We start from the raw sequence: 56,844 nt of genomic DNA, 5'->3' as shown, positions 1-56,844 counted from the left end.
CCGACGATAAAGGGCAACACCCCGAACTGCCAGGATTTTTCCGGGCCGATCAACAGCGCCAGCCAGGCAAAGCCCATTGCCATCATGATGATCTCGGCCACCAGCATGGCATTGAAGAGCTTGATAGGATGGCGATCCCAGCCACGGTCGGCAGCCCAGCCGACGATCGCCGCCATGACGACGAAGCCGGCTAGATAACCGCCGGTCGAACCGAGCATGTAAGCGATACCGATGCCCTTTTCGGGCGTGCTCTGGAAGACCGGAAGGCCCAACGCGCCCTCGGCCATGTAGAGAAGCAGCGTTGCGACGCCAAGGCGCATGCCGAAGGAGGCAGCGATCAGGAAGACGGCGAGCGTCTGCATCGAGATGTCTACCGGTCCGAGCATGACCTTGGTCTTGGCAGACAAGATCAGCAGCAACGTTCCGGCGATCGCCAGCAAAAGCTGTCCTGCCAGCCGGGCCGCGCCCTTTTCAGGCAAAGCGAGAGAAATGAGCGGACGCATCGTCGTTGCAATTGCCATAGTCTTCCCCGTTCCGGATTGCCGCCGAACGCGGCCTTGCGTTTTCCTATATTGGCTTCCGTGCTATGCGGCAATCGGTTTTGCCCTCGCCCCAAAAAAGGTCGCGACGTTCGCATGGCGCTGAAATTCGATACACGCTTCGATCCGGCCTATGGCCAGGGCGTAGCCGTTGCGCCTGGTATTCAACGCGTCACCGCCAGGAACTCCAGCCCGTTCACCTTTCACGGAACCAACAGCTATGTCGTCGGGCGCGAGACGCTGGCGGTGATCGATCCCGGACCGGATGACGAGGCACATCTTCGAACACTGCTCGAAGCGATCGGGACCAGGCCGGTCAGCCATATCTTCATCAGCCACACGCATCGCGACCATTCGCCGCTGGCGGCTCGGTTAAAGCAGCATACGGGTGCGGTGGTTCTGGCGGAGGGCCGGCATCGCCTGGCGCGGCCGTTGCGCACCGGCGAGGTCAATCCACTCGATGCCAGCGCCGACACCGACTTTGTTCCTGATATCGCGCTGCCGGACGATATGGTGATCGACGGCGACGGCTGGGCGATCCGGACGGTGCTGACGCCCGGCCATACCGCCAATCACGCGGCCTTCGCGCTGGAGGGAACCGGCATCCTTTTCTCGGCCGATCACGTCATGGCGTGGGCAACCACGATCGTCGCACCGCCGGATGGCGCGATGGCCGAGTACATGACATCGCTCGATCGGCTGATCGAACGTGACGACCGGCTGCTGCTGCCCGGCCATGGTGGGCCGGTGACCGAGCCGCGCAGCTTCATGCGCGGATTGAAAACGCATCGCAAAATGCGCGAACGCGCAATTCTGGAGCGGATCAACAGCGGCGACCGGACAATCAAGGACATGGTGGACGCGATCTATCGCGACACCGACCCGCGCCTGCATGGCGCGGCCGGCCTGTCGGTGCTTGCCCATCTGGAAGACCTGGTGGCGCGCGGCCTGGTTCACACCGATGGCGCGCCGGCTATCGACGGCATCTATTCGCCGGCAACGTAGCACACTTCGGATATCATTCCGCCGGCGCCACGCCCACCTGGCCGGCGACTTCCTGGTCGAGTTCGGAAAGGAAATCGGTGATGCGCGCTGCATTGTCGCCAAGGTCGTAGCGGCCGTAACGCGAGGCCGAGCGCATATCGACGATGACCGCATCGCCGTCGTCGGTCACGCGGATGGCGACATCGGCGGGAAGACCAAGCAGCAAGCTCTTGGCCAGCGCATCGACCGTCACGTCGCTTTGCCCTGCTGCGGCTGGAAACGGCGCCGTGAGCTGCCAGCCGCGCCGATCGAGCACCGTTTTGACCGCCTCCAGAACGCGATCGAAAGGCAAGGTGTAGCTGCGTCCGGTAACAAGCGGATAAGCTTCGATTTGCAGGCGCTGCTCGCCGGGTGTCGGCGGCAAAAGCTCGTTCATATCCTTTGTCCGGGTAGAAATGTCGAGCGCGGGCGCGTCGTCGAAATCCGTCGAGATGTCGCGCAGCGGCGGATAGGTCGCCGCCCAATAGGCCCCGACAGCGTAAGGGGTGAGCACCAGGAATGCCAGCAAGGCGCCGGCGGTCAGGTCTTGACCGCCACGATCACCGAAGTTCCACAATCGCGCGAAGGCAAACCCGGCAAACAAAAGCGCAAACGCGGCCAGCAAGGCGACAATGCCAAGCACCCATAGGATAGCTTGGGTCTCGACGAGGTCATAGCGATGGCCGATGAGAGCGGTCAGCAGCAGGACTGCCGAAAACGCGCCGGCGCGCCGCGACCAACCGGCAGCCCTCGACGTTTGTCGCTCGGGAATTCCCGTCATTGGTTTTCGCGCTGCCCCAACCCGAACACAGGCATAGTGCCTTTCAGCGGCGGCTTGAAGACGCAAAGACGCCGCATCTCCGGTCAATCCGTCGGCAGGTGATAATCCCGGAACTGCTGGCGCAAGGTAATCTTCTGGATCTTGCCGGCAGCGGTGTGTGGGATTTCGCCGACAAAAGCGACGTCGTCCGGCATCCACCACTTCGCCACCTTGCCGTCCATGAAAGCGAGAATATCCGTCTTGGTCGGCTCCCTGCCCGGCTTGCACACGACCACGAGCAAAGGCCGCTCGCCCCATTTCGAATGCGGAATGCCGATGGCGGCGGCCTCCGCCACATCGGGATGGCCGACCGCGAGGTTCTCGAGCTCGATGGTCGAGATCCATTCGCCGCCCGACTTGATCACGTCCTTGGCGCGGTCGGTGATCTGCATATAGCCTCCGGGGTCGATATGCGCGACGTCACCGGTATCGAACCAGCCGTCTTGATCGAACTGTTCGTATCCGATGCCGCCATAATAGGCGCGCGCGATGGCCGGCCCGCGGACCTTGAGCCGGCCGAAGGTCTTGCCGTCCCATGGCAGTTCGTTGCCGGCGTCGTCCGTCACCTTCATTTCGATGCCGAACGGTGTAAAGCCTTGTTTCTGCTGGACGCCGAGGCGGGCCTCGCCCTTCAGCCCGGCGTAATCCGGCTTCAGGGTGCACAGCGTGCCGAGCGGCGACATCTCGGTCATGCCCCAGGCGTGGACGACTTGGACATCGTAACTGTCCTGGAACTTCGTCGTGAGCGCGCGTGGACAGGACGAGCCGCCGATAACGACTTTCTGCAGATAGGGCAGTTTCTTGCCGGTCTCTTCCAGATACTGGAGGAGCATCATCCACACCGTCGGCACGGCGGCGCTGAAGGTCACCTGCTCGGTGTCGAGCAGCTCGTAGAGCGAAGCGCCATCCATCTTGCAACCGGGCATGACCAGTTTGGCGCCGACCATCGGCGCGCTCTGGGCAAGGCCCCAGGCATTGGCGTGGAACATCGGCACGACCGGCAATATGGTATCGCGCGACGACAGGCCCATGGCGTCGGGCATGGCGGCGATCATCGCGTGCAGCACGTTCGAACGATGGCTGTAGAGGACGCCTTTCGGGTCGCCCGTGGTGCCCGAGGTGTAGCACATACCGGCGGCGGTGTTTTCGTCGCATGTCTTCCAGGCGAAGTTGCCGTCGGCTTCAGCAAGCCATTCTTCGTACGCAACCACATTGGGCAGCGCAGTCTCCGGCATATGCGCGTTGTCGGTCAGCACGATAACCTGCTTCAGCGACTTGACCACACCGGCGATCTTTTCGAGGAGCGGCAGGAAGGTCAGGTCGACGAAGATAGCCTTGTCCCCGGCATTCTTCATGATCCAGGTGATCTGCTCGGGAAAGAGCCGCGGGTTGAGCGTGTGATAGATGGCGCCGACACCCATGATGCCGTACCAGGCCTCGATGTGGCGCGCGGTGTTCCAGGCCAGGGTCGCGATGCGGTCGCCAAGCCCGAAACCGTCACGCTCGAGCCGCTCGGCGACCTTCAGGGCACGATCATGGATTTCGGCATATGTGCTGCGCACGATCGGCCCCTCGATCGAACGCGACACGATTTCGCGGCTGCCGTGCTGCCTCTCGGCATTGTCGATCAGCTTATGGCAAAGCAGCGGCCATTCCTGCATCAGCCCGAGCATCTTGTTCCTCCCGTTATTTTTTCGCCATTGTGGGACGAACCGGCGGATTGTCCAGCCAGGATCGGGCTGGAGCGGGGCATGGAGCCAATTGAGGCCGAATTCGCCACAATCCGGCCATGCTCGGCGTTAACGTTGATTAACGGCGGGGCGCGATTGGCGAATGAAAGAGGTTCGCATGGACGCGCAGCTCGACGACAAAGCCCTCGAAAATACGCTTGCCGAAAGTCTGGCCGATCTGGTGGCGGCTGACGTCGCGCAGGCCGATCTGGTGCCTGACGCCAAAGCCGTTTCCGAAGATGAATTCGTCGAGGTCGTCGGTGGCGCCCTCGAGGCGGTCGGCGGCACGCTCTTGTTCAAGATGTGCGTCGAGAACGAGGGCGAAAGTCAGCACGTCGCTGCCGCCTGCGTCGGCGACGGCGGCAATCGCCAGTTCCTGCTGCTCACCTTGCCGACCAGCGGTGGTGCGCTGAAGGTCGAGACCACCTCGAAAAGCACCAATCCGGTGGCCGGCATTGCCGCCGCCTATGCCGGGCTGATGGACGCTTTCCAGGCCGCCGCCTGATTTTAGGCGGGATACCGGAGGATAGCGCAAGACTGCCACCCGCGGGCGATGCCCGCCGGTGGCTGGCAGGTCTTGCGCAACGCGCTTGCCAGACACATCTTGGGGTAGAGGCAAGGAGATCCAATATGGACCAGATCGCAAACCGGTCACCAGGCTTTCAGCGGAATCCGGGCAAGATCATCACCATCGAGCCTTACAAGGGCACCGTGACGGTGCGCGCCGGCGATGTCGTCATCGCTTCGTCCAGCAAGGTCAAAGTGCTGACCGAATCGCCCTACCCCCCGGTTTTCTACATTCCGTTCGGCGACATCGACTTCAAACAGCTTGGCAAGACCGAACACTCGACCCATTGCCCCTATAAGGGCGATGCCAGCTATTGGAGCGTGCTGCCCGCCGGCGATGCAGGCAAGGATGCGATGTGGGCCTATGAGCGGCCGTTCGACGAGATGGCCGATATCCGCGACCACGGCGCGTTCTATCCGAACAAGGTGACCATCGAGGCCACGCCCGACTGATCAGTCGGTGGTGCCATCATCGCCGACGCCGTCGGCATCGTCGAGACGCACGAAGGTGAGGCCCTTGGCCTTCAGCGCCAGAAGCCCCTGCACCACGCCTTCGCCCGCCGCATGGGTCGGCTGGTTGATGTGAGCGATAATGACGTCGCCGTCGTTTGCTGCGGCAATGCGCCGGGCGGTCTCTTTTGCGCCGAGCAATGAGCCGCCATCGCCGTTGATTGAGAATCCGGCGATCTTGAAACCAAGCTTGCGTATCATCGCGATTGCCGACGGGCTGTATTCGGCGGTTGCGCCGCGAAACCATTTCGGCGCCGGTTCGCCGGTCACGGCAAGAGCGGCAGCACCCGATTCGACCTCGGCCAGCACGGCCTCCGGGCTGCCGGCACTGCGAATACCGTAGATCTTTTGCGGCGTGTCGACAGCCGGGACATGGCGGCCGCCATGGTTTTCCAATTCAAACAGTTCGGGATACGCCCGCATGATCTCGACGGCGGCGGCGTTGTGCTTCAGCCAGATGCCGGTGACGAAAATGGTGGCAGGAATCTTGTTTTCCACCAGCGCCGAGAGAATCCGTGTGTCGGTCCTTCCGCCGCACGCATCGAGCGTCAGCGCGACGCGGCCGCCGCCCGCCTCGGCCTTGATGTGCAGCGTCGGTGCGACGAGCAATTGGGCGTTGCCAGGAGAAACAGCCCACAGCGATATCGCAATGGCGCAAAAATACTTTTGGAACGGGCGCATCGATTATTTCCAGGTCGGCCGGATCAAAGTTGAAGCGGCGACCCCAAGACCGCCATCAAGGCGGAAATCGGGACGATGCCCCTGCAAAAGCGTCGGCAGCGGCAATTTGACCGCCGGCCTGACCTTTGGCAAGCGCGAGGTCACAATGCGTGCTCCACGTCCTTAACCTTACGTGAAAGGATCGCGAGCACTGCGTCGACCACCGCTTTGACCTCAAGTCGCCAGACGCAGCAAGCCTTGCTCGGATCGGGTCGGCGGCACAGGTCCCTGGCTATGCACTCGCAAGGCATGGAGGGCCGCGGCGTAACACTGGCCACGCCGACAGGGCCCCAGACGGCCGGGTCGGTCAGGCCGAACAGGCCGACAACCGGCGTTCCCGCGGCGGCGGCCATGTGCATCGGGCCACTCTCGTTCCCCAGAAACAGGCGTGCCTGGCCGAGAACCGCCAGCAGCGTTGCCAGCGACAGCGCCCCGACCACGTTGACGACCGGCGAAGCGGCCTTGGCGACGATGCGCTCGGGAGATGCCCGTTCATCGGGACCGCCGACAAGCAGGAAGTCCAATCCGGTCTGCCGCGAGATCTCGTCGATCGCCAGCGCAAAACTTTCCGGCTGCCATTGCCGCCCCCGGAAGCTCGCTCCTGCATGAACGGCTATGAAGGCGTTACGCCGGAGATGATGCCGGTCGAGAAGCGCCAATGCCCTGGCGGTCTCCAGCGGCAGCGGCTCAATCGTTGGGACCTGCGCACGCAACTCCACGCCAAGCGCCTCAAGCGGCGAAAGATAGCGGCAGAGATAATGCTGGCCACCAAAGCCAAACGGCTTGGCTAGGACGTTGGCGGGCTGGCGTTCCAGCCAGCGCAACGGTTTTTCGGGAGGATCATATCCGACGCGGGTCTTGGCGTTGACGAGCCTGACGATGATGCGTGAGGTTTTGGAATCGGCCAGGTCGATGGTCAGGTCAAACCGGAACCGGCGCAGAGCGCGCACCATCGCGTAAAGCTCGCGACCACGCTGCACAGGGGTGCCACGCATCCGTACGCGCCGGAACGCCACCACGTCCGAGGCGATGCCATGAGCCAACAGGAAACTGGCAAAGTTCGCCTCGCAAAGGAACACTATCCTGGCATTTGGATATTGCAGGCGCAGGTTTCTGGCGAGCGCGGAAGCGAGGACAAGATCGCCGATGAATTTCGTCTGGAGGATGAGAATCGAGCGGACGTGCGTGGGCGGGTTCTGCAACATCTGTTTCTGGCACCGGGGCGGATTCGGGGGCCGGAAGCTGGGCAGAAATGATGTCGGGATTTGGAGCCGACAGACGCACGTTCGCGTGAATTCGGTTACAAATCGGTAAGGTCAGATGCCGGTGGACTCCAACTCCTATCCGCGGCCGTTCTTTGCAGCCTGCACCGCCGCTTGCGCGGCGGCCAGCCTGGCGATCGGCACCCGATAGGGCGAGCACGAGACGTAGTCGAGGCCGACCTTTTCGCAGAAATGGATCGAGGCCGGGTCGCCGCCATGCTCGCCGCAAATACCGAGCTTGATGTCGGGCCGCGTCGCCCTGCCCTTTTCGGCCGCCATCCGCACCAGCTCGCCGACACCCTCTATGTCGAGCGACACGAACGGATCCTGCTCGATGATGCCTTTTTTCCGGTAGGTCTCGAGGAACGAGGCCGCGTCGTCGCGCGAGATGCCGAAGGTGGTCTGGGTCAAATCGTTGGTGCCGAATGAGAAGAATTCGGCCGCCTCGGCGATGATTTGGGCGCGGATCGCGGCGCGCGGCAGTTCGATCATCGTGCCGGTGAGGTAATCGATCCTGACGCCGGTCTCCTCCATCACGCTTTTGGCCACAGCGTCGATGCGCGCCTTGACGAATTCGAGCTCCTTGACCAGCCCGACCAGCGGCACCATGATTTCGGGGACCACCAGCGCGCCGGCCTTCCTGCCGGCCTCCACGGCCGCCTCGAAAATGGCTCGTGCCTGCATCTCGGCGATTTCGGGATATGAGACAGCAAGCCGGCAGCCGCGATGGCCGAGCATCGGATTAAACTCGTGCAACGCTTCGGTGCGCCGCCGGAGCTTGTCCGGCGACACATTCATGGCGGCGGCGACCTCGGCCACCTCCTCCTCGGTCTTGGGCAGGAATTCGTGCAGCGGTGGATCGAGCAGCCGGATCGTCACCGGCAGGCCGGCCATGATCTGGAACAGTTCGAGGAAATCCGAGCGCTGCATCGGCAACAGCTTGGCCAGCGCCGTTCGCCGATCCTTTTCCGTATCGGCCAGGATCATCTCGCGCATGGCAATGATGCGGTCGCCATCGAAGAACATGTGCTCGGTGCGGCAAAGGCCGATACCTTCGGCGCCGAAGGACCGCGCCATGCGCGCATCCAGCGGCGTCTCGGCATTGGTGCGCACCTTCATGCGGCGCGCGCCGTCGGCCCATTCCATGATGGCGGCGAAATCGCCCGAGAGTTCCGGCTGCAGCATCGGTACCGCGCCTTTCAGCACCTGGCCGTTGCCGCCATCGATGGTGATGATATCGCCCTTGCGGAACGTCGATCCCATCGCCATCAGCGTGCCGGCCTTGTAGTCGACGCGCAGCGAGCCTGCGCCCGAAACGCAAGGCTTACCCATGCCGCGCGCCACAACAGCGGCGTGGCTGGTCATGCCGCCGCGCGTCGTCAGGATGCCTTCGGCCGCATGCATGCCATGGATGTCTTCGGGGCTGGTCTCGATGCGCACCAGGATCGCCTTGCGGCCTTGTGTCTTGGCCTCCTCGGCGTCGTTCGAGGAAAAGACGATCTCGCCAGTGGCAGCACCTGGCGATGCCGGCAGGCCGACGCCGATGATATCGCGCGCCGCTTTTGGATCGATCGTCGGATGCAGCAACTGGTCGAGCGAGGCCGGATCGATGCGCGCGACGGCCTCCTCCTTCGAAATCAGCCCGTCCCTGGCCATGTCGACGGCAATCTTCAGTGCCGCCTTGGCGGTGCGTTTGCCTGACCTGGTCTGCAGCATCCACAACTTGCCGCGCTCGATGGTGAATTCGAGATCCTGCATGTCGCGGTAATGCTTTTCCAGGCGGTCTGAGATGCTGACGAAAGCCTGGAAGGCGTCCGGCATCAGCTTCTGCAGCGACGGCTTGTCGGACCCGGCGGCAATGCGCGCCGCCTCCGTGATGTTCTGCGGCGTCCGGATGCCGGCAACGACATCCTCGCCCTGGGCGTTGACCAGGAACTCGCCATAAAGCTGCTTTTCGCCGGTCGACGGATTGCGGGTGAAGGCGACGCCGGTGGCCGAGGTGTCGCCCATATTGCCGAAGACCATGGCCTGGACGTTGACCGCCGTGCCCCAGCTTTCGGGAATGTCGTGCAGGCGCCGATAGGTGATCGCGCGGTTGTTCATCCAGCTGGAAAACACCGCACCGATGGCGCCCCACAGCTGCTCGTTCGGATCCTGCGGAAACGGTTTGCCGAGCTCCTCCTCGACCTTGGCCTTGTAGAGCGCGATCACGCCTTGCCATTCGATGGCTGTCAGCTCGGTGTCGAGCTCATGGCCGAGCCCACCCTTCTGGTCTTCGAGGATCTCCTCGAAGACCTCATGGTCGAGGCCCATGACGACGTCGGAATACATCTGGATGAAACGGCGATAGCTGTCATAGGCAAAGCGCGCATCGCCTGAATCGGTGGCCAAGGCTTCGACCGTTTCGTCATTCAGGCCGAGATTGAGCACAGTGTCCATCATGCCTGGCATCGAGGCACGGGCACCGGAGCGCACCGACACCAAAAGCAGTTTCGACGGATCGCCGAAACGGCGCCCGGTCAGCCGACCGATGTGATCGAGGGCGACCGCCACATCCGCTTCCAGCGAGGCCGGATAGGCGTGGCCGCTGGCGTAATAAGCGTTGCAGACCTCGGTGGTGATAGTGAATCCTGGTGGCACCGGCAGGCCCAGGCTGCACATTTCGGCAAGATTGGCGCCCTTGCCGCCGAGCAGATTGCGGTCGCCGGCACGGCCTTCCGCCGCTCCATCGCCAAAGGTGTAGACCCATTTGGTCATGCTTGCTCCCCGGTTGCAGGAGATTGGAAATACTGACAAATCGAGCGATATGATGCTGCAGTGCGAAAGGCAAGGCATCGACCAAGCCAGCCGGCCTCTACAATCGATTAAGGAAAAGCGGCGCCAAAAAGACTTGCTTTTTGGAAAGCTTTGTTGTAGAACATAACGAGAACAAAAGGTAGAGCGATGAGAATGACCGGAAAGCTCGATTATCTGGAAATGCCGGCGACGGGCGGAACGCTGGACAGCGTGAAGGCTTTCTACAGCGCGGCGTTCTCATGGTCGTTCACCGATTACGGGCCGACCTATTCAGCTTTTGCCGAAGGGCTGGACGGCGGTTTTCAGGCCGATGGCCAAGATGCGCCGGCCAAGCCGCTGCCCGTGCTCTATTCCAAAAGGCTAGAGGAAACATTAAGCGCCGTCGAGAACGCCGGCGGCACCGTCGTCAAGCCGATCTTTTCATTCCCCGGCGGCAGGCGGTTCCATTTCGTCGATCCGGCTGGCAATGAAATGGCGGTGTGGGGTGAATAGGTCCGTTTAAAGTAGCGATTGCAAAACTGGTGGATCGGTCGCGCATAGTCGATATGTCGGCATTGAGCTTTCTCCCGGCTCGTCCTATAAGGCCGCGCGCACAGCGGGCACGCTCCGGCTGTTGGGGCGTAGCCAAGTGGTAAGGCATCGGTTTTTGGTACCGACATTCCCAGGTTCGAATCCTGGCGCCCCAGCCAGTTCTCCAATTCTGACGATCCCCCGAGTCGCAATCTTAGTGCGGACAACTTGGTCGCGGGCTGCCACTTGCGGTTATCTGTCCACAAGAAAATGGGGTCGCCGGCAGAGAACGTGGTCCGGCAAGACTCCTAGTTTAAGGTCGACTCAATTGGCCTGCAGGGCAATGCATATTGAAGAAAATTGGCGTGTTGCTGCAATCTCTTTGGCATTCAAACTCATATCTTCTTTGGCTACACTAATCAAATCACCAATTTTCTGTATCTCATCTTCGCGCCATAACACCAATTATCACTATTTTACGTAAATTAATAGCGACGCAATCAACGAGTCCAAGGTTAATTAAGTAACTTCTAACTAATTTTGAAAGAATAATTCTTCTCTATCAGTGTATGCAGTGTCTCGTAAATATACCAGAGAATTTTAGAGCTAGACATTAGAAATGCGTCCGCGTTTAAATTATACTCATCACCGCTATCGTCGACCTCATAAAGTATATTTTCTGCCGTAATGTGAAAATCCTGCTACCAATCAATCATTCTATCAAAGCGTGCAGGTATGTGATTTGGCGCTAATATACACCTTCTAGTAGGCAGACATCCGCGGGGCGCTATCGAATCAAAATGAGGGATTATGGATGGCGACTCTCCATTACACGTCGGGCGGATCCGGCACGGACATTGCAAAGGCCGGATTCAATCTGGCTAGCGTGCAATATGTTGAGCAGGTCAACGAGCTGCCGGAAGGCATGAAAGGCTTGGTGTACCTTGACGAGGCCAACGGCGTAACCCAATCCTTTATCGACAAGGTTACTCCTTTCCTCGGCAACCCGAATGTATTTGGGTTCTTCCTGGTTGACGAGCCGGATCCCACCGGCCAATGGGGCACTTACGCTTCCGCCGCGAATCTGAAGGCTGAATCCGACTGGATCCATGAGCATTTTCCAGGCGCCAAGACCTACATCACAATGATGAGCTTGGGGACGTCGGCGAATCCGGATTTTAGGGGCACGTACAATCCCGCCAATACGGGTATCGATTACTACGGCATAGATGTCTATCCCGTCCGCACGGATGGCCCGGTCGACTACAACATGATCGATAAATTCGTCGCCGCCGCTCAGGCATCGGGCATCCCGACGAGCCAGATCGTTCCGGGCTACCAGGCGTTTGGAGGTGGCGAGTATAACACCGACATGGGTGGCAAATATGTGGTGCCCACCGCCGCCCAGATGGAAACCATGATGGAGCACTGGGCCAAGCTGGTTCCGTCACCCGCCTTCGACTACGCATACGCCTGGGGTTCGCAGCGAGGCGACACAGCGTTGGAGAGCTCTTCGGAACTGCAGGCCGTTTTCCGGGAACACAACCTTGCAACAACGGGGACCACTCCGCCTCCCGTCGACACAAGCGACACCTTGTATGGCACCAGCGGCGACGATGTGTTTCACGGGGCCGGCGGCCACACGATGATCGGCTATGGCGGCAATGACACCTATTATGTCGATGATGTCCGCGATAAGGAGATCGAGGCTGCAGGCGGCGGTACTGACAAAGCATTCGCCTCCGTAAGTCATGCTCTTGCGGCCGGATCGGAAATCGAACTTCTTGCCACCAACACCCCGTCCGGCACCACGGCGATTAACCTGACCGGCAACGCGTTCGCCCAGACCATCCAGGGCAATGCCGGCACCAATGTTATTAACGGCCTCGGCGGCGCCGACATGATGAGCGGCTATGGTGGCAACGACACCTACTATGTCGACAATGCCGGAGACAAGGTGTTCGAGGCGGTGGGCGGCGGCTCAGATAGCGTGTTCACTTCGGTGAGGCATGCCCTTTCGGCCGGCTCCCAGATTGAGCTTCTCGCCACCACGAACCCCTCAGGCACGACGGCCATCAATTTGCTCGGCAACGAGTTCGGCCAGACCATCCAGGGCAATGCCGGCGACAACATCATCAATGGCGGCGGCGGCGCTGACACAATGGTCGGCTATGGCGGCAACGATATCTACCACGTCGACAATGCCGGCGACAGGGTGGTTGAGGCAGTGGGTGGCGGCACCGACAGGGTGTTTGCTTCGCTGAGCTATGCCCTGTCAGCCGGCTCGCAGATCGAGGTTCTGGCCACCGACAACCCGGCCCATACGACGGTCACGAATCTTACAGGCAACGAATTCGGCCAAACAATCAGGGGCAATGCGGGCGCAAATGTCATCAACGGCGGCGCTGGCGCCGATACGATGGTCGGCTATGGCGGCAACGACACCTACTATGTCGACAATACCGGCGACAGGGTATACGAGGCAGTGGGTGGCGGCACCGACAAAGTGCTCGCCTCGGTGAGCCATGCGCTTTCGGCCAGTTCACAGATCGAGCTCCTCGCCACTACCAACCGGTCCGGTACGTCTGCAATCAACCTGACCGGCAACGGCTTCGCCCAGACCATCCAGGGCAATGCCGGCGCCAATGTCATCAACGGCCGCGGCGGCGCCGACATCTTGACCGGTAATGGGGGCAACGATGCCTTCGTGTTCAGCAGCGCTCCTGGAGCCGGCAATATCGACAGGGTCACCGACTTCGACAAGCTTCAGGACAAGATCCACCTCGACGACGCCGTTTTTGCCGGGCTTAAGCTGGGTGGCCTTTCATCCGCTGCTTTCTTTGCTGGCACGGCCGCGCATGATAGCTCCGACCATATCATCTACAACAGCTCAACCGGAGCGCTCTCGTTCGACAGCGACGGGATCGGTGGCGCAGCGCAAATTCAGTTTGCGACGCTTTCTCCAGGTCTCTCGCTTTCGGCAGGTTCGTTCCTTGTGATCTGAACGACCCGGGACGGCGGACCTTCGAGCCGGTCCGCCGCTCTGTCTTTGTTCAACCGCTGGATTCGCGGGCTAGCCTAGTACTACAGTTGCGGATCATTTGATTTTCTGATTCACTTCGGCAGGTTATGGAGGATACCATGTCTGTCGCTTCGTGGTCAGGTCGTTGTTGGCTTGGGAGCAGGAGCTCACAGCGCTGAAGGCGCGGGTTGGGCGGGTGCTTCCTCGTCGTGAGTTGCGGGAGACGGGCGCAGATTTCCTTGACGGCCTTCTTTCCGGCATTGAGCGCAAGACAGGCTGGCTGATGGCTGAGCAGTCCGGAGCGGAGCGGCCCTATCGGATGCAGTCGCTGTTGGGGCGCAGCCACTGGGACGTCCCAGAAGAAGCCCTTCTTGACCTTGCCGCGTACGGGATCGAGCACCGGCGCCGTCGTCCATGAACAGGCGCTCTACCGCAGCCAGATGCCCGCGCATCTGGTCGGCTATGGGCTTGAGATGGAAGCAGGCCCGGCCTGCCCAGTTGCCCGGTGTCGCCCGATCCAGCTGGATGCCCTGGCGGGCGTAGATCTCGGCCTGCCGGTAGAACCGCAAGTGATCGCCGAAATTGGCGACGATGACCTGGGCGATCAGCGCCTCGGTCGGCAGGCCGCCAGGCACCACATGCTCGGGCGCATGTGCCTGCACGACCGCGCTCGAGCAGCGCCGGCGAGCGTATTTAGGGCGGGGCGTGACCAGCACGCGCAGTTGCGCCGGGATTGCGTCGAGCCCCTCGCTGAGATCCTCGCCGATCCTGGCCATCTCGCCGCAGCCGCACGGACACAGCGCGCTCTTGGGCTCGATGATCCGCTCCACTCGCGGCAGATGGGCAGGCAAGTGGCCACGATTGCGCTGGCGCGAACCGGGCCAGTCCAGGCCCGCGCCACCAATCAAGGCGTCAGCTCGCTTCAGCAGACGCACCATGACCCGCACCGCATCCCACAAGAGGCTGCTGTCGCTCGGCTCGTGCATGAGCGCCGAGGTCACGGTACTGTCCAGCCGCACGACCGCGCCGTCTTCGAGCTTCACCTGCCGAGCGCCCAAAAGCAGGGCCCGGTTGATCTGTTCCCAGGTCTCGGGCCGGATCGCGCTGATCGTCTTTTGCAGCGCCGACTTCTGTGGGCTCCACGACCATGGCAGTCGGGCAAAGGCGCGAAACGAGGCGGAGTCCTCAAGGTGGAACGCCAACTCCTGGTAGCTCAGCTGCCGATATTGTTGAGCAGCGCGCAGCGCAGCACCGCTTCGGCGGGCAGGCCTTGCCGTCCGTCGCTTTTGATGCCGTCCCGACACAGGTCTCGCGCCACCAGGCAAAGCAGATCGCAATGCTCATCCAGCCATTGCGACATCGCCTTCAGTTCGCAGCCGATCTCGTGCTGGCGAAAAGATCGAATATGCTGGGTCGGACGGTGCATTGTTGACGCATTGTCGGCCCCGGCGTTGGCAGGATTTTGGACTCAGTGGCATGATCCAACATACCTGAAACCGCTAGGCCCCGCTTGCGCAAATCAGCGATTCAGTTAATTAAATCAGAAGCTTGGCGTTTGTGGACGGAAACTAGACTAGGGTTGCGGTGCACGCACCCGGAGACGACCCTCAGCTCTCAAGGCCCCTCCTAGCACGCTGCGATACCCACTGTCGGTGAATGTGCAGGCACCTCATCCTGGACACTCTCCAGCGTCGGCGCTGATCGTGCCATGAGGCATGAATTTCATTCCTGGGCAATGTTCGCGTACCCAGAACATGGGTTTTAATGATTTAATCCCCTTCCGAGTCATTGCGGTGATCGGCGAACGGCTTGCTGCCCGCATTGAGGCGTCCTTGTGGCGGTTGCGTCAGGGGTGGTGGATGCTCATCAGCGAGCGGCGATTGCCGGCCCGCTCTCACGGCCAACCTATTCGGCATAGGCAACAGATCGCGATGAGCCGCGGCAGGGCAGTTCAACCGGCCGGCCATCTGGAACGCCGGAGAGCTTCAGCCGAGTGGACTTGCAGCCAGGGAAACTCGGAGCATTCCTCCCAGGCCACCCCCTCCCGCACACGGCAGCGAACACGCCCGCGACACTGGCAAGAGTGGGATCAGAACCTCCAGCAGATGCGCTCCCGCCCGTCAGCTTCACGCTCGGCCATCAGCACACCGGTAGAGCCGCCCTCCTCGGCAGTTTCATCCCAGCGAAATCAGCTTCGGCGTTTTCGCGGAGAGCCGCCATAGCCGGCCTTTGCCGAGCACGTCATGGAGCGCCTCGATGGCTAGTCACGATTCAACCACAATAACATCCCCTCTCCAGAGTGAAGTTCCCCGCTAATCAAGCTATGAACTACCTCAATCCTTGAACCGGGATGCGCTTCCGAATACCTGACAAGTCGCTTCTGGGCCTCCTTCGACATCGTCGTGGATGAGTAATGATGCCGGTCTTTATCTGCGTCGCTATTGTCTAGATATATCAGAGAACTAGGCTTCATCAGCGGAAGAACAGATTCGACACAACGCCACCGCCAACTTCCGTCAATGATAGCCAGATCGAATGATTGTTGCGATATCAAGCCCAGATCATAATAATCTGAACCTTCCGCATGCCGCACGGTGGCGGTAGATATCGATCTTTCCTTCAACCTTTTATTTGTGGTCTCTGCCCATTTCTTACTATCTTCTATTGAATTAACCGCCTTTGCTCGCTCAGCAAGCCAAATTGTTGAACTCCCAGACCCGAACTCGATAACATCCCTGGGTTGGGCTTTGAGAAATTCTTCTATTATCGGGATCACCGAAACGGGCCACCATGGCACTGGCGGGCGAACGCCGAACAGGCGCGATTGCGTGAACTCCATAGCTACTCGCGGCAGGTGGCGCAGCTCCTTCCAGGGCATGAGATTTCCGCTTTCACTATGCAAACGCGATTTCCTGCTGGGGCCACCGGCGATCAGCTTTGTGATGGGGTTCATAGGTTATATCCTTACTGTCGTTTCAGTGGGCAGATCGGTTGTTTCACAGTGAAGCAATAAACCCTTTAGAGCAACACATTGCCGCTTTTAGGATAATCGGTTCTGCCTAGGCGGTGTGGAAGGATGAAGCTTGGTGTGAGTGCGACAATGGATGCAAAATTCGTTTCGTCTTCTCGCGTGGTGGGGCTACGCGTTTGAAGCGTTGAGCTTGCCGACGGCTTGTCCATGCAGGCGTCTCTGTATTGGCGAAGAGGCCCGGCTTTTTGTTTCTCATTGGCGTTGTGCGGAAAGAAAGGGGGTGATGCCGCGGTTTCGTGCCGCCTGCCGGTCGGCTTTGCTGGCATAGCCGTTGTCGGCGACTGCTGCACACGGCTGGAAGTAAGGTCCCGGACCGAGCAGGGTGCGAACGATGGTGCTGTCGACCATGCGGACCAGATGCACCGACCACGACAGTGATCGAAGAAGGTTTCGCACACGGTGTCTCGTTATTGTTCTTGTAGGGAGGTTGGACTGCTCGCCCTGTGTCAATACTGAGATTTGGTGATAGCCCGCGGTCGCCAAAAGCGCTCAAAACGTCTTCAATTTGTCGCTACCTAGACGTCGAGCAGAGATGCGGAGCTCCATTCAACTCGCGACCCTCAATTATGCGCTCGTAGTCGCCGAGGAGGGCAGCTTTCTGCGCGCGGCGCGGCGCGCTGGGATCGATCACACCGCGCTCAGCCGACGCATACGCGATCTCGAATACGCGATGGGAATGAGAATATTTCATCGCCATGCCCGCGGCGTTGGCCCAACCCCGGCCGGCGAGCGTTTCCTCGATCGTCTGCGCTCCGTGCTGCTCGAACTGGACAATACCCTAACGCTTGCCAGGACCGGCATCAAAGATGAACAACAAAGGCTCTCCATTGGCTCCAACGGGATCATCCTCGCCGGGCGAGCGTTGGATGCAATCATCGAGTTCGGGCAATCTCATCCCAATGTGACCGTCAGCTTGACAGAGAGTCCTTACCCTTCGCCTGAGGCTGCTCTGGGTGCCACCCAGGTCGACGTCGTCGTGACCTCCTCCTCCCGATTTACCGGCGGCGCGTTCGAATTGACGCTGTGGAGAGACACTCTGGCTGTCGTTCTTGCCGCAAATCATTCTCTCGCCAGCCGTTCCGTGATCGAGTGGCAAGAGTTGCAGCAGGAGACGTTGCTGGTGCGCAGGGGCGAAGCATTTCAGCTCGCCGACGCCGTTGGACGCGCCGTGCAGCTTCCTGCAATCGTCGAACATCACGTCAGTGCGGGCATCCTTTTGCGCCTTGTCCGAAACGGGCTTGGAATCGCTCTGATCCACGACCAAGATGCCGATAGTGTTCCTCAGGATGCGGTCTGTCGTAAGCTGCGGATCGGGGGCAAGCCAATCCAGATCTCCAGTTTAGCCCGTTGGCGCCCCGACAACGCCAATCCTGCCCTGCCGATCTTCATCGCGTTCCTGCGTGATCGGTATTCCTCCTGACTGCCGTCCGACCGGCCTAAACCCGGAACACTCGTCCCGGCTTCAGGCTTCGCCGGGTTCTGGCAAAGGCTCTGTCCGCTGTCATGAATCGCGCCAGCATCGGTGCAATCAGCTTTGCCGGATCGGCAACGCTCTGACCCATCTCGCGACCAAGCACTTCGGCATAGGCGACGAGATCGCGATGAACGGCGCCGGGCAGTTCGACCGTGATCTCGACCGGACGGTCATCGGGAATGGCGGAGAGTTTCAGCTTGGTCAGGACGAATCCTTCGGCGCCGCACCCGTTCAGCACCAAAGCCTTCGGCGATGCGTACCAGATCATTGAGCGCCGAGCGGATTTGCGGCCAAGGAAATTCGGAGCATTCCTCCCATGCCTCGCCCTCGCGCAATACGGCATCGAGCTTGCCTGCCACACCGGCGAGAGTGGTGGCGGGGGTCGTTGAGAACGCTTGCAGCAGATCTTGCATTTTCTCGCTAGCCTCGCGCTCGGCCCTGAAGGCAGCGGTGTAGCCGGTTTCCTCCGCAGCCGCATCCCAGCGTGCCTGATGCGCCGCGAAATCAGCTTCGGCCTTATCGCGGAGAGCCGCCATATCCGGCGCTTTGCCGAGCACTTCGTTGAGCATCTCGATCGAATGGACCGTCACCTGCTCACCCTCGCCCGGGCGGACTGTCACGCAAGGAAAGCCGACGCTCTCGACAAGCCTTGTCTCCAGGCGCTGCTGCCTGCGGCAAAGCCGCTCGGTCTGTTTGTGGACTCTCTCCCATTCCCGCCGAAGCGCCAGCGCTGGGTCAGAAGGCACATTGGTCCTTCCGGCGTCGCCTGCGGAGGCGTTACCTTCAAACGTCCACGCGGTAGTAGCCACTACTGTTCCCGCACGCACTCGACTGCGGGTGACGAATGGCAGACTCGTGATATTGTCGGAATCAGTCATGATCCGAGCTCCTCAGAAGCTTAGGGTTGTGGTCAGGCCGGGTAAGGTGTTGCACCACCTTATTCGGCCGTTTCACACGGGCTCGTCCTGCCCCCGGTCGAGTATTGTTGGGGCTGAGCGAGCGCAGTGTCCACTCTACGGCCCTAAACGAAACCGCCGGCATAGTCAAGACTTTTGGCATCAAATGATGCGTTAGGCATAATAATGATAACGAGTGAGCAGTTGCGGGCAGCCCGCGCACTTTTGCAATGGGATCAAAAAGCCCTCGCCGCGAAGTCAAAAGTGTCCGTCGCGACCATTAAGCGGCTTGAGCCAATCGCTGGCATGTTGAAGGCCAACCAGGTGACGATCGAAGCACTGAAGCGTGCGTTGGAGGCCGGTGGCGTCGAATTCATTCCCGAAAATGGCGGCGGGCCTGGCGTTCGGCTGGCACGCCCTCTGGAAAGCAAATGATTTGCAACAAACGGGCAGCAAAGGCTTCGTTCATCCATGTGCGGCCTACGTCTATTGCGTGTGTCCATCTGCAGCTCAGCTTACGATTGTCATTGTTACAGATCGATTGCCCTCACTCAAAATGCGGGAGCACCCACGACCTCAAAGCCGAATTGGCGAGCAGCCAAGCAATTGCAGAGAGCAGAAATCAGCCTACGGCCCGGCTTGCCAACGGGTGGGTGATTGGCACGCTTCCGGCCACTGCCCGCTCAACCGCCAAGGAGCGGCCAAGCCAAATGCTGGCCGTCATATCGTAGACCGGCAGGCGCACTCTTCTTACAATCTCATTGAAAACAGGATCGACGAGACTCGTTACGGTCGATCTTGCCAATGCGGAACGGCTCGCTGCCAACGGGTTCGGCAGCCCTGGCCGACATTGGCAGCACCACTGCGGCGGATTCTCGACCTTTACTCGGCCGCTCCGCGCTCCGCGCGGCATGGCTGAAATCGACGAGCGCCATCAGGCTTCGCGTTCGCGTCCCTCTGCAGCGGCACGATCTAGAAGCTGGTCGGCGCGAAAAGGCCCACTATGCTGGACAAGCACGCGCGCATCGACCCGGTCGCAGAGTTCGACCAAGGCCTTGGCTGCATGGATCTGGTAACGGCAGACCGCCGGATCCATGAGGTTCGATGAGACGACGCCGTGAACCGTATAGCGGAAATCGAATTGCCTGGTCAGTGCGATAAGCCTCTCGGCTCTCTCGGGGATGACGCGGCCACCGACCATGAGGTCGAGGGTCGTCAGTCCCAGTTCGACGGCTTCCACGCCCATCAGGCAAAGCTGCGAAAGTCCGCCGCAAGGCTCTCCAACCCGCCATTGGCAGAAATTGAGTTAAAGACTGGGGCGATAATGTTGCTCATATGCATCCCCCGATGACGGGCGGCCAGGAATCCCGGGCCGTCCGGATCACTGCTAGGTGAGACGGCAAATGCCGAACCGATACCACTCTCGAAACGAGTTTTCGTTCGCCCCCCAGATGCGATCGAGCGGTCCACCGCTATGATCAGTGGGCCTACATTAACTCGGATCGGACCGCAACGACCTCGCGTCTCACAAAGCAGGCTGCCTGCCCGGAATCTGCAAGCTCTCAAGAGCACCTCTAGTTCCGGACAGACTTGATACAGAAAATCCCTTTCTCAGGCTAAGCTATTACGGTTTCACGCAAATCACCTTGTCATCCTGGCGAATTCATCCGCCTCCAGAGCTGGTGAAACTGGCTAGATGCCCCGCATGAGGCAAATCAATTCTAACGCCGGAGGCACTGCCTCTGCAGAGTTTCCGGGTTTAGGTTTCATCGTTGCGGCGTGCTCGCAGACCCCCAGGAAAAGACCGGTGAAGTTCGCAACACGTTGAATTCTCGGCGACACGCAGAGGTTACAGCCCGCCTTTATGTACGCCGCAACGGCTCAGATCTGTCTGGGTTCGGTCCACTCGGCGCCCGAGAGGCGAAGATTTCGGGATCGAGGCGCTTGAGCCACTGCGCGCCAGACAGAGCGATCCGATCCGTGTCATACTGTCAGGCAAGACACTAGCAATTTGGGGGCGGCGGCAGATGAAAGAAGAGAACGACGTTCAGAAGTTGGTGCGCACGCTGCGTGCTCGAGCACCCGACGACGCGGCTGAATTGCTTGCCCGAGAGTCTCCCGAGTTCATCCGGGACACACTAAAATTGTTGCCGGATGGGCACGCCCGCAAGGTGGCGGAGCATTTGCCAGCGCATATGAGGCCTATCAAGCCTGATACCGATGGCAAGGATTTCGTGATCCCCGATTCGCTCATCGAACTGATGGACCCGATTCCCGCCAGCGTTCCTGTCGCGACGACGGTAGCCGCCGCAGTGGAGGCGGTCAGACGCGCCCAGGTGCCGACCGAGCTCACTTATCTCTACGTCACGGACGGAGGCGATAAATTGGTTGGCCTGGTGGTCCTGCGCGATCTGATGCTGAGCGAACCGGACGCGATGGTCGATCAGATCATGCTGCCAAAGCCGTTCGCCCTTAACGTCGGTCTCTCTTTGAGCGACGCCTGCAAGGCGGCGGTACGCCGTCACTACCCTGTCTATCCCGTGGTGGACGCGGACAACCGGCTGCTCGGGCAGGTTCGCGGCTGGCGGCTGTTCGAGCAGCAAATCATCGAGATTTCTGCCCAGTCTGGCCAGATGGTGGGTGTCCAGAAGGAGGAGCGTTCTTTTACGCCGCTGTTTTCAGCCTTCTTGAAGCGTCATCCGTGGCTGCAGCTGAACCTGCTGACGGCCTTCATGGCCGCTTTCGTGGTCAGTTCATTCACAGGCACGATCGAGAAGATCGTCGCCTTGGCAGCGTTCCTCCCGGTCTTGGCCGGGCAGAGCGGAAATACCGGCTGCCAGGCACTGGCGATGACGCTGCGTGGCCTTGCCCTGGGGGATGTGGACAAACGACCGAAGCTGCACCTGGTGATGCGGGAGGGCGCGCTCGGGATCGCGAACGGCGTGCTCGTCGGCCTTGTGGCGGCTGCGGCGATGTGGTTCTACGCGTCGCTGCAACCGGAGTCGGCGGCCCAGGCGCCCATGCTGGCACTTGTGATCCTGCTTGCCATGTCCGGATCGTGCCTCATGTCCGGAATCTCCGGCGTGCTGATCCCGTTGGGGCTGCGCCGGGTCGGCGCCGATCCGGCGGTCGCTTCGGCGATCTTCCTCACCACCGTGACCGATATCGTAGGCATGGGGCTGATGCTGGGGCTGGCCACCATGCTCGTGCTGTAGCAAGGCGCGTCCGGTGACGCGTCCCTGGGGAAATGGGGTTCCTAAAAGCTGACCTCGTCGGCGGTCAACGAAATTGCGAAGGCCAGGCCGCAATCGCGCAGGCCGTTGCGAGAAGCATCGCCCTGCAGCTTTCCGACCACTTGCGGAACGCCCACGGAAGACCTTTGGATGAGCTATATGTGTCAGGCGGTGACCAGATACGCGCAGAGAATATTAATCTTGTCGGGCGTGCGATCAACGACTGCTGATGATTTGAGTTAGTTGCCGCCGGTGCCGAATACTTCAATTGTTACAGCAACGCTGAGAAGACGTCTTGACAACCGGCGTAGCCGAAATACGAATAACCCCGATGGTTTGTTGCGCAGCTGCAACAGCTGCTGAGACTCGCATGGTCTGGCGACCGTTCAGTCGCCTTTTTCTTGTGGTCGTGCTAAGTCCTTCGCACTAGTCGGGTTTGGGGTGGGTTCTCGGCATGCAATCTTCGTTTCGAACGATCTTCGGCTGCGCCGCAGCGCTGCTTTGTACCGGCGTATTGCCGGCCGGCGCACAAGGTCTTTTTACGGCCTATGACGATGCGTTTTCGGCCCGCATCGCCAGTCCGGCCGACAACGGAACGCTCGCCCAGTTCGTCACGGTTGCCGTCAACGCAGGGCAATACGATCAGGCGATCTCCTCAATCGAGCAGTATCTGATCAAATATCCCCGCGATGCGCGCGCCCGGCTTGCGGCCAGCCGGCTGTACTACCACGTCGGCTCTTATGAATTGGCCCGGCGGCAGGTGCAGTACGGCATCGAAGTCGGCGGTCTGACCGCAAGTGAGCAGCAAGAAGCCGTTCGCCTGCTCGCCCGCATCGAGCGCGCGTTGCGTGGCGTCACCTGGGAACTCGCCCTGACCGGCGGCGTGTTCAGCGCATTTACCGATTTTGAGCCCGGCGGGGCGCAGGACGACGACAGCTTCGTCTCGCCCTATGGGCGGGCGGAAGGCTTTGTCCGGTGGGACCTCGGCACGCCAAGCGCCGACGCTCTCGTTGTTTCAGGGTCGTTGACGGCGACACAGCGCTTTTTCACGGAAGACCTGTCGGTTCCAGGTAGCAAGGAGACTTTTATCCACGGCAACGCCGCGATCACCTGGGACAAGGGCTTGCCCAACAGTGGGATCGATTCGCTGCGCCTGCTGCTTTCGGCGTTTACCGTTACAGATCGTTTCGACAGCGATATCCACGAAACCGGCATCGGCGTCAGTGGACGCTTCGTCGTGCGCCCGACGGTCGAGACGACGCTTTTCGCCGGTGGCGGCTACATCGATCTAAGCGCCTCGCAAGGCATTTTCGCCGATAGCAGGGTTTTCTATGAGGCAGGCGGCAGCTACCGCTTCCGCAATGGCCAGGCGCTCGGACTGCGCTTTGTCGGCTCGAATGACTTCGCTTCCGGATCTGGCGAAATCGGCCGCAGCTACACGGGCGAGGTCCGCTATGGCGGCCTGTTGATGAACGTACCGGATCTTTTCGCATGGTCGCACCAGATCGCCTTCTCGGCCGGCCACAGCGACACTCCCGATCTGTCTGTCGGCATCGGCACAAATATCAAGAGCGACTTCTGGCGCATTGCCTCCGAAAGCGATTTTCAGCTGACGGAGGCGCAGAAGATTAGCGTCGATCTCGCCTATCGCGAAACCAACTTCGACATCGCCAACCGCGACCGAAAATCGTTCGAAATGCTCATGAGCTATACGTTGACGCTCAATTGAAAGAGGCCGCGATGAGGACCCCGTACCGTCAGATCGCCATTTTTATCGCCTGCCTTGCCTTCGCGGCACCATCCGCCGCTGAGACGGTCGGGTCGATGACGGCCTATCAGACCAACATCGTCCGCAACAACGGCGGGACAATGAACGTTGGTGCCGGCGTCGAACTCGGCGACCAGCTGCGCAGCAATCCCACCGGTCTTGGAATGCTGGTGTTCCGGGATGAATCGAGCGCCAAGATTGGTCCGAACACCAGCCTGACGATCGATGAATTCGTCTACAATCCGGGCTCCGGATCGGGAAAGATCGACATCGGGATGAACAGCGGCCTGGCCCGTTTTTATGGCGGCCAGGTTTCGAAAGGGGGCGTCATGCAGGTTGCGACCCCGCACATGGTGCTCGGGGCGAGAGGCGGCATCATCGAAGTGCTGGTGGCAGCCGGCCAGACCGTCGGCATACTGCGCGCCGGCCGCATGACCTGTACGATCAATGGCAAACGGCTGGTCATCACAAACCCGGGCTACGCCTGCACATCGGAAGATGGCAAGCTGCTGACCGGCTACGGCGGAATCGACACCTTCCCGATATTGGACAGCATCGACCGGATAGCCGGCACCGGCCTGGCAGGCGCACCGGGTCCTGGATTGGACGTAAGCGCGATTTGTGCGTCGGCACTCGGCGGCTCGCTCAAAGTCTGCGAGTCCACGGACGGCGCATTGCCAGGAGTGGTCATGGAGTTCCCCGACAGCCTAACACCACCTGTGGGCGGGGGCGTGGATAAGGGCGAGTGTGAGGGTGAGGGTTGCTGCTACTACTGCAATTAGGCCTGGCCGCACGACATGAGCCTCTTGGTCGGTTGGCGCTGGGCTGATTGGCGGCAAGCTGGCACGCGCAAAATATCCGGTCTTGCGGTCGTGCTCCTGCTGCTCGCTTGCCATTTGGCTTTTGACGGGCCGTTGTCGCGCCTGCGTGAGCGGACGTACGACTTCTACCAGTTTCTCGCCCCACGCCAGGCGACGAGCAATCCTGTCGTGATCGTCTCGATAGACGACGCCAGCCTCAAGGCACATGGGCGATGGCCCTGGAACCGTGGCCTCTTGGCCGATCTGGTCGATGGCATCACCGAATCCGGCGCGGCGGTGGTCGGGCTTGCGCTGGTACTCCCCGAGGCCGACACCTCGCCTGAGGGTATCGCCGGAGACAACCGCCTGGCAGCGGCGCTGGCCAAAAATCGAACGGCGCTTGCCGTCAGCCTGGGCAACGAGGCGACGGTTTCAGAAGCAGAACCCAAAGCCGGCTGGTCGATCGTCGGGCAGGTACCCGACACACTTCCCGGCTTCACCGGCCTGACCGGCTCACTTGCGGAATTCTCGAACGCTGCCGCAGGCCTCGGCGTAATTCGCACCTTGCCCGATCCCGACGGCGAACTGCGCCATGTGCCGCTGCTGTGGCTTCGCAACACCGCTCAAGGCGTGCAGCTGTGGCCGTCCTTCGCGCTCGAGCTCCTGCGCCTTTATGCCGGACAGGACGGCTACATAGCCCGGATGAATGCCGCCGGGTTCGACGCACTCAGGATGGCCGGCGCCATTGTGCCGCTCGAGCCGGAGGGGAGCATCCGCCTCTGGGAAACCAACACCGATACGCCGCGTATATCTGCCAGCACTATCCTTTCGGGCCATGGCGATCCGCGGCTGCGGGAGGCCATCGCCATTGTCGATCTGTCGGCCGTGGGACTGACGCAGTACCTGCCCACCCCGACGCGTCCAGCGCGACCAGGCGCGGACATCCACGCCGATGCGATCGGCCAGATGCTTGCCGGGCGCTATCTTGCAGAGCCAACGTACGCACGTATGCTCGAGCGGCTCTGGTTTGTTCTCGGTGCCGTCGTTTTCATCGGGCTTTCCGGAGTGCTCGCCGGACGTGTCGTGCTTGGTGCGCTAGCTCTGGCGCTGCTGGCTGTCACGCCCTTCGTGTTCGGCGCTCTCGAATACAGCCTGCAGGGTGCACTCTATGACCCGCTGCAGCCGGCGCTCGCGACGATCCTGGTAGCCGGCTTCGAAGGCTATGTCCTCTACAGGCGCAGCGAGCAGCGCCGGTCCACCCTGGCACGGCAATTCTCCCAGTATCTATCGCCTTCCGTGGTGCAGCGCCTCGCAAGCTCGGACACCGAAGCGATCCTGTCCGGCGAGAAGCGCGAGATCACAATCCTGCTCAGCGACATACGCGGCTTCACCACGATGAGCGAACAGCTCGATACCCAAGAGATCGCAACGGTGGTCAACCATTTCCTCGGCATTGCGACCGATGAGATCCTCAAGCGCGACGGCACCATCGACAAGTTCATGGGCGATGCGGTGCTCGCCTTCTGGAACGCGCCGCTTGATCAGCCGGACCATCGCGAGCGCGCGCTCGACGCGGGGCTTGCCCTGATCGAACGGGTGAAGCGTGAAGACGCCGCCTTCAGCGCGGACGGCCACCCCTCCATCGCAATCGGCGTCGCCATCGAGACGGGCATTTGCTCGGTAGGCAATTTCGGCTCCGAACGGCGCTTCGATTACACCGCGATCGGCTCGCCAGTGAACCGCACGGCACGGCTCGAGTCGACGACCAAGAAGCTGGGCATTCCCCTGGTGCTTGGTCCCGGCTTTGCGGAAGGAGCATCCATGCCGGTCGTCCAGGCGGGCGCATTTGAGCTCCAGGGTTTCAAGGGCGAGGTGCCGGTTTTCACCGTTCCGGAGATGCAAGCCACTCATCAACGGATGAGCCGCGAAGCAGGGAGCCAACGTGGTGAGCAATCTGGCGCCCCTGCCATGGTGGTTGGTTCGCCGCTGTCCGTGCAAATGGCTCCCCCTAATGTTGCACCCCGAACCCGAAGCACACGCTGACCGGATCAAGCGGATCGCGGGGTGCCGACCTGCATTGTGAACTGATGACCGCTTGGGGGGCCCAGCGGTTTGCGTGCCCTCCCCGGTTGTCATTCGCCGCGCATGGTCGCCTGGAAGGTCGGCAGATGCTTCTTCTGAGCCTCGAGCATTTTCTCGCGATAGACCCCATAGATGACGTCGGTGTCGTGCAGTGTGACGCCGGCAATTGTCGGCGAGGCGAAAACCGGCAGCTCGATACCGCGTTTCGAAAGCGCCTCGGCGGTGCGGGCGATCAGCTCATGCGCCAGGATCATGGCAAGCACGGTCGACGAACCGGAGACCGGCCGGCTCCAGCCCTCGACCGGCACGATGGCATCCTCGATCGGCGAGCAGGTGTCGATGACAAGGTCGGCGGCATCGGCAAGCCGTTTGCCGGAAGAGTGCGTCGCCGGCTTGTCGAGATTGTTTTTGCTGGTCACCGCGACGACGAAGATGCCGCGTTTTTTCGCGTAAAGTGCCGTATCGATGCCCGACGAATTGCGGCCGCTGTGGCCGAAGATGATAATCGAATCGCCTTTGTTCAGCGGCTGGTGGTCGAGGAATTTCTCGGCGTATTTCTCGGTCCGTTCCAGCCACAGAAGTTCGCGCACGCCACCGGCGCCGAGCACGTTATGCCACATGACGCGCGGGTCGGTCAGCGGATTGAAGCCGACATAGCTGCCGTAGCGCGGAAACACTTCCTGGACCGGCAACACAGAATGGCCCGAACCGTAGAGATGAACCAGCCCACCGCTCTCGAGCGTGTCGGCAAAGCGGCTGGCCGCCTCGCCAAAGGCTTCGGCATTGGCTTTCGAGGCCTGTTCGATGAGAGCGGCAAGGCGAGGTATGTAGAGATCGGACACGTCGGTACTCCTGTTATGTAAGTCGGCTTGGGTAATGGCTCAGCTTCGTGCGTTTGGCGGGGCGCGGCCGGCGCGCAGCGTCGAGCGGATTTCATAGCGGTCGCCACGCATGATCGAGACGGTGAATTCGAACGGGCCGCGCTCGTCGGTGGTGATGCGCTCGACCACGAAAGCGGGACTCCCCGTGGGCAGATCGAGCAACTCGGCATCCGCCGCCCCGACCGCGCCGACACGGTAGTTTTCGCGTGCTGCGACCGGCACGATGCCGTAATGGCGTTCCAGCGCTTCGTAGAGCGAGCCCTGCAGCAGGCCCGCATCGAGGAAGCCGGGCACGCGCGCGGACGAGAGCTGTGCCGTCTGGATGCCGATCGGCTCGTTGTTGCCGAGCCTGAGCCGCCGGATGCGCACCACCGGATCACCCTCCTCGATCTCAAGCGCTCCGGCCGCGGCGGCATTGGCGGTGGTCAGGCTGCAGTCGAGCAAGCGCGAGCCGGCGACCACGCCCATATTGCCCATTTCCTGGGTGAAGCTGGTCAGTTCGCGGGTGCCAGCGACCAGGGTCGTGGAGCGCACGAAGGTGCCACGGCCATGTTCGCGCCTGAGCAGCCCGTGCTCCTCAAGATTGCGCAAGGCGTGGCGCAGCGTGATACGGCTCACCCTGAACAAGGCGCACAATCTGTCTTCGGCCGGAATCTGGTCACCGGTCGCCCACTCGCCGCTCTTGACGATGGTGCGGATCGCTTCCTCCACCTGATACCAGAGCGGCTCGGGCCTGCTGCGGTCCGGTTGCTGAAAGCTCGGCTCGCTCACCTTATCTGCCTCCACTGTGCTCCGGCGAGACCGGCCAGCGAGGCGCCGACGAGACCGGCGCGAGAGCCGAATTCGCCGGACCGCAGAACGACATCCCGCAGATGCGGCGGCAGCTGACGCCGCAATGCCGCAAGCAGCGGCGGCCCTATCACGTCCAGTGCATCGGCAAGGCCGCCGGAAATCAGGACTGCCTGGGGATCGAGCAGCGCGACCGCACCCGCAAGGGCAGTGCCCAGCCGGCGCGCCGGCAGCTCCAACGCGTCAAGTGCGGCCGTCTTGCCAGCCCGGGCGGCCTCGACCAACCTGCCGCAATTGGCCAACCCGATCTGACGCGCCGCGGCGTCGAACGCCCGCCCCGAAGCGAAGCGCTCCAGCCAGCCGCTGCGGTCCTCGCCTTCATCCTCGATGTCGGCGCAGGCCCAGCCGAATGAGCAGGCGCCGCCACGTGCGCCGGCGACGATGCGGTCATTGGCCATAACGGCGGAGCCGATGCCGGTGCCGATCGCCAGCAGGATCGCATCGGAGAGGCCCTTTGCAGCACCTTCGACCACCTCGGCCAGCATGGCGATCTGCGCGTCATTGCCTATGGCAACAGGCAGACGAGGAAACAAGGCCGCGACATCGATGCCGTCGAGATAGGGCAAGTTCGGAATCCAGCGGCAAACCGAGCCCTCGACAAGTCCGGGCACCGCAAGCCCGAGGGCGTCGACCGGACCGGCCTCGGCTCGCAACACGTCGATGCGGGCGACGAAGGCATCAAGGCTTGCCGGCGCAGGCTCGCGGCCCAGCATCTCCAGCCAACGAACATCGCCGGTATGGATAGCGGCGCGCAAATTGGTGCCGCCGAGATCGATGGCGAGAACGCGTGTCATCGAGAGCGGCCCCGACTGGCGGCCGCCCGCTCCTCGGTGCGCCAGCTCCCCAAGGTGTCGGCGACTCTGGTCGGCAGTGCGGTACATACCCCGGTGCACGCGGCGGCAAAGCCGCCGAGCAGACTGAGCGCGTCGTGTCGATGAATCGAAAACATGCTCAGTCTCCCGCTCTTACCGACATCCGCATCCCTGTGTAATGTCATTATAACGACATGACTTCGATCGCAAGAGCCTCGCGGCATGTTTGGGCCTGGCCGGCAGGGAGAAACAGCTTGAGCTATTTCAGGTAATTGTTTGTTTTCAAAATGCGATCACTCACTTTATAGACCGAAGTAAGAAATCGCCGCAGCGCCGGCAGGAACTCTCCAGGAAGATAGCGCTTGCATCATTGCTTCAACTTGTCATAACGTCATTGATATCGCTGTGCGGCGCGGAGGATCCGGATGTCTTTGGCTTGGATTTCGAAACTGGCACTGGCTGCAGGGTTGTTGACATCGCCCACCGTCGGCTGGGCTCAGTCGGTCAACATCTCCTATCTGACCCACTGGTCGCCGGAGACGGTGGCGTTGCTGGACGCTGCGGCCAAGGACTACGTCAAGACCAATCCGGATGTGACCGTCACCGTCCGCGCCGTTCCCTTCGGCGACCTCCTGACGACACTGCGTTCCCAAGGCGGCAGTTCCGATGGGCCGACGATCAGCGGCATCTACGATTTGTGGCTGCCCGAACTGGCGCGAGACAAGCTGGTCGCGCCAGCCCCCGACACGGTTGCCGGCGAGGTCAAAAGTGCGTGGCCGGCCGGTGTCGTCAGCGCAGCCTCCGTTGGTGGCACGCTCTACGGCATTCCAAACGAGATCGACGTCTATGCGCTGAACTACAATAAGAAGCTGTTCAAGCAGGCAGGCATTACGGCGGCACCGAAGACCTGGTCCGAATTGAAGGATGCGGCCCAGAAGCTGACCAGGAAAGACGCCGGCCAGCAAGGTTTCGGCATGATCAACTCCTGGGCGGCGGGCGTCGTCCATCCCTTCGCCTCGCTGCTGGTCTCCAATGGCGGCGACTTGGTCAAGGACGGCAAGCCGGTGCTCGACAGTGCTCAAGCCGGCGAGACTTTCCAGCTCTACGAGGACCTGATCAAGTCCGGCGCCAGCGATCCGGCGATGGCCACCGCCGACGCCAACACCACCGGTCCCTTCCTTGACAATTTCGTCTCCGGCAAGACCGGCATGATCATCATGGCCAACTGGTGGGAAAGCGCGTTGAAGACCGGCATGGGCGACAAGTTCTCCAACATCGCCACCGCACCGATCCCGGTCGGTCCGAGCGGCGACAAGCCGCATTCGATCTCCTATTCGTGGATGACCGTCGTCAACGCCAATGCCGGTGAGGCCGAGCAAAAAGCGGCATGGGATTTCCTGGCATGGCTGAACAATCCAAAGTCCGGCAAGAACGGCGCCTCGGCCATGTCGGATATTCTGATGTCGATGGGCATCCTGCCGTCGCGTGCCTCCGATATCGAAGCCCATAAGGACAAGCTCGGCTCCGAGTTCCTGTCCGGCTATGTCAGCGTGCTTGCCGACGCCAAGCCCTTCCCTGTCGTGCCGGGTGGCCAGGAGTTCAGCGAGTCGTTGCAGCAAACGCTCGAAGCGTTGCAGTATGGGCAGCTCTCGGCGAAGGATGCGCAGGCGAACGCGCAGGCCGATGCCGTTTCGATCCTGGAGCGTGCCGCCAAATAGTGAAGGCGCTGTTTCGAGAGCTCGGCGCTTTGGAAGCAGAGCGATGATCAAGACCTATCGTGCCTCGGCGGGCATCATGCTGGCGCCCGCGGTGACATTGATCGGCGTGTTCATCCTGCTGCCGATGCTGCTCACCATCTGGCTGTCGTTCCAGGACTGGTCGACGCAGACGCCTTTTTCCAATGCGAGCTTCATCGGCTTCGACAATTTTCGCGAAATATTCGGCCCGACCTCGGTCGGGCGGGATTTCAAGAGAGCGCTGCTCAACACCGCGATCTACACGGCGCTGTCGGTGGTCCTCATCCTGCCGCTCTCGCTAGCATTCGGCCTGATGGTCTACCAGCGTGATGTCGCAGGCGGCACGGCACTCAGGACAGTGTTGTTTTCCACCTACATGGTGCCAATGATCGCCGTGACGCTGGTCTGGTCGAAGCTCTATTCGCCGAGCGAAGGGCCGGTCAACCAGATGCTCGGTTTGATCGGCATCGGCGCGCAACCATGGCTATCCTCGCCAAGCTCGGCGCTGATCTCGATCGTCGTCCTCAACGTCTGGCAGCAGATCGGCTATTTTACGGTGCTGGCGGTTGCCGGGCTGACCCAGATCCCGGGCAGCCTTTACGAGGCGGCGACGCTGGACGGCGCCAACCGGCGCGAACAGTTCCGCTTCATCACCTTGCCGCTGCTGCGGCGCACGCTCCTGTTCAGCGCCGTAATCGCCATCATCAACGCCGTGCAAGTATTCGAGCCGGTTGCGCTGATCACCCAAGGCGGCCCGGTCGGCTCGACTAACGTGCTGACCTACCATATCCGCCGTGTCGGCATCGAGCGCGCGCAAGGCGGATTGGGCTCGGCCATGGCAGTGATGCTGATGCTGGCGCTGATCGTCGTCGTGTGCGCGCTGTTCGCCTATGCCGACCGGAAGGACGCCGAATGAGCGCGCCTGGCCGCTCGGGATGGTCGAGCCGGTTGGCGCGCAAACGCCCGGCGGGCCGCAGGGCGCTGCTCGCGACGGTGATGCTGCTGGTTGCCGTGGCCTCTGCCTTCCCGCTGTTATGGATGATGCTTTCCAGCCTGAAGACGCCGGCCGAAACCATGCAGGTGCCGCCGGTGTGGATACCGCGCACGCCGAGCCTCGAAGCCTACGAGAAAGTGTCCGGCGTGATCAATGTCGGCCGCTCGATGTGGAATTCGCTGGTGATCGCCACCATCACCACCGCCGGCATTCTGGTGACCAGCATGATGGCTGGCTATGCCTTCGCCAAGCACCACTTTCCCGGCCGCTCGCTGCTGTTTTCGGTGCTGATCGCCACCATGTTCCTGCCGCCGATCGTCACGCTGATTCCGCTTTATCGTCTCGTCGGATCGATCGGCCTGAATGCCAGCCTTGCCGGCATCATCGTGCCCAACCTCGCCAATGCGTTCGGTATTTTTCTGATGCGCCAGTTCATCGCCGGCGTGCCGGACGATTTGATCGATGCCGCGCGGATGGATGGGGCGTCGGAACTTCTGATCCTGTTCAAGATCGTCGCCCCGAGCGTGGCGCCCGCGATCGCGGCACTGGCGCTGTTTGCCTTCGTCTATCATTGGAACAGCTATCTGTGGCCGCTGACAGTTTTGCAGGGCAATGCAGAGGATTATCCGATCGTCATTAGCCTCAGCCGCCTGCTCAGCTACAACAGAGGCGCCCTCAATACAGGACTGGTCATGGCCGGCGCCACGCTCGCCGTGCTGCCGCCATTGGTGCTATTCGCCTTCCTGCAGCGCTTCTTCGTGGATTCGATCGTCGGCTCGGCAGTCAAGGGGTAGCGTCCGCGGCACGGCCGGCATTCGCCTGGCTGTCATCGGGACGCGCTGGTGCGCAGAACGGAGCTAGGCAGATAGCCGCGTTCTGAAAGCTATCAGTTCATCAGCGAACCTGGACGCGAATACCCCCACCGCCTCAGCTACAGCCAGAGCCTCAGAAGGGTCTTGATGATGTTATGGGGCTATACTCGGCGTTTCCACCCTGCCCGGGAACGCAGTTTATTGTCGGTCTAATGCGTGTGACTGCAGCCGAACTTAAGTCGGACGCATTGTTGCGGCCGCCGTTAAGGAATGTGGATGAGCCAGGCGAATTGTGGTCGGCCCGAACCGATGGCGCCGGCGCGATATGCAGGTCCATAGCTCCTTACTGGCCCGCGTGGGCCGCCGCTCGACGCCGCTACGGCCTCTCACGTTCAGCCTTTGCATATACTGGTTTTTCTTGGAGGCAGAGGAACACAATGCCGCAATGGTGGTTCGGTGCCGGCAGCGGTCCTCACTCACTGCTGGCAGATTGAAGGGCCCGATCGGCCCGCGTTTTCGAGAGGCGCGGGCCATCGAGGCAAGCAAAAGCGGCAGGGCAAAGCGTGGGCACCCGACGGATCGACAAGGAAAGATATGAGCGCACCACAATCGCAGCTCGCACATTGACCGACTCCGAGCGTCTTGCACGCCAGGCGAAAACTGCGCGATTGCGCGAGCAGCGACTGAGCGCTGAAACATCGCCGTCGAAGCCGATTGCTGCGGACGCGGAAACCAAGCTGCCCCCGAAGAAGAAGGGCAAACCAATTCAGGCCGGCTAACGACTAGCGCGTCCGGCGCTCATCGCGTGTGAGGCGTCCTCACGGCCGGTCTGCCCACCCGCTCCCAGCCCGCTGCCGTCTTGTCAGGACATTCCGCGCGGCTGATGGGCCTCCGGGCCGATCGCGCCAAATTCATGGTTTACCTAGCCAGTGGCGGCCTCGCGGGGCTGGCCGGCGTCATTCTTGCCGCCCAGTTTGGTGCCGGGCAGCCCATAAGGGGTTGGCTGGCAGCTGTTTGCCGTCGCCGCGGTTATTGTGGCGCCACAGTGCTGACCGGCGGCTCCGGCTCGGTGATCACGACGTTAGCCGGGGTGCTGCTGCTCGGTATCCTGTTCAATGTTCTGAACTTCGAGAACGGCCTGGGCTGGATTTCCCTCTCAGCCTATTGGCAGAGCGTCATCCGCGTTTTTTTCTGCTGGCGGCTGTGCTCCTACAGGCGCGACTTGCCGGCCGACGCGTCTCCGCGTGACCTGCGTTTTACGTCGAAAGGGGCGCACCGCGCGTGTCGTGATCTGCGCCACAAGAGCTGTCCCCGCGCCCGCGGCCTCCCGGAGGGGGCGAGGGTCGATCGGTGCGCACCGATCTGCAGCCATGCATTGGGAGGGAGACATTGCTGCGGCCGCCGAACCTTGATTGTGACTTCGTGTTCCAGAACTAAAGGAAACGGACGGAACAGCAATGCGATCAGTTCGCCAGGCCCGCAGCTCTAAGGACCGCTTTCGCGGTATCGGACGCGGTCGAAGTTTTGCTGAAGAATTGGCCGAAGCCTCGCTGCGACTCGCGGCTTGCTGCAAATCGAGGCGTGCCTTGCCAACCTGCGCTGCAAAAAGCCACCAAGAATAGCGCGTAAGGCGTCCATTACCGCAGCCAAGGACGCCAACATTGCGCGGCGAACAATTTCAGACCTGTAGCCAAACATCCTTGTTGCGGTGTGGCTTCAATGCGTACCGAAGGTGTAGCCGCGTGCATGTAACCAAATTGCCGGCTCGGCGTTTCCTTCAACGCCGTTGCAACGGTCCCGCCCACCAACGCAAGCTTACCGAACACGAATTGGCGAGGCGATAGCTTCTTCCACGAGCATAGACTGGCAAATTCATGAGTGGCAATTTTCTGGTGATCCAACCTGAGGAAGGCATTGCCGTGCTCAAGGGGCTTGCCTCCTCGGCGCGGATCTCGATGCTGAAACTGCTGCATGAGAAAGGGCCGATGAATGTCAACGAAATCGCCGCCGTGCTGTCGCTGCCGCAATCGACCGTCTCGACCAACATCCAGGTGCTGGAGGATGCGGGGCTGATCCGCACCGAGAACCGGAAGGCGAAGAAAGGCAATCAGAAAATCTGTTATCCGACGGCCGAAGAAGTGCTCGTCGTGTTCAAGGGCGAATATCGTGCGGTCAAGAACGACGCGATGGAAGTGTCGATGCCGATCGGGCTTTATACCGGCTTCGAGGTTACCGCGCCCTGCGGCCTTTGTTCGCCGGACGGCATCATTGGTCTGCTCGATGTTCCCAACACTTTCCTTGATCCGGACCGCATGAAAGCCGGGCTGCTGTGGTTCACGCGCGGCTTTGTCGAATACCAGTTCCCCAACAATGCCAAGCTCGCCAATGCCGAGATCACCGGACTCGAAGTGGCGATTGAGCTGTCCTCGGAGGTGCCGGGCACCAGCGCCGATTGGCCCTCTGACATCACGCTGACGATCAATGGCGTCGATGTCGGCACCTGGACGTCGCCGGGCGATTTCGGCGACAAGCGCGGCGTCTTTACGCCCTCATGGTGGAAGCTCAAGGGCTCGCAATACGGCAAGCTCAAGAACTGGCGAATTGTCAATGAAGGCACCTATATCGACGGGGTCAGGATTTCCGAAACCGGCCTCGCCGCACTTGACCTGAAGAACCATCATTCAATCCGTATCCGTATCGGCGTCAAGGACGACGCCAAGCGCCCCGGCGGGATCAACATTTTCGGCAAGGGCTTTGGAAATTACGATCAGGACATCCTGCTCAGGATCAAAACGGGTTGATATCATCGACCCCGGTTAGAAAAATAGTGACCCAATTTCAGCTGCTTCCTTTCATTTAGCCAAATCGGCATCCAATTGTCAGACTTGCGGCTATCTTGTCACCGACGCTCAGAAACCGATTGGCACGACTGGTCTCACCGAGGAGTTCGACGAGAGAATCTAAATATATTATCTTACGCGACCAACTTACCTTTTTTACTCTCAACCTGCCTCGTCGCAGGCTTCGCCGACTGCCTACGTCATCAGCCTGGGACATCTAGCCCATCGGTTATCGCTGGACGACCATCGATCAGAAACGGCGACTGGCAGCACCATTGTGATGAGCGAGCTTAATCTGTGCCTTTCTTGGGTTTTTGTCGGCGTCCGTCGGGCAATGCGACCTGGACGAGGTGGGTAGCCCAGCGGCTACGATTGGATCACGTTCTCTAGGCAACTCTGGAAAGTATGTGCCGATCCAAGTCGCACTTGGCCAGACCATATCGCCAGCGGTGGTTCGTCGTCTCGCGTCTGCTCTGGTAGAACAAAGTCAATTGCCGGCCTTCGATCATTACGGTCGAATGGCCATTCTCTCCTGGCTCGCCAGGATCAAGGACGGGGCCGACAGAGACATAAGGACCCTCTACCCTATCGGCGATAGCAAAGAAAACGCGTTGACGGCTTCCACGGGGGCCGTCGGGGAGGAAGCAGGTAGCGTTGAGAAGCACGCGGCCATCCGGCAATTCAACCAGTTGCGCCCCTTCTATTCCCCACTCGTAATCGGGGTGCTCGCGCGCATTGTGATGCGGCACATCGAGATGATCGAGTATCTTGCCGAGACGTTTCCATGGCCCGAACCAAGAATCGGATTGGCTGCGCGCCAGATAGACATCAGGCTGAGGCACCCTGGTGAATTTGGGCATGCCTGAATAGACGATATAGCGCTTGCCGGCGATGATTGCGGGGTGGGGATCGTAGATGCCGTCCTCATCGGTGTCGGGCAGCGACAATATCGCCGGATTGAGCACGACCCAATGAAAGCCGTCATTGGAGACCGCGTGCTCGCAACGTCCGCCGGACTTCATGAATTCGGTCTGGATAAACATGTGGAAGACGCCGCACTCATGAATGACGCCGGGCGCCGCAATGCCCGATCCGGTTACCGGCAAAACGATCGCCTCGTGCTCTATCCAGGGTCCATAAAGATCCGGCGCTGTGGCGTGGAGGATTTTCCAGCTCTCGGTTGTGACGGTGCCGCTGGAGCCGAAGACGTGCCAGAGCGTGCCATCGAACACCGGACAAGGGTCCTTCACATCATCCACCGCCTGCGGGTGAAACAATGGAAAGACGTTGGTTTCAAAGTCGATCTTCATTCCCAAGCATTCCCGCGATTGTTTCGCGGACCCCTTTGATTTGGACCGTCTGCGTGCCTCAGCCGAATCGATTCGCAGCCCTCATTTATAACTCCGCCCATGAACGGTTGTTGAACGATTGAACGATTTCAACCGTTCTGTGGCAATGCGCCACATTTTGGGTGAGGTCACGCACGGCGCGGGGCTTCAGCTTCTGGAGCGGCCATCATGTCAGCCGGATGCAGGGTCGTTCGGCTTGACCTTCTCTCTTGAGCCATGGCCGGAATGGCGCGGACCGCTGGCCTTGCCCGAGACAGTTTGGAACTATGGAACAACTTACTGGGATGAAAGTTATAGAGATGGCTGCGAATTTCATCGAAGCTGCCTCGATTAACGTATGTTATCCGAGGCAATTTCTAATTGTAACGAAGGATTTCTATATGGAAATGGCGGTGGGCACCCCCATAAAACCAGATACCACCGTACAGTCGTCAATTCTACTTTGCTTTTCCCACCTCCGATGGAATTTTGTATTCCAAAGACCGCAACAGATCCTGACGCTCGCCTCAAAACAGCAGCAGCTAATTTATTTCGAGGAGCCGATCTTCGACGAAAGGCGCCACGCTTCGATGCGGGTGAACGATGTTTCACCTACGATCAAAATTGTGACGCCGGTTATTCCAGTCGGCACGTCCGCGACCAAGGCGGATGCGCTCCAGCGCAGATTCGTCGACCAGATCGTCGCCTCTACGCCGCATGAACGGTTAACCGCGTGGTATTACACGCCCATGGCACTACGTTTCAGCGACCATCTCGCCTATGACGTCTGCGTCTACGACTGCATGGATGAACTCTCCGCGTTCAAGAACGCACCCGCAGAGTTGAATCAGCTGGAAAAGGCGCTGTTCCAACGTGCCGATATCGTCTTCACGGGCGGGCAGAGCCTTTACGAGGCCAAGCGAAGCCTGCATCGTTCGATCTTTCCTTTCCCAAGCAGCATCGACGTTGCACATTTCCATCAGGCGAGAGAGCCGGGTGAGGACCCACTCGACCAGGCCAACATACCTCACCCGAGAGTGGGGTATTTCGGGGTCATTGACGAGCGGCTCGACGTCGAATTGGTAGCGGAGACGGCTGCAGCAATGCCGGACGTGCAATTCGTCATGCTCGGCCCTGTGGTCAAGATCGATCCGGCGAGGCTGCCCACGGCAAGCAACCTGCATTGGCTGGGCGGCAAGTCCTATGCCGACCTGCCACGCTACCTCCGGCATTGGAGTGCCGGCTGGATGCCTTTCAAGCTCAATGAGGCGACACGCTACATCAGTCCGACAAAGACTCCTGAATTCCTGGCGGCAGGACTGCCGGTGGTTTCCACAGCGATCGTCGACGTCGTGCGCACCTACGGCGCCGAAGGCCTGGTCGACATTGTCGACGCCGAGGATATCGAAGCCAAGCTTCGATCCATCCTGGCGCGTCCCCGCGATTTCCTGGTGGGGAAAGCCGACGCCTACCTCGCCGACATGTCCTGGGAGAAGACCTGGAATGCGATGGCGGCCCACATCCAGCGCGCCCAGGCGATGAAGAGCGTCGTGCCGTTGCTGAGGGGAGCGTGAGCATGTTCGACTGGCTGATCGTCGGCGCCGGCTTCGCCGGCAGCGTGCTGGCGGAACGCATCGCATCGCAACGACAAGAAAGCGTGTTAATCGTTGACAGACGAAATCACGTCGGCGGCAATGCGTATGACTGTTATGACGAGGCGGGGATCCTGATCCACCGCTATGGGCCGCACATATTCCACACCAATGCCCAATCGATCGTCGACTACCTGTCGCAGTTCACCGAATGGCGGTCTTACGAACACCGCGTGCTGTCGCTGGTCGACGGAAAGCTGCTGCCGATACCGATCAATCTAGACACCATAAACCGCCTTTACGGCCTTAAGCTGACATCCGAGCAGTTGCAGGAGTTCTTCGCTTCCCGGCGAGAGACGGTGGAAGAAGTCCGCACAGCCGAAGACGTCGTCGTGAGCACCGTGGGCAGGGAGCTCTACGAGAAATTCTTCCGCGGCTACACCAGGAAGCAGTGGGGTGTTGACCCTTCCCAGTTGAGCAAATCAGTCACAGCGCGGGTGCCAACGCGGACCGATCGGGATGATCGCTACTTTGGCGACACTTTCCAGAAAATTCCGGCAGGCGGGTATACGCGCATGTTCCAGCGCATGCTGGATAATCCCAAGATCAAGATCATGCTGCAGACCGACTATCGTGAGATTCGCGACAAGATTCCGTGCCAGCGGATGATCTACACCGGGCCAATCGACGAATTTTTCGATTGGAAGCTGGGTCGCTTGCCTTACCGCTCGCTGCGCTTTGAGCACGTGACGCTTGATTGCGAGGAGTTTCAGCCGGTCGCCGTCGTCAACTATCCGCAGACGGAAAACTACACCCGCATCACCGAGTACAAGCATCTGACCGGACAGAAGAGTCCGAAGACCAGCCTGACCTACGAATACCCCTCGGACATCGGAGATCCATATTACCCGGTGCCGCGGCCCGAAAACGAGGCGTTGTACAAGAGCTACGAAGCGTTGGCAGCGGCGTGCCCACAGGTCTGGTTCGTCGGACGTCTGGCGACATATCGCTATTACAATATGGATCAGGTCGTCGGGCAGGCTTTGGCGACGTTCGCGCGCATTCAAAAGAGCATGCCGGCAAACGGCATCGGGCAGATGCCGACGCAGCGCGAGGCGGCGGAGTGAACGATGCGCCGGGATTAAGCTGCGTTCGAGGCGACCATTAACATTTGAGATGGCGCAAAGATCAGCCGAACCTAATATGCCGTTGGAGGGGTCGTGCGTACGAGACGTTTCACAAAGCCGATAGTCGCTCAACCCAGCCGGATCGATCGCGACAGGTTTGTTGTGTCGGTAACGGACGCGGCCCAGGTTCTGCTGAAGGATTGGCCGGAGCCGGCTTGCAAGTCGAGACTCGCAACAATCGAGGCGTGCCTTGCCGTCCTGCGCGGCGAAAAGCCGCCAAGGGTCGCACGCGAGGCGATCATCGCTGGAAGGAGGCATCTATCTCGGCGGACAGATTTAGGCTTACCGCGTTGCCGATGCCAGTAAAGCGCGGCGCACTATCGGCGGGCTATACCGCGCCTGCTGGCTCGTTTTCGAAGGCCTCGAACAATCGGCGCTGGCGTTCCAACTCGTCGGCAAGCGGCTTGTGAAGAGTGCGCGAACCGTCCGCATGAATGGTGGAGAACAAGCCTACTTCGGCGTGGCGCGAATTGTCCCAACCGGGGTAGGCCGTCACCGGGTACAGGCATATGCCCTGAATAGGTGCTCCGAGGCTCATCGCATCGCGCACTTCGTCGCAAACATAATGGAGCCAAGCCGGCCGTCCTGAGCCCTCGGCGCCGGTCTCGGCAATAAACATCGGCTTCTTGTAGCGCTCGTCGACCTCGGCCAGCATTTCCGAAAGCGCCCGGTATTCGTGGTGCCCCATCGGTATCGTTGGCCCATTCAAGTACCATTGGTTGTGCGGATAGAAGTTGAGGCCTATGACGTCGACAAGGTCCTCGCTGCCACCCAACTCCGGCTCCGCGCGCCCGACCAGCATGTCGTAAGCCTCGAACTGGCCCTGACGAGCATTTTCGGCGCGCCGCCGCTCGGCGCGAGTGCGGTCACGAGGAGCAATATGGATGAGCGGTTCAGCCCAGATGAACCTGCAACTGGGTTCGGCCTCCCGCATTGCTCTGATCCCGGCGATCGCTGCCCTGACAAGGTGGCGTTTGAACCATCCCCGCTTGTTCTGCCCGACGCGCGGGAAATAGCCGACCTCCACCGCCCATGCAAAGAACGAAATTTCGTTGATCGGACATACCAGGGGAGCCACTCCGGTGGCTAAGCGATGAACCCGAACAGCTTCCGCGGCGAAACGGACATAGGCCTCGACAAAGCCGAGGCCACCTTGGTCGACGTGGTCTGGCGAACCATAGTGGAAGATATCCCAGATAACCTGCACCCCGGCCGCTTGGGCTGCTTCGATCACCGACATCCAGCTCGACCAGTCAAACACTCCCGGCGCTGTTTCGATCAAGTGCCAGCGCAAGCCGTCGCGGATCGTGCGAAGCCCAAGCTCGGCACAGCGGCGATAGTCGCCGGATGCATGGGTGTCATGTGAGGTCGCACGGATCAGATCAAGGCGCACCCCGTCGGCACGACGATGCGAGGAACACTCGAAACCAGCCATGAAAAAGCTGTCGATGCCAGAAGGATCTGCCGCATGCCGACGAGCCGGTTCCTCGTTCATACCGGCATCCTGTCGGCCAGGGATGGCGCAAGCACTTGCGTTCGGCGATCGCCCTTTGCCGGGTTCGGTCGCCTCTTCGATTTCGATTCGGCTGCCATCACGTCGACATGTTGGCGTTGCCGGGCGATCACCGCCATGATCTCCTCGCGCAACACGGAGACGAGATCGGGCTGGTTGCGGCTTCGACGCTCGTAAGCCAACAGCAGTTGCAAGCGTTCGCGCGCCACCGGCGCGCTGCCGCGGCGCTTGAAGATATCGAGCAGGTTCATGCTGCCCTCCTTCCCAACAGCCGGTCGAGGAGGCCCCTCCGCTCGAAAGGCAGAATGACCGGCAGGTCCTCGCCCTCGAGTCTTCTTGCCGCGTCGATATAGGCGCGTGCGGCGGGGTTGGTGTTTTCGCTGAGCGTAACCGGCGCGCCCACATTGGATGCGCGCAGTAGTACAATGCGGTTGGTGCCAAAACACGTGTGCTCGACAGGCAAGCGACAGAGGAAATGGCCAAATCCGAATTCGCTCCTTGCGCTGCTCAAGAAGATGCAAATTTCGGATTGGCCACCCCAGCAATACGCCACCTCACGCGGCCTGCTGCATTGCCCGTTCGTTGACGCCAGTTTCGCCGAGTTGGGTGAGCGCCTCATCGGTGGCTTTTTCTTCTTCCAGAGTCTGTTCCAGAAGTGGGACTGCGTCTCTTAGGCCGAGCAAGCCCGCCCACGTCACAAGAGTGCCGTAGCGCGCGATTTCATAATGCTCGACGGCCTGGGCTGCAGCCACGAGCCCTGGGTCCAATGCTGGAGCGTCTCCGAATTCCTCCAAAATCTCCTGCCCCTCCTCGATCATGCCATCGATCGCTGGGCAGGTCTTGCCCTGAGCCCTCTTGCCAAACGCGTCGAAAACCTGCTGCAGGCGATCGATTTGACCTTCTGTCTCGTCTCGATGCTTTTCGAACGCGGCCTTCAGCTCCTCGGACTCTGCGCCCTTTGCCATTTTCTTTAAGGCGGTCAGAATCTTCCGTTCGGCGTAGTAGATGTCCTTCAGACCATCGTAGAAAAGGTCTTCCAAGCCCTTGGAGCTGCCTTGTGATCTTCTCGTCGTCGCCATTCTCATCTCCTGTTGAAAGCTATCGATGGATGTACGGCTCTAACGAGGCCAGTGCCTTGTTGTTCCTTCACCATGGCCCACAACTCGCTTGTCCTGCCAATGCTGGAACGAACTGCTCATTCTTGAGTGGAGGCGCGTCTATTTTGGTCCGGTTAACCGATGTGAATGCGCATCTGAGAAACTTCCGCAATTGATGTGGGGTGAAGTTGAATTGGAGATGTGTGGTGCGACGGCGTGAAGATCCTATCGAAAAATATGTCGGCACGCGAAGTCGCCGCCACCGCCTGATCTCGACAGAGCTCACCTTCATAGCGCCGAGGCAAATTGTTCCGACGCCCTCGATTTCAGACCGCGAGCTCGAAAACATGGTCGCTGGCCATGCGGTCAGTTGTGGTCTCGCCGTGGACTTCGATCATACCCGCTAATGTCGGATGCGACCTCGCGCCACGGGCGCCTACACTAAAGGCCTCCCCGACGTTCGAACCCGCCCCATTTATGACGTTCTGCCATTGTGAGTCCAAAGGCCTTATGCGAAATGCGATCGCAATCGCCTCGGGTCCCACGTCGACCTGGCTCAGGCCCAGTTCCGCAATCCGGCAACCGCCAGCAAGGCGCGCGTTCCCGTGGCCACTTCGAGTTTGGCGGACGTTGTGCTGTTCCAGTCTGCACCGATCTCTGTCACCGGCGGGGGTTGCTCACGGCTCGCGCGCAATGGATCAGGGATTGCTGCGCACGGTGGCAGTCGGCTGCTCGTCGTGCAGGTGATCGCCTCTTTCCTTCAACGTCCACGCGACGCTTCGCCGAGAAGCTCCAGCACGCTGGCGCGTGGGCGACTGAGGCGGCTTCTCACCGTTCCCAGCGCGCAACCGCATTTGCTCGGCGCCCACGGATCCGGTTCAACGGGACGGCTTGGTCTTTCACCGCCTTCATAGGATTTTCGGGGTATGTAGGTCGTTGACATGGCCCGCGCCCGGGAATAGGCGCGGGCCGATCGGACAACCCCGATCACGCAGCTGGAGGAAAACGCTGCAGGAATCAAACCTTGCTCCGGCGCTGTTGTTCCAGCTCTGGTGCAAAAAAGCTCGTGTCCTGTTCGCGGCTTGTGCACCGACACGTCCGGACCCAGCGCATGACATCCATATCTGCCGATCCCGATTTGAAAATCCCTGTGTCCATGTCCGGGCAACTTCCCTCGAGTATCCAGGTCTGCCGTGGCGCTAGCTGCGATTGCTGGATGTGAAGGTGAGATGGGCCTGCCAGCCTGGTCCTGTGGGTACATAGGAAGAAGATCACTGATGTCCCGGCAGATCACTGACCCTAGTTCGGCTGCGTCCAGGGCAAGGCCTTCGGCCTGAAGCCGCCACACCCGGTGAAACAAACCGCTGAGCCGGAGTCCATGTCCCAACCGGGCAGCGACGGCTGTGAAAGGACCCTGGTGCTCCGCGAAAACCGACTCTTCTGATAATGCGGGGCCGAGTTTTTTAAAGACGCGGGAACATCGATGCTGCCTCACGGGTTCGGCGCAGGAAACCTCCATAGTCCGAAGGAAAGCGGCCGGGGTTGGCTCCGGAATTTAGGAAGCAGCCGTTTCTCAGCACCCGTTTGCGCGGCATCAGTTCGGCCAAGCGCGTTGCCGGCGGCGCTGCAGACGGGCATCCACAGGAGATGAAGCATGCGGGCTCTCGTTTGGCATGGAAAAGAAGATATACGTTGCGACCAGGTTACCGATCCCGAAATCGAGGACCCGCGCGACGCCATTATCAAGGTGACCAGCTGCGCGATCTGCGGCTCGGATCTGCACCTCTATCACAACTTCATCCCGGCGATGCTGCCTGGCGACATAATGGGCCACGAGATGATGGGAGAGGTGGTGGAAGTTGGATCCGGCGTAAACGGCGTCCTCAAGAAGGGAGATCGCATCGTCGTCCCCTTCACAATCATTTGCGGTGAATGCGAGCAGTGCAAGCGCAAGAATTTCTCGGTTTGCGAACGCACCAACCGCAACAAGAATATCGCCGACAAAGCATTCGGGCACACCACGGCCGGGCTGTTTGGCTATACCCATCTCACCGGCGGTTACCCGGGCGGACAAGCCGAATATGTTCGCGTGCCGTTTGCCGACGCCACGCATATCAAGGTACCGGACGGCCTCTCCGATGAGCTGGTCCTCTTCCTCGGCGACATCTTTCCAACCGGCTGGCAGGCTGCTGTTCAGTGCGACATCGAGCCGTCCGATACGGTCGCGATCTGGGGCTGTGGCCCGGTGGGGCAGATGGCCATACGCAGCGCCATCCTGATCGGGGCCGAGCAGGTTGTGGCGATCGACTGCCTGCCGGAACGCCTTTCCATGGCTGAGGCAGCCGGCGCCATCACAATCAACTTCAAGGACGCGAGCGTAATCGAAACGCTGAATGAGCTTACGGGTGGCAAAGGGCCGGACAAATGCATCGATGCCATCGGGATGGAAAGCCATGTGTCACTTGGCCAACCAGACACTCTCTATGATCGCGCGAAACAGATCATGCTGATGGAAAACGATCGCCCACACGTGCTGCGGGAGATGATCTATGTCTGCAGGCCGGCCGGCGTCATCTCAATCCCGGGCGTGTATAGCGGGTTCGTCGACAAGATCCCGATGGGCCAGGCCATGAACAAGGGCCTGACTTTCAGGATGGGCCAGACGCATGTGAATCGCTGGGCCGACGACCTGCTGCGCCGCATCGAAGAAGGTCAGATCGACCCCTCCTTCGTCATCACCCACACGGTCGGGATCGAACGAGGACCCGAGATGTACAAGGTATTCCGCGACAAGCAGGATAGTTGCGTCAAAGTCGTACTGAAGCCCTAGGAGAGCCATGAACATGCTTACCAAATTCGGCAATCTCAGCAGATCGCCAAGCGACCCCAGGGTGGTAAGGTCTGGCCCGACCGCGCTCACAGCCTCCGATATGCTTGCAAGCAAACTCGGCTGGTTCAGCATAGCGCTGGGTGTCGCCGAGCTTGCGGCCTCCCAGCGGATCGCCCGCGCACTCGGCATGCGCGGCAAGGAGAGCATCATCCGTGCCTACGGGGCGCGGGAAGTCAGCAGCGGCATTCTCTCGCTGTCGGTAGACAAACAGGCAGGCCTTTGGAGCCGTGTGGCCGGTGACGCGCTCGACATAGCAACACTCTTGCCGGCGTTCCGGCGCGACAATCCAAAACGTGACAATGTCGGCCTTGCTCTGGTCCTCATCGCCGGTGTGACGCTCATCGATTGGTTGAGCGCCCAAAAGGTAAGCGCCCGGCACGCTCGCGGCCGCGCGCAACCGCAGGATTTTAGCAACCGCAGCGGCTTCCCACGCGGAGTGGCCGCCGTGCGGGGCCTTGCGCGGACGGAGAGGTCGACATCTGCCGGCCAGAACCGATGTGCTGGTTGACCGGCACCACGCCTGTCCTCCTTCTCTGCCGTCGCCGCTGCCCGAAATGGCCGTGGGTCAACAGGATGGCAGCCGGTCGGGCGCCACTGCCAAAAGGTCTCTCGGCGACATCGACAATAGTATTCCGGACATTTGGCTGCCACCGCAGTCTGTCGCGGATGGTGCGAAGGCCGAGTTCGGCGCAGCCGCGGTAGTCGCCCAGGGCATGCAAATTATGCGAGGTCGCACGAATAAGATCGAGGCGAACTCCGTCCTTGCGCCGGTGCGAGAGCACTCAAAGCCTGCGATGAAAAACTGGCGAAGCGCGAAGCTTGCGGAACCGGAGCCTCCACCTGGTGCTCGTCCCTGCGCCCCACTTCGCTCATTCGAAGTCTCCTTTCAGCAGTCGGCTTCTAACTCGGCCGCCTTGTTAGGACCGGCGTTGGCGAAATACCGCATCCAATCGGGCGCGCGCCATCTTCGTTGTCCAGTCCAGCTCGTCCTTGCGTGACCGGGTAATGCCGAACCGATTGGTCGAGCCTTTGTTCCTGTGGTGGACTGTCCGGAGCTGGGTGGCGAATGAGGAACAAGGAGGGACGTGCCAAGTTCGGGGCGATGTACCACCGCCGCCGATCGACTCGAGCGGCTGCTCAGCAACAAGAGAGGCACGGGATCACATGACCGTTCAGATTCGACTTTCCGAGATCGACCACGCCAGGCGCGAGGATCTTGGCGACGGCGCTTGGAGCATCGCACCGGACTTGGGCTATTTGAGGCTAGCAATCGTCAATGTCGTGTTCTTCGGCGCACCGGGCAGCGGAGATCGGAACTGGATGCTGATTGATACCGGGTTGCCGACGTCCCGCAGCAGCATTCTTGCGGTCGCGGAAAAGCGGTTTGGCACCAACGCACGGCCAGCCGCGATCATCCTGACCCACGGCCATTTCGACCATGTGGGAACGGTTCTAAACCTTGCGAATAAGTGGGACGTGCCTGTCTTCGCGCATCCACTCGAGCGCCCCTATTTGGACGGAACCGCATCCTATCCGCCACCGGATCCCTGGGTCGGGGGTGGACTTATGGCGCTGCTTTCGCCGCTTTTTCCACGGGGGCCAATTGATCTTGGCAACCGTTTGGAACTCTTACCTGCCGACGGATCGATCCCCGGAATGCCCGGATGGCGATGGCTACACACACCCGGGCACGCTCCTGGGCATATCTCGCTCTGGCGCGAGAAGGACCGCTCGCTGATCGTAGGGGACGCTTTCATCACCACCGGTCAGGAGTCAGTCTATGAGGTCGCCGTTCAGGATCTTGAGATGCACGGTCCGCCGCGCTACTTCACGCCGGACTGGGATGCGGCGGAAAGATCCGTGAAGCACCTGGCTGCCCTGAACCCGCAGATGGTCATCAGTGGACACGGTGCGGCTGCTGCGGGAGTGGGCATGCGTCAAGCTCTTGACAGCCTGGCTGAGCGGTTCAGGGTGTTCGCCGTCCCGCCGAAATTGAAATTCGTGCGCGAGCCGGCGGCAGTCCAAGGTAGCTGAGGCCAACCGAGCCGCCGTCGTTCTGAAATATGGTCAAGTTGGGCAGACTCTATTTCTCGAGCCGGTAGAGCTACCCGTCGGGTCGCGCCCCCCACCGTCCCCGACAAACTCTGACAAGCGGAACAAACCCGGAAGGCGCCGGGTTAGGGCGTTCGATCGGCGCAGGGCGACTGCGGCCAAGCGCCCCGAAGTTCCGCGTCAGGAGAAGACGTGAGATGGAAAACGAGTACCGCGAGGACGCGTCCTCTCCGCCGTCGAGCCGACCGGCAAGAAGTTGTTCGAGCGGCATCCGCCAAGACTTGGCTTCGATTCGCTCATGGGCCAAAACCGTGGAGGAGACCAAATGGCAAATCTGGGAAGATTGGCGATCGCGATGCTTGGCGTTCTGGCATACCAAAATCGCGACAAGCTCTGTGAATTGATTCCGGGAGCAGGGTATCTTAACCCAAACGACCCACAACGCAGAATTCTGGCTCAGATAACGAATGGCGTGTCGAGGGCTGACCTTGGTGAGATCCTCGAACGGTTCAGGGAGGTGGGGGCAGGATCGAAGGTCGACTCGTGGGTTAGCAGCGGGCCAAACCAACCGATCGAGCCAAGGGACGTCGAAGCGGCAATGGACGAAGGTACACTCAGGTCCATGTCGATGCAGATGGGTCTTTCGCGCGAGGAGCTAATCAGAAGGATTGCGCGGGATCTACCCGAGACAGTCAACGAGATGACGCCGAATGGTGAATGGCCGCCTGAGCCGACACAAGGCTTGGATAAGTCGACCCTGCTCGACAATGTATCCTAGGGGACACAGCTAGGAATACAGCCGGAGATCCAGGGTGGCAACTCTACACCGGGAATCCAATTGCTCGGACGCACCCAGTTGGACAGCCCGCCCGCCAAGTTACCGGCCTTGGGAAGGCTCGTCGGTCATGTCCCGTCAGGTGGTGTAGCTCGGCGGTTACGAAGCCGCTCGCGAGCGCGCCGTTAGTGGTGAGTGAGCGGCTCGCCCGCCACCATCAGGCGGGTTCTCAAGCGTGCCGGGCTGTCGCGGCTGAGCGATATCGAGCCGGCCGAACCGGTCCGACGCTACGAGCGCGAGAACCCCGGCGAGATGATCCATATCGACATCAAGAAGCTTGGCCGCTTCAGCCAAGTCGGCCATCGCATCACCGGTGATCCGAAAAAGGGTAAGTCTCGGAGCGCCGGCTGGGAGCTCGTCCATGTCTGCATCGACGACGCGTCCCGCATCGCCCTTTCGCAATCCTGCCATGACCCCGTCCTGGCGAACAAAGGACAGCAGATGCCCAGACGAGTCGACGACAGCGATTGAGCAGGGAACATTCAGCGCGCGAGCGGCGGCGATCGATCTCTCGATCATCTGCTGGGCATCCGACAGCAATATCGTGGAATTGACGGCAGGACATGACAAACTCCCGCCTCTGATGGTGATCTGCCGACACGAGCCGTTGGCAGATCACGATGCTTCCAATCGCTCAGGCGGTCTTTGCCTTCATTTGGCTCAGAGCAGCCAAAAGCGCCTCCGCTGCCTCACTCGATGATGCCGGGTTCTGACCGGTGATGAGCTGGCGATCGACGACTGTGTGCACGCCCCAGTCCTTGATCTTGGAGAAGACCGCACCGAGGCTGATGAGCTCGTCCTCGACGAGGAACGGCACGACCTGCGTGAGGCCTACAGCCTCTTCCTCGCTGTTGGTGAAGCCGGTCACGTATCGGCCTTGAACGAACGGCGTGCCGTCGGGATTGGTTACGCGACACAGGACGCCCGGTGCATGGCACACGAGGGCGATCGGCTTGCCGGCCGCGATGAAGGATTGGATCAATCTGATCGAATTCGGATCTTCGGCCAAATCCCATAACGGGCCGTGGCCGCCGGGGTAGAAGACCGCATCGAAGTCCTTCTGGTCGACGCTGTCCAGGCGCACAGTTTCTGCGAGGTGCGCCTTGGCAGCCTCGTCGGCGTTGAAGCGTCGCGTGAGGTCGGTCTGGAACATCGGCTCGTCGCTCTTCGGGTCGAGAGGTGGCTGGCCGCCCTTCGGCGAGGCGAGGGTGATCTCGTTACCGGCGTCTTTGAAAACGTAATATGGCGCTGCCAGCTCTTCGAGCCAGAAGCCGGTCTTCTTGCCGGTGCTACCGAGAACGTCGTGGGAGGTGAGTACCATTAGCACTTTCATCGTTTGCATCCTTTCGTCAGGTGATGCCGCGCCATGAGGCGCCGTGGCCGGTTGCACTGAAGCTCGATCAGCCGCATCGGCTTGTCGATGAGCTGATAATCGCACCTGCCCACATATTTCAGAAATTTACTTCTTTGATTTTAGATATTCAGATGGAATTATATCTCGATGAGATACGATCTGAACCTGCTCCCGGTTTTCCTGGCCCTGATGGAGGAGCGAAGCGTGACACGGGCAGCAGCGCGACTGGGCATCACCCAGCCGGCGCTGTCCAATTCGTTGAACCGCCTGCGCGACACCCTGCGGGATCCGCTGTTCATCCGGGAAAGGTACGGCATAAAGCCGACGCAACTGGCCGAGGAGATCGCTCCGACAATCGAAGCAGCGCTGGCGCAACTGGACGATCTCATTTTGAACCAGCAGGAGTTTCAGCCAGCAAACGCCGAACGACTGTTCACGCTTGCTCCCAACAGCTACGTGGAGCTTGTGTTGATGCCGGCCCTTGTCGCGAGGACCCGGGAGCTAGCGCCTGGCATCAAGCTCCGCATGACAGCTTTTGGCAACGATCTCGCCGAAACCGGCGTCATTTCCGGTACCACGGCGATGGTGCTTGGCCGGATCATCGATCCGCCGGACAATCTTGTCGTCCAGCATCTTATCGACGATGGGCTCGCCTGCGTGGTGCGCAAGGACCATCCCGACGTACGAGACCGTATTTCCCGAGATCAGTACGAGAGACTCAAGCACGTGAACGTGCTCCCACCGGGCCGGCTGCGAGCGGGCCTCTTCCAGGCATTGGGGCAGCAGAACCTCAAGCGAGAGGTTGCCGTTTCTGTCACGCACTTCCTAGCCGTGCCTGAGATGCTTGCCGTCACGGACTACTGCGCAACGCTGCCGAGCCTCATCTGCCGGAGCCTTGAGCGGGATCCGCGCCTGAAGGTACTACCCGCGCCCGTCGACCTCGGCACTTTTCCAGTGCAGATGGGTTGGCACGTTCGCTACCGCCACGACCCGGCCCACAGGTGGTTGCGTTCAATGATCGGCGAACTGGCAAAGGAAATGACTTCGGAAGCCACCTAAGTTGGCTTTCTTGTAGTCGTGTTGCTGTCCGCCAAGAGCCATCAGTGCCGGTTGCCGCGAATGTCGGCTATCAGGCAGCGAAATGGGCTGATGAAGGGCAACTCTGGGTCAGATCGCGTCATGCGACGCTCGCAACTGAACGACCGCCAAAAGGGTCGAACTCGGTCGTTCAGAGCGATTTGGATGGTTTTGGCGGCGAGAGCAGCCGGCCATGAGGAGATCCCGAACTTTGAACGAAGTTGTCGGCCGGGCGCGCCGGATACGGCCCCTCCTCTCGAACCCGACCTTCGACCCCGAACGGGGATGGTGATACACGCCCGTCCTTCTGGTATAGTGGCACGATCACCCAGCGGAGACGTTGCCATGTCTAAGCACTTCGTTCATGGGGCAGTGGTCGCATTGGGGCTGTTCGTCACCAGCGCAAGCGCCGAAACCCTGAAGCTTCCTGACAATCTGGCCGGCTTTAGTTCTGATATTGGCGAAAACTACTTCGTCGAAAGCGATGCACGGGAGGCCTATTTCCCTCTCGCAAGCAACTTTCTGACGCAGAAGACACAGTCCTATTGCGGTGTCGCCAGCATCGTCATGGTGCTGAACGCGGTCAATGTACCGGCGCCTTCGGTTCCGGAGTACGAGCCATATCGCACTTTCACGCAGGACAATGTCCTCGATGAACGAACGGACGCCATTCTCGCCCGAGATGTTTTGGCGAAGAAAGGTATGACCCTCGATCAGATCGGTGGAATTCTTGCGACGCAGCCGGTCAAGTCAGAAGTCCATCATGCCGCCGACAGCTCAGTCGACGAGTTCCGCAAGCTGGCGAGTTCCCATCTCGGCCAGTCGAACCATTTCGTGATCGTCAATTACCTCCGCAAGGCAATCGGACAGGAGAAGGGCGGCCATATCTCGCCGCTAGCAGCCTATGATGGGAAAGCAGACCGCTTCCTCATCCTTGATGTCGCACGGTATAAATACCCTCCAGTGTGGGTGAAGACGTCTGAGCTTTTCGATGCCATGAACACCCAGGACTCCGACAACGAGAACAAGACCCGCGGCTTCGTCCTGGTATCGGCGGCTTCTGTTCAATAGTGATCACCGCCTTCAACGCGATCATCCAGTCTGTGAGCGAGGGGTCACGCGCATTGATGCGGGGCCCCACAAACCATCCCGCCCCCGCCCGCCGATCAACCCGGTGGGTGCCGACCCGGCATGCGCTCGCCCCGGCGGCGGTGGTCTCACAGGCTGGCGTTCTAGGGTCAAACTCTACCAACTGGCTGCCGCCAATGGCCGAGATGGATGGTTTGTTGCTGTTCGCCTCGTCCACTGGAACGAGTAAGGTGCGCCAGTAGCGGACCTTCCAGAACGTGCCTGTCGACTTCGGATAGGTGCAGTAAGCGGACGCTCCGTGATCGCCGTAAAAAAATCCAAAGGCCTTTTGACGCACGGGCTTTCATCGCTTCCGCTGTCATCTCCGTGACCACGCCTCGTCTGCACCTAAGTTTCAATGCTCTCTCTTCCGAATTACGATGAGCGGATTTAGTGTGATGCCGCTGCTGTGAGAACCTGCTACCCTGACTCGCCGTAAAACAGGCTAGCCGCGCATGGAACGAAGACTTAGCGCAATACTTGCCGCCGATGTGGTCGGTTACAGCCGGCTCATGGGTCTCGACGAGGGCGGTACGCTTTCGGCGCTCAAGACGCATCGGCGAGATCTGGTCGACGGCAAGATCGCCGAGCACCAGGGTCGGATCGTGAAACTCACCGGCGACGGCATGCTGGTCGAGTTCCAGAGCGTGGTGAACGCGGTCGCCTGCGCGACCGACATCCAGCGCCGCATGCGCGAGCGCAACGCCGACGTGCAAGAGGAGCGGCGCATCGAATTTCGCATCGGCGTCAATCTTGGCGACATTATCTTCGATGACAACGACATTTATGGCGACGGCGTCAACGTGGCGGCGCGAATTGAAAGCATCGCCCGGCCCGGGGGCGTCGCAATCTCCGGCACGGTTCGCGACCATCTCGGCAAGAATCTTGATCTTGATTTCGAGGACACGGGGGAACACGAGCTCAAGAATATCGACCGGCCGGTCAGAGTCTACCACGTCGCACTCGCCGCGCCTTTCCGCTTCGAGAACAGCGCGGCAACAGCATCGCCCGAGGGGCGCGAGAGGGAAAAACCTTCAATCGCCGTCCTGCCGTTCACAAATATGAGCGGCGACCCCGAGCAGGAGTATTTCTCCGACGGAATTACCGAAGACATCATCACCGACCTGTCGAAAATCTCCGGACTCCACGTGCTCGCCCGCAACACGGTATTCACCTACAAGGGCAAGGCGGTGAAGGTGCAGCAAGTTGCGCGGGAACTCGGCGTCAAATTCGTTCTCGAAGGGAGTGTGCGCAAGGCCGGTCAGCGCGTCCGCATAACGGGACAGCTTATCGACGGGGCGGATGGCGGCCACGTCTGGGCCGACCGATACGACCGTGAACTCACCGACATCTTCGCCATTCAGGACGAAATCACTCACACCATTGTCGATCAGCTCAAGGTCAAGCTGCTGCCGGCCGAAAAAAGGGCGATCAAGGCGGCTCCCACTGAGAACGTCGAGGCCTATACTTACTATCTGAGGGGGAGAGAGTTTTTCCACCGGACGTCCAAGACCTACTATGTGCTGGCGAAGCGGATGTTCGGCAAGGCAATCGAGCTCGACCCTCTTTATGCGCGCGCCTACGCCGGCATCGCCGACTGCGACTCCTTTCTATTCCTCAATTACGACGAGAAGGTCTCGCTCGAGAGCATCCTCGCCAACAGTGGCAAGGCGCTCGATATCGAAAGTGGGCTGGCCGAAGCACACGCGTCGCGTGGTCTCGCTCTCTCGGTCGGCCAAAGATATGAAGAGGCAGAAAAGGAGTTCGAGCAGGCTATCGCAAGTGATCCCAATCTGTTCGAAGCGCACTATTTCTACGCGCGCGCCTGCTATGCGCAAGGTAAGCTTAAGGCGGCTGCCCACCACTACGAGCGGGCCGCCGAGATCAAGCCCGATGACTACCAATCTGTTCTTCTGCTTATGCAGGTTTATCGTTCTCTAGGGCGGCCGGAAGACGAAAGGGATGCGGCTCGCAGAGGCGTCGAACGCGCCGAGCGCGAATTGGCGAAATATCCTGAGAACCCCCGGCCAGCCTATCTCGGCGCAAATGCCCTCGCCTTAATCGGGGAGACCGAACGTGCGAAGGAGTGGAGCGCGCGGGCGCTGGCGATTGATCCGGACGATCTCCTGACGCAATACAACACCGCCTGCCTTTGCTGTCATTTCGGCGAGTTCGATCGTGCATTCGACCTGCTGGAACGCCTGTTGCCTCATGCCAACCACGAAACCAAGGCATGGGTGAAGCAGGATTCTGACTTTGCGCCACTGCACGAACATCCGCGCTGGCAGCGCGTATTGGAGCTGGCAGCTTAGCCATTAAGCCCTGCCTCACAGCGATGACCGGCCACATGCCTGACCTTGGCCGCACAATCGTGTCTCTCAGGGGAGTATGAATAGCCGCTAGTCTCTCATGTTCCCTGTCAAGGTTGAAGGCAAGAAGGCTCGCCTGCTTGGCAGGTTTGCGAAGCAGTCGGACCGGCTGAAGCTGCACAGGGCTGGGGGTGGAGCTCAGAGACGACGGTTGATCAGACTCTCATCCGCGGGTTGGGTACCGGCCTTCCGTATCTTCGTCTCGGGGCTGTCCTCGGTCTAGAGGGCGGGCGTCGGGCGCATCGGCTTGGCCACATAACTAGCGACGGGAGTTCCCCACCGTGGCCCCACCCCCAACACTGTGCAGCGGGTTGGGTCGAGACCGGCTATGACGGCGCGACCTCCCGGCCGATGGCCCACAAGAAGGCGGCCATCTCGCGTGCGATCGCAGCCACGACCACCGGCGGCTTCTTGCCGGCGGCGCTGAGGCGACGATAGCGGGCGCAGAGCCGGAGCTGCCCCTTCCAGGCAATATCGCGGACGGCCTTGGGCAGCCCCTCGAGCCGCACCCTCAGGGTCTCACTGACCCTGGCAGGATAGCGGTAAGTCCATGCCGCTTCGACCAGGGCGCGGCGGGCGCGTCGATTGCCGGCGAGCGTAAGGCTCGACCGGCGAACCGTGTCACCGGTCGAGCGCTCCCCCGGGACAAGGCCGAGAAAGGCCATCAACTGCGGCGGCGTATCGAAGCGACGCACATCCCCAATCTCGGCCGCAAATATCACTGCGACCAGGAACGAGGCGCCGCGCATGGCCTGATAGGCCTCAACGACTCGCGCCATGGACCAAGTTGGCACGACGGCGCGCAACTGCTCATCCAGGCGGTGTAGTCGCTGAGCCGCGTCCTCGATCGCGTCGATCTTCTCCTGGAACACGATCTGCTGCGCGGTATGCTCGAAGTTCTGTCGGGCAAGCCAGCGCCGGTGCGCCAATGTCCAATGACCGCCGTTCTGGTAGATCCGCCCATGGCGCAGAAGGAATGAGAGCAGCTGCTGGCGTTTGCGGCGCAGGTCGTCGGCTGCGGCTTCGCGGGCTCGGACCAGATCGCGGACAGCCTCGTGGACTACGTCCGGCACCCACACCCCGATCAGTTCGCCCGCCCGATGCAGTCGCGCCAGCGTGACCGCGTCCCGCCGGTTGGTCTTGACGCGCTCGCCCGGCCGCTTCGGGATCAGGGCCGGCGCAACCACCATGCAGTCGTGACCAAGATCGCTGACCTGCCGGCACAACCCATAACCCGTCGGCCCAGCCTCGAAGCAGACGTGCAGTCGATCATACTTTCTTCCCAGCTTCTTGATCGTCCGCTCTATCGCCGCCGGACTATTCTCGACCTCGCCGACGAACCGGACCTCGCCGGTGCGGCCGCCCTCCGCGATCGCAACCGCGTGCTTCTTCTTAGCTACATCAAACGCGACAAATGCTTCGCTATACTCTCCCATGGCTCGCTCTCCGTGCGTGAGGATCGGCTCGGCCCATCCGAGCAACCCTCGTCTTTTAATCGCACGAAAGGGCGGGCCACCGTTCTCCGCCTCGGAACATGACGTCTAGGGCATATGGAAGAGGCCAGGGAGGAAGCAAGGCAATTCCTCGCCTCCAATCCGGATTTCTCGATACAGCACTGGGCAAGCACACAACCGTTCCGGCACGAGGCCGATCGACAACATTTCATGGATGGCTATGAAGACGCCGGCCTGCCACTGTAGGGTCGGGACGTGGCCGCGACCCATGCGTGCATCGTCCACCAAATCGGCATAGGTCGAGCTGACGAAGATTTGGTATTTAACGTCCATGCGGCTTCACCCTTCGATCCGCCCTTGTAAGTCTGCAAGCAGGCTGGGGATAACGTTCCGCGCCCGCATCAAGAAGCCGAGTCATGATTCTTGCAAGGGGTGAAGCGATCAAAGCCCGACCCGCGCGCTGGCACGCTAGGTTGCCCGGTTTGCCGGAAGGAATAATCACTTGCGGCCGAGGAGTATGAAACGTGCGGTGCCCCCCGCCGCGGCGACAGTCTTCGCTATTCCTTCTTGTCGACCAGCGCCCGTAGTGCCGAGACATCATGCAGCAATAACCTGCTGCCGCGCTTTTCGATCAGGCCTCTCTTGGCGAGGTCGCTCATTTCGCGCGAGACCGCTTCCCTGTGCGTGCTCATCGTTGCCGCCAGCTCGGAATGCGTCGGTGCCGGGCTTATGGACACCTCGCCGTCCACGAGTGCGGCTTTCTCCGCCCGATGCAGGAGCTCGACGATCAGCCGTTTTCGCACGACCAGAGTGCTGTATTCGAATACCCGCTCGGTCATGCGCCGGAGCTGGGCAGACAGATGCTCAAGCAGCATCCAGGCAAAAGTCGGGTGGGTCATCACGATATCCCGGAATGCTGTGCCGGACAGCCGTGCAGCGCGGGTTGCCTCCAGCGCGACGACGCTGGCAGAGCGTGCAATCCCGTCAATGCCTCCGAGCTCCCCGAAAATGTCACCCGGTTCGACATCGCGATATGCTATCTCCCTGCCGTCCGCTGAAACCAGTGTCACGCGAGCCCGTCCTTCCAGCAGGAAGAAGACATCGCGACCAGTGTCGCCGTGGGAAATGATTAGCTCGTTGTGTCGATAGCTGCGCTCATGCCACCGTTTGGTCAGCGCGGCGAGGTCGGCATCGCAAAGTCTTGAGATGAAGGCCAGAGAGCCTGTCACAACGGTCTCTTGTTCAATCAAGTGTACTTCAC

52 protein-coding genes, 1 tRNA gene and 5 pseudogenes (1 of these 58 only partly in view) are annotated in these 56,844 nt (G+C 60.6%); 32 read left to right on the top strand and 26 right to left on the bottom strand.

Features of this window, described 5'->3' with window-relative positions; translation table 11 throughout:
* Positions 1-521 carry the 5' portion of a biotin transporter BioY gene (locus NKI47_RS25915; RefSeq protein ID WP_352594071.1) on the bottom strand. 70 nt of this gene lie to the left of the window's left edge, so only the first 521 of its 591 coding nucleotides appear in the window; it begins with the start codon at positions 519-521; its stop codon lies beyond the left edge, outside the window.
* A 114-nt stretch (positions 522-635) separates the two neighbouring features.
* Between NKI47_RS25915 and NKI47_RS25910 the strand changes: the two genes are divergently transcribed.
* A complete protein-coding gene (locus tag NKI47_RS25910; RefSeq protein ID WP_352594070.1) occupies positions 636-1,544 on the top strand; it encodes an MBL fold metallo-hydrolase in 909 nt (302 codons plus the stop codon).
* A gap of 13 nt (positions 1,545-1,557) precedes the next feature.
* Here NKI47_RS25910 and NKI47_RS25905 read toward each other — a convergent pair whose 3' ends face one another.
* Both NKI47_RS25905 and NKI47_RS25900 read right to left on the bottom strand, forming a co-directional pair.
* Complete coding sequence (locus tag NKI47_RS25905) at positions 1,558-2,343, bottom strand: DUF1499 domain-containing protein (protein WP_352594069.1); 786 nt, start codon at positions 2,341-2,343, stop codon at positions 1,558-1,560.
* A gap of 83 nt (positions 2,344-2,426) precedes the next feature.
* Positions 2,427-4,055 carry a fatty-acid--CoA ligase gene (locus NKI47_RS25900; RefSeq protein ID WP_352594068.1) on the bottom strand — a complete coding sequence of 543 codons (1,629 nt, stop codon included), beginning with the start codon at positions 4,053-4,055 and terminating at the stop codon, positions 2,427-2,429.
* A 175-nt stretch (positions 4,056-4,230) separates the two neighbouring features.
* On the opposite strand from NKI47_RS25900, the gene NKI47_RS25895 reads away from it, so the two are divergent.
* Complete coding sequence (locus NKI47_RS25895; protein WP_352570751.1) at positions 4,231-4,617, top strand: hypothetical protein; 387 nt, start codon at positions 4,231-4,233, stop codon at positions 4,615-4,617.
* A gap of 125 nt (positions 4,618-4,742) precedes the next feature.
* Entirely contained in the window at positions 4,743-5,132 is a 390-nt protein-coding gene (locus NKI47_RS25890; RefSeq protein WP_352594067.1) for a DUF427 domain-containing protein, read from the top strand.
* Here the strand turns inward: NKI47_RS25890 and NKI47_RS25885 are convergent, their stop codons facing one another.
* Both NKI47_RS25885 and NKI47_RS25880 read right to left on the bottom strand, forming a co-directional pair.
* On the bottom strand, positions 5,133-5,870 hold the full coding sequence (locus NKI47_RS25885) for a polysaccharide deacetylase family protein (RefSeq protein WP_352594066.1): 738 nt from the start codon (positions 5,868-5,870) through the stop codon (positions 5,133-5,135). It lies immediately after the preceding gene.
* 140 nt (positions 5,871-6,010) lie between these two features.
* Positions 6,011-6,904 (bottom strand): glycosyltransferase family 9 protein, encoded by an 894-nt coding sequence (locus NKI47_RS25880; RefSeq protein ID WP_352594065.1) that lies wholly within the window; start codon positions 6,902-6,904, stop codon positions 6,011-6,013.
* Positions 6,905-6,943: 39 nt separating this feature from the next.
* Here NKI47_RS25880 and NKI47_RS25875 point away from each other — a divergent pair, with 39 nt between their 5' ends.
* Positions 6,944-7,165, top strand: coding sequence for a hypothetical protein (locus tag NKI47_RS25875; protein ID WP_352594064.1), 222 nt, complete (start codon positions 6,944-6,946; stop codon positions 7,163-7,165).
* An 84-nt stretch (positions 7,166-7,249) separates the two neighbouring features.
* Here the strand turns inward: NKI47_RS25875 and ppdK are convergent, their stop codons facing one another.
* Entirely contained in the window at positions 7,250-9,928 is a 2,679-nt protein-coding gene (gene ppdK, locus NKI47_RS25870; protein WP_352594063.1) for a pyruvate, phosphate dikinase, read from the bottom strand.
* A gap of 186 nt (positions 9,929-10,114) precedes the next feature.
* Here ppdK and NKI47_RS25865 point away from each other — a divergent pair, with 186 nt between their 5' ends.
* The 4 genes and pseudogenes from NKI47_RS25865 to NKI47_RS35210 form a co-directional block, all read left to right on the top strand.
* A complete protein-coding gene (locus tag NKI47_RS25865; RefSeq protein WP_352594062.1) occupies positions 10,115-10,459 on the top strand; it encodes a VOC family protein in 345 nt (114 codons plus the stop codon).
* 122 nt (positions 10,460-10,581) lie between these two features.
* Positions 10,582-10,656 (top strand) — tRNA-Gln (locus NKI47_RS25860).
* A 635-nt stretch (positions 10,657-11,291) separates the two neighbouring features.
* Entirely contained in the window at positions 11,292-13,481 is a 2,190-nt protein-coding gene (locus NKI47_RS25855) for a calcium-binding protein (RefSeq protein ID WP_352594061.1), read from the top strand.
* 137 nt (positions 13,482-13,618) lie between these two features.
* A pseudogene (locus NKI47_RS35210) lies at positions 13,619-13,851 on the top strand (IS701 family transposase); the annotation flags it as partial.
* Between the two features lie 115 nt (positions 13,852-13,966).
* Here NKI47_RS35210 and NKI47_RS35205 read toward each other — a convergent pair.
* The 3 genes and pseudogenes from NKI47_RS35205 to NKI47_RS25830 form a co-directional block, all read right to left on the bottom strand.
* Positions 13,967-14,936 (bottom strand): annotated as a pseudogene (locus NKI47_RS35205) (IS66 family transposase zinc-finger binding domain-containing protein); the annotation flags it as partial.
* A gap of 823 nt (positions 14,937-15,759) precedes the next feature.
* The gene (locus NKI47_RS25835; RefSeq protein ID WP_352594060.1) at positions 15,760-16,452 is read right to left on the bottom strand and encodes an O-methyltransferase; all 693 of its coding nucleotides are present in this window, start codon (positions 16,450-16,452) and stop codon (positions 15,760-15,762) included.
* Positions 16,453-16,722: 270 nt separating this feature from the next.
* Complete coding sequence (locus tag NKI47_RS25830; RefSeq protein WP_352594059.1) at positions 16,723-16,878, bottom strand: hypothetical protein; 156 nt, start codon at positions 16,876-16,878, stop codon at positions 16,723-16,725.
* 184 nt (positions 16,879-17,062) lie between these two features.
* Between NKI47_RS25830 and NKI47_RS25825 the strand changes: the two genes are divergently transcribed.
* The gene (locus NKI47_RS25825) at positions 17,063-17,950 is read left to right on the top strand and encodes a LysR family transcriptional regulator (RefSeq protein ID WP_352594058.1); all 888 of its coding nucleotides are present in this window, start codon (positions 17,063-17,065) and stop codon (positions 17,948-17,950) included.
* 16 nt (positions 17,951-17,966) lie between these two features.
* On the opposite strand, the gene NKI47_RS25820 is transcribed toward NKI47_RS25825, so the two are convergent.
* Together NKI47_RS25820 and NKI47_RS25815 are read right to left on the bottom strand one after the other, a co-directional pair.
* Positions 17,967-18,209, bottom strand: a complete 243-nt coding sequence (locus tag NKI47_RS25820) for a DUF2274 domain-containing protein (protein ID WP_352594100.1) — start codon at positions 18,207-18,209, stop codon at positions 17,967-17,969.
* Positions 18,175-18,882, bottom strand: coding sequence for a hypothetical protein (locus NKI47_RS25815; protein ID WP_352594057.1), 708 nt, complete (start codon positions 18,880-18,882; stop codon positions 18,175-18,177). The genes NKI47_RS25820 and NKI47_RS25815 overlap by 35 nt, the downstream gene beginning before the upstream one ends.
* 204 nt (positions 18,883-19,086) lie before the next feature.
* Here NKI47_RS25815 and NKI47_RS25810 point away from each other — a divergent pair, with 204 nt between their 5' ends.
* Positions 19,087-19,335: a helix-turn-helix domain-containing protein gene (locus NKI47_RS25810; RefSeq protein WP_254820110.1), complete on the top strand. Its 249-nt coding sequence runs from the start codon at positions 19,087-19,089 to the stop codon at positions 19,333-19,335.
* Positions 19,336-19,658: 323 nt separating this feature from the next.
* On the opposite strand, the gene NKI47_RS25805 is transcribed toward NKI47_RS25810, so the two are convergent.
* Complete coding sequence (locus tag NKI47_RS25805; RefSeq protein ID WP_352594056.1) at positions 19,659-19,835, bottom strand: hypothetical protein; 177 nt, start codon at positions 19,833-19,835, stop codon at positions 19,659-19,661.
* The gene (locus NKI47_RS25800) at positions 19,835-20,146 is read right to left on the bottom strand and encodes a hypothetical protein (protein WP_502898075.1); all 312 of its coding nucleotides are present in this window, start codon (positions 20,144-20,146) and stop codon (positions 19,835-19,837) included. The genes NKI47_RS25805 and NKI47_RS25800 overlap by 1 nt, the downstream gene beginning before the upstream one ends.
* A 781-nt stretch (positions 20,147-20,927) precedes the next feature.
* Between NKI47_RS25800 and NKI47_RS25795 the strand changes: the two genes are divergently transcribed.
* The 4 genes from NKI47_RS25795 to NKI47_RS25780 all read left to right on the top strand — a co-directional run bounded on the left by NKI47_RS25795 (position 20,928) and on the right by NKI47_RS25780 (position 26,744).
* Positions 20,928-22,115, top strand: a complete 1,188-nt coding sequence (locus tag NKI47_RS25795) for a magnesium transporter (protein ID WP_352594055.1) — start codon at positions 20,928-20,930, stop codon at positions 22,113-22,115.
* Positions 22,116-22,587: 472 nt separating this feature from the next.
* On the top strand, positions 22,588-23,862 hold the full coding sequence (locus tag NKI47_RS25790) for a tetratricopeptide repeat protein (protein WP_352594054.1): 1,275 nt from the start codon (positions 22,588-22,590) through the stop codon (positions 23,860-23,862).
* A complete protein-coding gene (locus NKI47_RS25785; protein ID WP_352594053.1) occupies positions 23,859-24,683 on the top strand; it encodes a FecR family protein in 825 nt (274 codons plus the stop codon). Before NKI47_RS25790 ends, NKI47_RS25785 begins: the two co-directional genes overlap by 4 nt.
* Positions 24,684-24,698: 15 nt before the next feature.
* Complete coding sequence (locus tag NKI47_RS25780) at positions 24,699-26,744, top strand: CHASE2 domain-containing protein (RefSeq protein ID WP_352594052.1); 2,046 nt, start codon at positions 24,699-24,701, stop codon at positions 26,742-26,744.
* Between the two features lie 89 nt (positions 26,745-26,833).
* Here the strand turns inward: NKI47_RS25780 and NKI47_RS25775 are convergent, their stop codons facing one another.
* From NKI47_RS25775 to NKI47_RS25765, 3 genes are read right to left on the bottom strand one after another with little or no spacing between them, the layout of a single operon-like run.
* Positions 26,834-27,625, bottom strand: coding sequence for a sugar isomerase domain-containing protein (locus NKI47_RS25775; RefSeq protein ID WP_023678721.1), 792 nt, complete (start codon positions 27,623-27,625; stop codon positions 26,834-26,836).
* A gap of 39 nt (positions 27,626-27,664) precedes the next feature.
* Positions 27,665-28,435 carry a GntR family transcriptional regulator gene (locus tag NKI47_RS25770; RefSeq protein ID WP_352594051.1) on the bottom strand — a complete coding sequence of 257 codons (771 nt, stop codon included), beginning with the start codon at positions 28,433-28,435 and terminating at the stop codon, positions 27,665-27,667.
* Complete coding sequence (locus NKI47_RS25765; RefSeq protein ID WP_352594050.1) at positions 28,432-29,307, bottom strand: ROK family protein; 876 nt, start codon at positions 29,305-29,307, stop codon at positions 28,432-28,434. The genes NKI47_RS25770 and NKI47_RS25765 overlap by 4 nt, the downstream gene beginning before the upstream one ends.
* A 443-nt stretch (positions 29,308-29,750) precedes the next feature.
* Between NKI47_RS25765 and NKI47_RS25760 the strand changes: the two genes are divergently transcribed.
* From NKI47_RS25760 to NKI47_RS25735, 7 genes are all read left to right on the top strand, one after another.
* On the top strand, positions 29,751-31,043 hold the full coding sequence (locus NKI47_RS25760) for an ABC transporter substrate-binding protein (RefSeq protein ID WP_352594049.1): 1,293 nt from the start codon (positions 29,751-29,753) through the stop codon (positions 31,041-31,043).
* A gap of 43 nt (positions 31,044-31,086) precedes the next feature.
* The gene (locus NKI47_RS25755) at positions 31,087-31,977 is read left to right on the top strand and encodes a carbohydrate ABC transporter permease (protein WP_352594048.1); all 891 of its coding nucleotides are present in this window, start codon (positions 31,087-31,089) and stop codon (positions 31,975-31,977) included.
* Positions 31,974-32,849: a carbohydrate ABC transporter permease gene (locus NKI47_RS25750; RefSeq protein WP_352594047.1), complete on the top strand. Its 876-nt coding sequence runs from the start codon at positions 31,974-31,976 to the stop codon at positions 32,847-32,849. The genes NKI47_RS25755 and NKI47_RS25750 overlap by 4 nt, the downstream gene beginning before the upstream one ends.
* Positions 32,850-33,490: 641 nt before the next feature.
* Entirely contained in the window at positions 33,491-33,646 is a 156-nt protein-coding gene (locus NKI47_RS25745) for a hypothetical protein (protein ID WP_352594046.1), read from the top strand.
* A gap of 104 nt (positions 33,647-33,750) precedes the next feature.
* A complete protein-coding gene (locus NKI47_RS25740; protein ID WP_352594045.1) occupies positions 33,751-34,356 on the top strand; it encodes an ABC transporter permease in 606 nt (201 codons plus the stop codon).
* Positions 34,357-34,431: 75 nt separating this feature from the next.
* Complete coding sequence (locus NKI47_RS35200; RefSeq protein WP_502897048.1) at positions 34,432-34,557, top strand: DUF982 domain-containing protein; 126 nt, start codon at positions 34,432-34,434, stop codon at positions 34,555-34,557.
* 184 nt (positions 34,558-34,741) lie between these two features.
* Positions 34,742-35,668 (top strand): ArsR/SmtB family transcription factor, encoded by a 927-nt coding sequence (locus tag NKI47_RS25735; RefSeq protein WP_352594044.1) that lies wholly within the window; start codon positions 34,742-34,744, stop codon positions 35,666-35,668.
* Positions 35,669-36,093: 425 nt separating this feature from the next.
* Here the strand turns inward: NKI47_RS25735 and NKI47_RS25730 are convergent, their stop codons facing one another.
* Positions 36,094-37,017 carry a glycoside hydrolase family protein gene (locus NKI47_RS25730; protein WP_352594043.1) on the bottom strand — a complete coding sequence of 308 codons (924 nt, stop codon included), beginning with the start codon at positions 37,015-37,017 and terminating at the stop codon, positions 36,094-36,096.
* Between the two features lie 338 nt (positions 37,018-37,355).
* Between NKI47_RS25730 and NKI47_RS25725 the strand changes: the two genes are divergently transcribed.
* From NKI47_RS25725 to NKI47_RS25715, 3 genes are all read left to right on the top strand, one after another.
* On the top strand, positions 37,356-38,609 hold the full coding sequence (locus NKI47_RS25725; RefSeq protein WP_352594042.1) for a glycosyltransferase family protein: 1,254 nt from the start codon (positions 37,356-37,358) through the stop codon (positions 38,607-38,609).
* 2 nt (positions 38,610-38,611) lie between these two features.
* Positions 38,612-39,754: a UDP-galactopyranose mutase gene (gene glf / locus NKI47_RS25720; RefSeq protein ID WP_352594041.1), complete on the top strand. Its 1,143-nt coding sequence runs from the start codon at positions 38,612-38,614 to the stop codon at positions 39,752-39,754.
* Positions 39,755-39,847: 93 nt separating this feature from the next.
* Positions 39,848-40,120: a DUF982 domain-containing protein gene (locus tag NKI47_RS25715; protein WP_352594040.1), complete on the top strand. Its 273-nt coding sequence runs from the start codon at positions 39,848-39,850 to the stop codon at positions 40,118-40,120.
* 22 nt (positions 40,121-40,142) lie between these two features.
* Here NKI47_RS25715 and NKI47_RS25710 read toward each other — a convergent pair whose 3' ends face one another.
* The 4 genes and pseudogenes from NKI47_RS25710 to NKI47_RS25695 all read right to left on the bottom strand — a co-directional run bounded on the left by NKI47_RS25710 (position 40,143) and on the right by NKI47_RS25695 (position 42,406).
* Positions 40,143-41,309 (bottom strand): beta-glucosidase, encoded by a 1,167-nt coding sequence (locus tag NKI47_RS25710; protein ID WP_352594039.1) that lies wholly within the window; start codon positions 41,307-41,309, stop codon positions 40,143-40,145.
* On the bottom strand, positions 41,306-41,578 hold the full coding sequence (minE, locus tag NKI47_RS25705) for a cell division topological specificity factor MinE (protein WP_352594038.1): 273 nt from the start codon (positions 41,576-41,578) through the stop codon (positions 41,306-41,308). Before minE ends, NKI47_RS25710 begins: the two co-directional genes overlap by 4 nt.
* Positions 41,575-41,748 (bottom strand): annotated as a pseudogene (locus NKI47_RS25700) (septum site-determining protein MinD); the annotation flags it as partial. The pseudogene NKI47_RS25700 and the gene minE, both read right to left, overlap by 4 nt.
* Positions 41,749-41,881: 133 nt before the next feature.
* Entirely contained in the window at positions 41,882-42,406 is a 525-nt protein-coding gene (locus NKI47_RS25695; RefSeq protein ID WP_352594037.1) for a YciE/YciF ferroxidase family protein, read from the bottom strand.
* A gap of 1,672 nt (positions 42,407-44,078) precedes the next feature.
* Here NKI47_RS25695 and NKI47_RS25690 point away from each other — a divergent pair.
* From NKI47_RS25690 to NKI47_RS25670, 5 genes and pseudogenes are all read left to right on the top strand, one after another.
* Positions 44,079-45,254 carry a zinc-dependent alcohol dehydrogenase gene (locus NKI47_RS25690; RefSeq protein WP_352594036.1) on the top strand — a complete coding sequence of 392 codons (1,176 nt, stop codon included), beginning with the start codon at positions 44,079-44,081 and terminating at the stop codon, positions 45,252-45,254.
* Between the two features lie 7 nt (positions 45,255-45,261).
* Entirely contained in the window at positions 45,262-45,822 is a 561-nt protein-coding gene (locus NKI47_RS25685) for a hypothetical protein (protein WP_352594035.1), read from the top strand.
* Between the two features lie 656 nt (positions 45,823-46,478).
* Positions 46,479-47,348 carry an MBL fold metallo-hydrolase gene (locus NKI47_RS25680; protein WP_352594034.1) on the top strand — a complete coding sequence of 290 codons (870 nt, stop codon included), beginning with the start codon at positions 46,479-46,481 and terminating at the stop codon, positions 47,346-47,348.
* A 343-nt stretch (positions 47,349-47,691) separates the two neighbouring features.
* Positions 47,692-48,144 (top strand): YidB family protein, encoded by a 453-nt coding sequence (locus NKI47_RS25675; protein ID WP_502897047.1) that lies wholly within the window; start codon positions 47,692-47,694, stop codon positions 48,142-48,144.
* 201 nt (positions 48,145-48,345) lie between these two features.
* Positions 48,346-48,615 (top strand): annotated as a pseudogene (locus NKI47_RS25670) (IS481 family transposase); the annotation flags it as partial.
* 51 nt (positions 48,616-48,666) lie between these two features.
* Here the strand turns inward: NKI47_RS25670 and NKI47_RS25665 are convergent.
* Positions 48,667-48,720 (bottom strand): annotated as a pseudogene (locus tag NKI47_RS25665) (heme-binding protein); the annotation flags it as partial.
* A gap of 115 nt (positions 48,721-48,835) precedes the next feature.
* The gene (locus tag NKI47_RS25660; RefSeq protein WP_352594033.1) at positions 48,836-49,534 is read right to left on the bottom strand and encodes a type 1 glutamine amidotransferase domain-containing protein; all 699 of its coding nucleotides are present in this window, start codon (positions 49,532-49,534) and stop codon (positions 48,836-48,838) included.
* A gap of 168 nt (positions 49,535-49,702) precedes the next feature.
* Between NKI47_RS25660 and NKI47_RS25655 the strand changes: the two genes are divergently transcribed.
* The 3 genes from NKI47_RS25655 (at position 49,703) to NKI47_RS25645 (ending at position 54,072) form a co-directional block, all read left to right on the top strand.
* Positions 49,703-50,614, top strand: coding sequence for a LysR family transcriptional regulator (locus NKI47_RS25655; RefSeq protein WP_352594032.1), 912 nt, complete (start codon positions 49,703-49,705; stop codon positions 50,612-50,614).
* A 363-nt stretch (positions 50,615-50,977) separates the two neighbouring features.
* Positions 50,978-51,703, top strand: a complete 726-nt coding sequence (locus tag NKI47_RS25650; RefSeq protein ID WP_352594031.1) for a phytochelatin synthase family protein — start codon at positions 50,978-50,980, stop codon at positions 51,701-51,703.
* 512 nt (positions 51,704-52,215) lie between these two features.
* On the top strand, positions 52,216-54,072 hold the full coding sequence (locus tag NKI47_RS25645) for a TPR end-of-group domain-containing protein (RefSeq protein WP_352594030.1): 1,857 nt from the start codon (positions 52,216-52,218) through the stop codon (positions 54,070-54,072).
* 383 nt (positions 54,073-54,455) lie between these two features.
* On the opposite strand, the gene NKI47_RS25640 is transcribed toward NKI47_RS25645, so the two are convergent.
* The 3 genes from NKI47_RS25640 to NKI47_RS25630 form a co-directional block, all read right to left on the bottom strand.
* Entirely contained in the window at positions 54,456-55,565 is a 1,110-nt protein-coding gene (locus tag NKI47_RS25640) for an IS110 family RNA-guided transposase (protein ID WP_352594029.1), read from the bottom strand.
* A gap of 105 nt (positions 55,566-55,670) precedes the next feature.
* Positions 55,671-55,916, bottom strand: coding sequence for a hypothetical protein (locus NKI47_RS25635; protein WP_352594028.1), 246 nt, complete (start codon positions 55,914-55,916; stop codon positions 55,671-55,673).
* A gap of 224 nt (positions 55,917-56,140) precedes the next feature.
* Positions 56,141-56,844, bottom strand: a 704-nt coding sequence (locus tag NKI47_RS25630; protein WP_352594027.1) for a Crp/Fnr family transcriptional regulator, incomplete at its 5' end; no start/stop codon positions are given.

This window comes from Mesorhizobium sp. M0633, assembly GCF_040320645.1.
Lineage (GTDB): Bacteria > Pseudomonadota > Alphaproteobacteria > Rhizobiales > Rhizobiaceae > Mesorhizobium.
This window is presented reverse-complemented; position numbering and strand designations above follow the sequence as displayed.

Coding starts and splice junctions, on each gene's coding strand:
- NKI47_RS25880 (WP_352594065.1), bottom strand. CDS start 6,904: ATGCGTGGCACCCCTGTGCAGCGTGGTCGCGAGCTTTACGCGATGGTG.
- NKI47_RS25905 (WP_352594069.1), bottom strand. CDS start 2,343: ATGACGGGAATTCCCGAGCGACAAACGTCGAGGGCTGCCGGTTGGTCG.
- ppdK (WP_352594063.1), bottom strand. CDS start 9,928: ATGACCAAATGGGTCTACACCTTTGGCGATGGAGCGGCGGAAGGCCGT.
- NKI47_RS25830 (WP_352594059.1), bottom strand. CDS start 16,878: ATGGTCGACAGCACCATCGTTCGCACCCTGCTCGGTCCGGGACCTTAC.
- NKI47_RS25910 (WP_352594070.1), top strand. CDS start 636: ATGGCGCTGAAATTCGATACACGCTTCGATCCGGCCTATGGCCAGGGC.
- NKI47_RS25640 (WP_352594029.1), bottom strand. CDS start 55,565: ATGGGAGAGTATAGCGAAGCATTTGTCGCGTTTGATGTAGCTAAGAAG.
- NKI47_RS25695 (WP_352594037.1), bottom strand. CDS start 42,406: ATGGCGACGACGAGAAGATCACAAGGCAGCTCCAAGGGCTTGGAAGAC.
- NKI47_RS25635 (WP_352594028.1), bottom strand. CDS start 55,916: ATGGACGTTAAATACCAAATCTTCGTCAGCTCGACCTATGCCGATTTG.
- NKI47_RS25730 (WP_352594043.1), bottom strand. CDS start 37,017: ATGAAGATCGACTTTGAAACCAACGTCTTTCCATTGTTTCACCCGCAG.
- NKI47_RS25740 (WP_352594045.1), top strand. CDS start 33,751: ATGGGCCTCCGGGCCGATCGCGCCAAATTCATGGTTTACCTAGCCAGT.
- NKI47_RS25650 (WP_352594031.1), top strand. CDS start 50,978: ATGTCTAAGCACTTCGTTCATGGGGCAGTGGTCGCATTGGGGCTGTTC.
- NKI47_RS25855 (WP_352594061.1), top strand. CDS start 11,292: ATGGCGACTCTCCATTACACGTCGGGCGGATCCGGCACGGACATTGCA.
- NKI47_RS25675 (WP_502897047.1), top strand. CDS start 47,692: ATGGCAAATCTGGGAAGATTGGCGATCGCGATGCTTGGCGTTCTGGCA.
- NKI47_RS25780 (WP_352594052.1), top strand. CDS start 24,699: ATGAGCCTCTTGGTCGGTTGGCGCTGGGCTGATTGGCGGCAAGCTGGC.
- NKI47_RS25825 (WP_352594058.1), top strand. CDS start 17,063: ATGCGGAGCTCCATTCAACTCGCGACCCTCAATTATGCGCTCGTAGTC.
- NKI47_RS25790 (WP_352594054.1), top strand. CDS start 22,588: ATGCAATCTTCGTTTCGAACGATCTTCGGCTGCGCCGCAGCGCTGCTT.
- NKI47_RS25655 (WP_352594032.1), top strand. CDS start 49,703: ATGAGATACGATCTGAACCTGCTCCCGGTTTTCCTGGCCCTGATGGAG.
- NKI47_RS25890 (WP_352594067.1), top strand. CDS start 4,743: ATGGACCAGATCGCAAACCGGTCACCAGGCTTTCAGCGGAATCCGGGC.
- NKI47_RS25725 (WP_352594042.1), top strand. CDS start 37,356: ATGGCTGCGAATTTCATCGAAGCTGCCTCGATTAACGTATGTTATCCG.
- NKI47_RS25875 (WP_352594064.1), top strand. CDS start 6,944: ATGAGCCAACAGGAAACTGGCAAAGTTCGCCTCGCAAAGGAACACTAT.
- NKI47_RS25815 (WP_352594057.1), bottom strand. CDS start 18,882: ATGACTGATTCCGACAATATCACGAGTCTGCCATTCGTCACCCGCAGT.
- NKI47_RS25900 (WP_352594068.1), bottom strand. CDS start 4,055: ATGCTCGGGCTGATGCAGGAATGGCCGCTGCTTTGCCATAAGCTGATC.
- NKI47_RS25895 (WP_352570751.1), top strand. CDS start 4,231: ATGGACGCGCAGCTCGACGACAAAGCCCTCGAAAATACGCTTGCCGAA.
- NKI47_RS25735 (WP_352594044.1), top strand. CDS start 34,742: ATGAGTGGCAATTTTCTGGTGATCCAACCTGAGGAAGGCATTGCCGTG.
- NKI47_RS25685 (WP_352594035.1), top strand. CDS start 45,262: ATGAACATGCTTACCAAATTCGGCAATCTCAGCAGATCGCCAAGCGAC.
- NKI47_RS25660 (WP_352594033.1), bottom strand. CDS start 49,534: ATGAAAGTGCTAATGGTACTCACCTCCCACGACGTTCTCGGTAGCACC.
- NKI47_RS25765 (WP_352594050.1), bottom strand. CDS start 29,307: ATGACACGCGTTCTCGCCATCGATCTCGGCGGCACCAATTTGCGCGCC.
- minE (WP_352594038.1), bottom strand. CDS start 41,578: ATGAACCTGCTCGATATCTTCAAGCGCCGCGGCAGCGCGCCGGTGGCG.
- NKI47_RS25710 (WP_352594039.1), bottom strand. CDS start 41,309: ATGAACGAGGAACCGGCTCGTCGGCATGCGGCAGATCCTTCTGGCATC.
- NKI47_RS25795 (WP_352594055.1), top strand. CDS start 20,928: ATGAAAGAAGAGAACGACGTTCAGAAGTTGGTGCGCACGCTGCGTGCT.
- glf (WP_352594041.1), top strand. CDS start 38,612: ATGTTCGACTGGCTGATCGTCGGCGCCGGCTTCGCCGGCAGCGTGCTG.
- NKI47_RS25885 (WP_352594066.1), bottom strand. CDS start 5,870: ATGCGCCCGTTCCAAAAGTATTTTTGCGCCATTGCGATATCGCTGTGG.
- NKI47_RS25690 (WP_352594036.1), top strand. CDS start 44,079: ATGCGGGCTCTCGTTTGGCATGGAAAAGAAGATATACGTTGCGACCAG.
- NKI47_RS25865 (WP_352594062.1), top strand. CDS start 10,115: ATGAGAATGACCGGAAAGCTCGATTATCTGGAAATGCCGGCGACGGGC.
- NKI47_RS25755 (WP_352594048.1), top strand. CDS start 31,087: ATGATCAAGACCTATCGTGCCTCGGCGGGCATCATGCTGGCGCCCGCG.
- NKI47_RS25810 (WP_254820110.1), top strand. CDS start 19,087: ATGATAACGAGTGAGCAGTTGCGGGCAGCCCGCGCACTTTTGCAATGG.
- NKI47_RS25645 (WP_352594030.1), top strand. CDS start 52,216: ATGGAACGAAGACTTAGCGCAATACTTGCCGCCGATGTGGTCGGTTAC.
- NKI47_RS25680 (WP_352594034.1), top strand. CDS start 46,479: ATGACCGTTCAGATTCGACTTTCCGAGATCGACCACGCCAGGCGCGAG.
- NKI47_RS25835 (WP_352594060.1), bottom strand. CDS start 16,452: ATGAACCCCATCACAAAGCTGATCGCCGGTGGCCCCAGCAGGAAATCG.
- NKI47_RS25805 (WP_352594056.1), bottom strand. CDS start 19,835: ATGGCGCTCGTCGATTTCAGCCATGCCGCGCGGAGCGCGGAGCGGCCG.
- NKI47_RS25800 (WP_502898075.1), bottom strand. CDS start 20,146: ATGGGCGTGGAAGCCGTCGAACTGGGACTGACGACCCTCGACCTCATG.
- NKI47_RS25760 (WP_352594049.1), top strand. CDS start 29,751: ATGTCTTTGGCTTGGATTTCGAAACTGGCACTGGCTGCAGGGTTGTTG.
- NKI47_RS25750 (WP_352594047.1), top strand. CDS start 31,974: ATGAGCGCGCCTGGCCGCTCGGGATGGTCGAGCCGGTTGGCGCGCAAA.